General features: G+C 57.0%; 53 protein-coding genes, 2 tRNA genes and 1 pseudogene (1 of these 56 running past the window's edge). 34 read left to right on the top strand and 22 right to left on the bottom strand.

The window, feature by feature from the left end; genetic code table 11:
• The 6 genes from GOV38_RS19370 to GOV38_RS19345 form a co-directional block, all read left to right on the top strand.
• A protein-coding gene (locus GOV38_RS19370) for a hypothetical protein (RefSeq protein WP_171210164.1) crosses the window boundary here: on the top strand, positions 1 to 416 show its 3' end. Its footprint begins 1,063 nt before the window's first position; the window shows 416 of its 1,479 coding nt (coding positions 1,064-1,479); its start codon lies beyond the left edge, outside the window; it ends in the stop codon at positions 414 to 416.
• 259 nt (positions 417 to 675) lie between these two features.
• The gene (locus GOV38_RS19365; RefSeq protein ID WP_171210163.1) at positions 676 to 1,506 is read left to right on the top strand and encodes a phosphatase PAP2 family protein; all 831 of its coding nucleotides are present in this window, start codon (positions 676 to 678) and stop codon (positions 1,504 to 1,506) included.
• Positions 1,500 to 3,440, top strand: coding sequence for a hypothetical protein (locus GOV38_RS19360; RefSeq protein WP_171210162.1), 1,941 nt, complete (start codon positions 1,500 to 1,502; stop codon positions 3,438 to 3,440). The genes GOV38_RS19365 and GOV38_RS19360 overlap by 7 nt, the downstream gene beginning before the upstream one ends.
• Positions 3,441 to 3,633: 193 nt before the next feature.
• On the top strand, positions 3,634 to 4,518 hold the full coding sequence (locus tag GOV38_RS19355; RefSeq protein ID WP_371808548.1) for an LnmK family bifunctional acyltransferase/decarboxylase: 885 nt from the start codon (positions 3,634 to 3,636) through the stop codon (positions 4,516 to 4,518).
• A gap of 136 nt (positions 4,519 to 4,654) precedes the next feature.
• Complete coding sequence (locus tag GOV38_RS19350) at positions 4,655 to 5,932, top strand: DMT family transporter (protein ID WP_171210160.1); 1,278 nt, start codon at positions 4,655 to 4,657, stop codon at positions 5,930 to 5,932.
• 227 nt (positions 5,933 to 6,159) lie between these two features.
• A complete protein-coding gene (locus GOV38_RS19345; protein ID WP_171210159.1) occupies positions 6,160 to 7,158 on the top strand; it encodes an aldo/keto reductase in 999 nt (332 codons plus the stop codon).
• Between the two features lie 314 nt (positions 7,159 to 7,472).
• Here the strand turns inward: GOV38_RS19345 and GOV38_RS19340 are convergent, their stop codons facing one another.
• From GOV38_RS19340 to GOV38_RS19305, 8 genes are all read right to left on the bottom strand, one after another.
• Positions 7,473 to 9,464, bottom strand: a complete 1,992-nt coding sequence (locus GOV38_RS19340; protein WP_171210158.1) for a caspase family protein — start codon at positions 9,462 to 9,464, stop codon at positions 7,473 to 7,475.
• A gap of 1,092 nt (positions 9,465 to 10,556) precedes the next feature.
• On the bottom strand, positions 10,557 to 10,793 hold the full coding sequence (locus GOV38_RS19335) for a hypothetical protein (protein ID WP_171210157.1): 237 nt from the start codon (positions 10,791 to 10,793) through the stop codon (positions 10,557 to 10,559).
• Between the two features lie 11 nt (positions 10,794 to 10,804).
• Positions 10,805 to 11,098 carry a helix-turn-helix transcriptional regulator gene (locus tag GOV38_RS19330; protein ID WP_171210171.1) on the bottom strand — a complete coding sequence of 98 codons (294 nt, stop codon included), beginning with the start codon at positions 11,096 to 11,098 and terminating at the stop codon, positions 10,805 to 10,807.
• A 334-nt stretch (positions 11,099 to 11,432) separates the two neighbouring features.
• Positions 11,433 to 11,507: transfer RNA gene (locus tag GOV38_RS19325), tRNA-Glu, on the bottom strand.
• A 110-nt stretch (positions 11,508 to 11,617) separates the two neighbouring features.
• Positions 11,618 to 13,360 carry a single-stranded-DNA-specific exonuclease RecJ gene (gene recJ, locus GOV38_RS19320; RefSeq protein WP_171210156.1) on the bottom strand — a complete coding sequence of 581 codons (1,743 nt, stop codon included), beginning with the start codon at positions 13,358 to 13,360 and terminating at the stop codon, positions 11,618 to 11,620.
• 92 nt (positions 13,361 to 13,452) lie between these two features.
• Positions 13,453 to 14,436 (bottom strand): class II fructose-bisphosphatase, encoded by a 984-nt coding sequence (gene glpX, locus GOV38_RS19315; protein WP_171130262.1) that lies wholly within the window; start codon positions 14,434 to 14,436, stop codon positions 13,453 to 13,455.
• A gap of 71 nt (positions 14,437 to 14,507) precedes the next feature.
• A complete protein-coding gene (locus tag GOV38_RS19310) occupies positions 14,508 to 15,794 on the bottom strand; it encodes a homoserine dehydrogenase (RefSeq protein WP_171210155.1) in 1,287 nt (428 codons plus the stop codon).
• A gap of 125 nt (positions 15,795 to 15,919) precedes the next feature.
• The gene (locus GOV38_RS19305) at positions 15,920 to 16,168 is read right to left on the bottom strand and encodes a hypothetical protein (RefSeq protein ID WP_171099969.1); all 249 of its coding nucleotides are present in this window, start codon (positions 16,166 to 16,168) and stop codon (positions 15,920 to 15,922) included.
• Between the two features lie 100 nt (positions 16,169 to 16,268).
• Between GOV38_RS19305 and GOV38_RS19300 the strand changes: the two genes are divergently transcribed.
• Positions 16,269 to 16,856, top strand: coding sequence for a TetR/AcrR family transcriptional regulator (locus tag GOV38_RS19300; RefSeq protein ID WP_171210154.1), 588 nt, complete (start codon positions 16,269 to 16,271; stop codon positions 16,854 to 16,856).
• Positions 16,857 to 16,865: 9 nt separating this feature from the next.
• Here the strand turns inward: GOV38_RS19300 and GOV38_RS19295 are convergent, their stop codons facing one another.
• Positions 16,866 to 17,777: a pirin family protein gene (locus GOV38_RS19295; protein ID WP_171210153.1), complete on the bottom strand. Its 912-nt coding sequence runs from the start codon at positions 17,775 to 17,777 to the stop codon at positions 16,866 to 16,868.
• Positions 17,778 to 17,925: 148 nt separating this feature from the next.
• On the opposite strand from GOV38_RS19295, the gene GOV38_RS19290 reads away from it, so the two are divergent.
• The gene (locus tag GOV38_RS19290; protein WP_171099963.1) at positions 17,926 to 18,396 is read left to right on the top strand and encodes a hypothetical protein; all 471 of its coding nucleotides are present in this window, start codon (positions 17,926 to 17,928) and stop codon (positions 18,394 to 18,396) included.
• An 18-nt stretch (positions 18,397 to 18,414) separates the two neighbouring features.
• On the opposite strand, the gene GOV38_RS19285 is transcribed toward GOV38_RS19290, so the two are convergent.
• The 3 genes from GOV38_RS19285 to GOV38_RS19275 all read right to left on the bottom strand — a co-directional run bounded on the left by GOV38_RS19285 (position 18,415) and on the right by GOV38_RS19275 (position 21,405).
• Entirely contained in the window at positions 18,415 to 19,029 is a 615-nt protein-coding gene (locus GOV38_RS19285; protein ID WP_171210152.1) for a TadE/TadG family type IV pilus assembly protein, read from the bottom strand.
• The gene (locus GOV38_RS19280; RefSeq protein WP_254430663.1) at positions 19,016 to 19,513 is read right to left on the bottom strand and encodes a TadE/TadG family type IV pilus assembly protein; all 498 of its coding nucleotides are present in this window, start codon (positions 19,511 to 19,513) and stop codon (positions 19,016 to 19,018) included. Before GOV38_RS19280 ends, GOV38_RS19285 begins: the two co-directional genes overlap by 14 nt.
• 68 nt (positions 19,514 to 19,581) lie before the next feature.
• The gene (locus GOV38_RS19275; protein ID WP_171210151.1) at positions 19,582 to 21,405 is read right to left on the bottom strand and encodes a pilus assembly protein TadG-related protein; all 1,824 of its coding nucleotides are present in this window, start codon (positions 21,403 to 21,405) and stop codon (positions 19,582 to 19,584) included.
• A gap of 337 nt (positions 21,406 to 21,742) precedes the next feature.
• Here GOV38_RS19275 and GOV38_RS19270 point away from each other — a divergent pair, with 337 nt between their 5' ends.
• From GOV38_RS19270 to rpoD, 8 genes are all read left to right on the top strand, one after another.
• A complete protein-coding gene (locus GOV38_RS19270) occupies positions 21,743 to 23,173 on the top strand; it encodes a Glu/Leu/Phe/Val dehydrogenase (protein ID WP_171099954.1) in 1,431 nt (476 codons plus the stop codon).
• A gap of 256 nt (positions 23,174 to 23,429) precedes the next feature.
• A complete protein-coding gene (locus GOV38_RS19265) occupies positions 23,430 to 24,683 on the top strand; it encodes a sarcosine oxidase subunit beta family protein (protein WP_171130251.1) in 1,254 nt (417 codons plus the stop codon).
• 55 nt (positions 24,684 to 24,738) lie between these two features.
• The gene (locus GOV38_RS19260; RefSeq protein WP_171210150.1) at positions 24,739 to 25,002 is read left to right on the top strand and encodes a sarcosine oxidase subunit delta; all 264 of its coding nucleotides are present in this window, start codon (positions 24,739 to 24,741) and stop codon (positions 25,000 to 25,002) included.
• Entirely contained in the window at positions 24,999 to 27,932 is a 2,934-nt protein-coding gene (locus tag GOV38_RS19255) for a sarcosine oxidase subunit alpha family protein (protein WP_171210149.1), read from the top strand. Before GOV38_RS19260 ends, GOV38_RS19255 begins: the two co-directional genes overlap by 4 nt.
• On the top strand, positions 27,925 to 28,470 hold the full coding sequence (locus tag GOV38_RS19250; RefSeq protein WP_171210148.1) for a sarcosine oxidase subunit gamma family protein: 546 nt from the start codon (positions 27,925 to 27,927) through the stop codon (positions 28,468 to 28,470). The genes GOV38_RS19255 and GOV38_RS19250 overlap by 8 nt, the downstream gene beginning before the upstream one ends.
• Before the next feature lie 35 nt (positions 28,471 to 28,505).
• Positions 28,506 to 28,802 carry a hypothetical protein gene (locus GOV38_RS19245; RefSeq protein ID WP_171099944.1) on the top strand — a complete coding sequence of 99 codons (297 nt, stop codon included), beginning with the start codon at positions 28,506 to 28,508 and terminating at the stop codon, positions 28,800 to 28,802.
• An 80-nt stretch (positions 28,803 to 28,882) separates the two neighbouring features.
• Complete coding sequence (gene dnaG, locus GOV38_RS19240) at positions 28,883 to 30,829, top strand: DNA primase (protein ID WP_171210147.1); 1,947 nt, start codon at positions 28,883 to 28,885, stop codon at positions 30,827 to 30,829.
• Positions 30,830 to 30,943: 114 nt separating this feature from the next.
• A complete protein-coding gene (gene rpoD / locus GOV38_RS19235) occupies positions 30,944 to 32,932 on the top strand; it encodes an RNA polymerase sigma factor RpoD (RefSeq protein ID WP_171130241.1) in 1,989 nt (662 codons plus the stop codon).
• Positions 32,933 to 33,127: 195 nt separating this feature from the next.
• On the opposite strand, the gene GOV38_RS19230 is transcribed toward rpoD, so the two are convergent.
• Entirely contained in the window at positions 33,128 to 34,090 is a 963-nt protein-coding gene (locus GOV38_RS19230) for an AraC family transcriptional regulator (RefSeq protein ID WP_254430662.1), read from the bottom strand.
• Between the two features lie 396 nt (positions 34,091 to 34,486).
• Here GOV38_RS19230 and GOV38_RS19225 point away from each other — a divergent pair.
• From GOV38_RS19225 to ribD, 6 genes and pseudogenes are all read left to right on the top strand, one after another.
• Positions 34,487 to 34,924 (top strand): annotated as a pseudogene (locus GOV38_RS19225) (thiol-disulfide oxidoreductase DCC family protein).
• Positions 34,914 to 35,474: a DUF4166 domain-containing protein gene (locus tag GOV38_RS19220; protein WP_171210145.1), complete on the top strand. Its 561-nt coding sequence runs from the start codon at positions 34,914 to 34,916 to the stop codon at positions 35,472 to 35,474. Before GOV38_RS19225 ends, GOV38_RS19220 begins: the two are co-directional and overlap by 11 nt.
• A gap of 79 nt (positions 35,475 to 35,553) precedes the next feature.
• Entirely contained in the window at positions 35,554 to 35,952 is a 399-nt protein-coding gene (locus GOV38_RS19215; protein ID WP_171130232.1) for a hypothetical protein, read from the top strand.
• A gap of 17 nt (positions 35,953 to 35,969) precedes the next feature.
• Positions 35,970 to 36,383, top strand: a complete 414-nt coding sequence (locus GOV38_RS19210) for a secondary thiamine-phosphate synthase enzyme YjbQ (protein WP_171210144.1) — start codon at positions 35,970 to 35,972, stop codon at positions 36,381 to 36,383.
• Between the two features lie 121 nt (positions 36,384 to 36,504).
• Positions 36,505 to 36,975, top strand: a complete 471-nt coding sequence (gene nrdR / locus GOV38_RS19205; RefSeq protein WP_171099929.1) for a transcriptional regulator NrdR — start codon at positions 36,505 to 36,507, stop codon at positions 36,973 to 36,975.
• Positions 36,972 to 38,072: a bifunctional diaminohydroxyphosphoribosylaminopyrimidine deaminase/5-amino-6-(5-phosphoribosylamino)uracil reductase RibD gene (ribD, locus tag GOV38_RS19200; protein ID WP_371808547.1), complete on the top strand. Its 1,101-nt coding sequence runs from the start codon at positions 36,972 to 36,974 to the stop codon at positions 38,070 to 38,072. The genes nrdR and ribD overlap by 4 nt, the downstream gene beginning before the upstream one ends.
• Before the next feature lie 3 nt (positions 38,073 to 38,075).
• Here the strand turns inward: ribD and GOV38_RS19195 are convergent, their stop codons facing one another.
• The 3 genes from GOV38_RS19195 to GOV38_RS19185 all read right to left on the bottom strand — a co-directional run bounded on the left by GOV38_RS19195 (position 38,076) and on the right by GOV38_RS19185 (position 42,604).
• Complete coding sequence (locus GOV38_RS19195) at positions 38,076 to 40,082, bottom strand: capsular polysaccharide biosynthesis protein (RefSeq protein ID WP_171210142.1); 2,007 nt, start codon at positions 40,080 to 40,082, stop codon at positions 38,076 to 38,078.
• Positions 40,079 to 41,197 carry a polysaccharide biosynthesis/export family protein gene (locus GOV38_RS19190; protein WP_371808550.1) on the bottom strand — a complete coding sequence of 373 codons (1,119 nt, stop codon included), beginning with the start codon at positions 41,195 to 41,197 and terminating at the stop codon, positions 40,079 to 40,081. Before GOV38_RS19190 ends, GOV38_RS19195 begins: the two co-directional genes overlap by 4 nt.
• Before the next feature lie 108 nt (positions 41,198 to 41,305).
• The gene (locus GOV38_RS19185; protein WP_171210141.1) at positions 41,306 to 42,604 is read right to left on the bottom strand and encodes a capsule biosynthesis protein; all 1,299 of its coding nucleotides are present in this window, start codon (positions 42,602 to 42,604) and stop codon (positions 41,306 to 41,308) included.
• A gap of 129 nt (positions 42,605 to 42,733) precedes the next feature.
• Between GOV38_RS19185 and GOV38_RS19180 the strand changes: the two genes are divergently transcribed.
• The gene (locus GOV38_RS19180) at positions 42,734 to 43,321 is read left to right on the top strand and encodes a riboflavin synthase (protein ID WP_171210140.1); all 588 of its coding nucleotides are present in this window, start codon (positions 42,734 to 42,736) and stop codon (positions 43,319 to 43,321) included.
• Positions 43,322 to 43,324: 3 nt separating this feature from the next.
• On the opposite strand, the gene GOV38_RS19175 is transcribed toward GOV38_RS19180, so the two are convergent.
• A complete protein-coding gene (locus GOV38_RS19175; RefSeq protein ID WP_171210139.1) occupies positions 43,325 to 44,380 on the bottom strand; it encodes a phosphatase PAP2 family protein in 1,056 nt (351 codons plus the stop codon).
• Between the two features lie 220 nt (positions 44,381 to 44,600).
• Between GOV38_RS19175 and ribB the strand changes: the two genes are divergently transcribed.
• From ribB to GOV38_RS19145, 6 genes are all read left to right on the top strand, one after another.
• Entirely contained in the window at positions 44,601 to 45,722 is a 1,122-nt protein-coding gene (gene ribB / locus GOV38_RS19170; protein WP_171213030.1) for a 3,4-dihydroxy-2-butanone-4-phosphate synthase, read from the top strand.
• 2 nt (positions 45,723 to 45,724) lie between these two features.
• Positions 45,725 to 46,276, top strand: coding sequence for a 6,7-dimethyl-8-ribityllumazine synthase (locus GOV38_RS19165; protein WP_171210137.1), 552 nt, complete (start codon positions 45,725 to 45,727; stop codon positions 46,274 to 46,276).
• A complete protein-coding gene (nusB, locus tag GOV38_RS19160; RefSeq protein WP_171210136.1) occupies positions 46,273 to 46,755 on the top strand; it encodes a transcription antitermination factor NusB in 483 nt (160 codons plus the stop codon). The genes GOV38_RS19165 and nusB overlap by 4 nt, the downstream gene beginning before the upstream one ends.
• Before the next feature lie 59 nt (positions 46,756 to 46,814).
• Positions 46,815 to 47,111: a hypothetical protein gene (locus GOV38_RS19155; RefSeq protein ID WP_171210135.1), complete on the top strand. Its 297-nt coding sequence runs from the start codon at positions 46,815 to 46,817 to the stop codon at positions 47,109 to 47,111.
• Between the two features lie 137 nt (positions 47,112 to 47,248).
• Positions 47,249 to 48,064, top strand: a complete 816-nt coding sequence (locus tag GOV38_RS19150; RefSeq protein WP_171210134.1) for a hypothetical protein — start codon at positions 47,249 to 47,251, stop codon at positions 48,062 to 48,064.
• On the top strand, positions 47,953 to 48,633 hold the full coding sequence (locus GOV38_RS19145) for a PIG-L deacetylase family protein (protein ID WP_371808546.1): 681 nt from the start codon (positions 47,953 to 47,955) through the stop codon (positions 48,631 to 48,633). The genes GOV38_RS19150 and GOV38_RS19145 overlap by 112 nt, the downstream gene beginning before the upstream one ends.
• Positions 48,634 to 48,841: 208 nt before the next feature.
• On the opposite strand, the gene GOV38_RS19140 is transcribed toward GOV38_RS19145, so the two are convergent.
• Together GOV38_RS19140 and GOV38_RS19135 are read right to left on the bottom strand one after the other, a co-directional pair.
• Positions 48,842 to 49,267 carry an SRPBCC domain-containing protein gene (locus tag GOV38_RS19140; protein ID WP_171210132.1) on the bottom strand — a complete coding sequence of 142 codons (426 nt, stop codon included), beginning with the start codon at positions 49,265 to 49,267 and terminating at the stop codon, positions 48,842 to 48,844.
• A complete protein-coding gene (locus GOV38_RS19135; RefSeq protein WP_171130212.1) occupies positions 49,264 to 49,584 on the bottom strand; it encodes a helix-turn-helix transcriptional regulator in 321 nt (106 codons plus the stop codon). The genes GOV38_RS19140 and GOV38_RS19135 overlap by 4 nt, the downstream gene beginning before the upstream one ends.
• Before the next feature lie 112 nt (positions 49,585 to 49,696).
• On the opposite strand from GOV38_RS19135, the gene GOV38_RS19130 reads away from it, so the two are divergent.
• Positions 49,697 to 50,128 carry an MmcB family DNA repair protein gene (locus GOV38_RS19130; RefSeq protein WP_171099904.1) on the top strand — a complete coding sequence of 144 codons (432 nt, stop codon included), beginning with the start codon at positions 49,697 to 49,699 and terminating at the stop codon, positions 50,126 to 50,128.
• Here the strand turns inward: GOV38_RS19130 and GOV38_RS19125 are convergent.
• The gene (locus tag GOV38_RS19125; protein ID WP_171099902.1) at positions 50,125 to 50,313 is read right to left on the bottom strand and encodes a DUF6324 family protein; all 189 of its coding nucleotides are present in this window, start codon (positions 50,311 to 50,313) and stop codon (positions 50,125 to 50,127) included. The two genes, GOV38_RS19130 and GOV38_RS19125, sit on opposite strands and share 4 nt — an antisense overlap.
• Before the next feature lie 78 nt (positions 50,314 to 50,391).
• Here GOV38_RS19125 and GOV38_RS19120 point away from each other — a divergent pair, with 78 nt between their 5' ends.
• A complete protein-coding gene (locus GOV38_RS19120) occupies positions 50,392 to 50,874 on the top strand; it encodes a GNAT family N-acetyltransferase (protein ID WP_171210131.1) in 483 nt (160 codons plus the stop codon).
• A 47-nt stretch (positions 50,875 to 50,921) separates the two neighbouring features.
• Positions 50,922 to 50,998 (top strand) — tRNA-His (locus GOV38_RS19115).
• A 195-nt stretch (positions 50,999 to 51,193) separates the two neighbouring features.
• Here GOV38_RS19115 and GOV38_RS19110 read toward each other — a convergent pair.
• A complete protein-coding gene (locus GOV38_RS19110) occupies positions 51,194 to 52,915 on the bottom strand; it encodes an adenylate/guanylate cyclase domain-containing protein (protein ID WP_171210130.1) in 1,722 nt (573 codons plus the stop codon).
• A 456-nt stretch (positions 52,916 to 53,371) separates the two neighbouring features.
• Positions 53,372 to 54,178 carry an IclR family transcriptional regulator gene (locus GOV38_RS19105; RefSeq protein ID WP_171210129.1) on the bottom strand — a complete coding sequence of 269 codons (807 nt, stop codon included), beginning with the start codon at positions 54,176 to 54,178 and terminating at the stop codon, positions 53,372 to 53,374.
• Between the two features lie 161 nt (positions 54,179 to 54,339).
• Between GOV38_RS19105 and GOV38_RS19100 the strand changes: the two genes are divergently transcribed.
• Positions 54,340 to 55,617 (top strand): aspartate aminotransferase family protein, encoded by a 1,278-nt coding sequence (locus GOV38_RS19100; RefSeq protein WP_371808545.1) that lies wholly within the window; start codon positions 54,340 to 54,342, stop codon positions 55,615 to 55,617.
• Positions 55,617 to 56,561: a phosphotransferase enzyme family protein gene (locus GOV38_RS19095; RefSeq protein ID WP_174838926.1), complete on the top strand. Its 945-nt coding sequence runs from the start codon at positions 55,617 to 55,619 to the stop codon at positions 56,559 to 56,561. Before GOV38_RS19100 ends, GOV38_RS19095 begins: the two co-directional genes overlap by 1 nt.
• Positions 56,562 to 56,741 lie beyond the last annotated feature (180 nt).

The raw sequence follows: 56,741 nt of genomic DNA, 5'->3' as shown, positions 1-56,741 counted from the left end.
GCGCGTTAACCTGTACTTTCAAAGGCGTTTTGCACACGTTTCAGGGTGAGTCAAAGGATGCCATCGCGATGGCAGAACGCAGTATGCTCCTGTCGCCTTTGGACCCGCGCAAACATTTCTTCGATGCACTTCACGCCAGCGCCTACCTCGTAGGCGGAGAGTATGAGCGGGCGGTTACCCTTGCTGACGCCTCGTTGCAACTCTCCCCCGGACATCTTTCGGCGCACCGATCAAAGGTGGTGGGGTTGAGCCTAGGAGGCCGGTCTCAGGAGGCGCGGAAGGCTGCGTTGGAATTGCTGCGGCTTGCTCCGGACATGACCCTCTCACAATACCGCAAGACGCATCCCGCCAAAGGTACAGGAATTGCCGACTTCTTCGCGGATGCGATGCTTGAAGCAGGAATTCCAGAATACTGAGGAGGATGTAATGCCAATTTCACAAGCGACGCAGGCCACACAGGCGACGCAAGCAACACAGGCAACGCAAGCAACACAGGCCACCCAAGCGACACAAGCGACGCAAGCGACCGGTGGCACAGGTGATGTTGGAAGCCCCTTGGGATTGATGACCGCGCGAGACGGAATTGTTGGACCTTGGGAGGGCTCGCATTCTCCATCGGAACTCACCGCACATTCGCACGACAATTTACGCATGTGGCCCGATTGGTCTCGGCAGATGGCAGCCGTCGCCGATATCGTTGGGCGCATCACCTACCTGGAGGACACGTCTAACGCCGGGATCACCGTTGTCCTTGCCGCTGCGAATGACCAGCACAAGGTCGGGACCTTGTTCCGGCCAACTCTCCAAGATTTCGAAGCCCAGACAGCCATTGTCTATGACTATGCCGATCTCCGGGGCGATCGGATGCAGGAAATCATGGATCAGATCGGTGGGACGACCGCTTACTTTGCGACGCTGCTGCCGATGACGGCCGGCCGAATGGCAAAAACCTTGGAGCTCTTGTCGCTTGTCCAAACCGTCGCCGCACTTGTCGCCCAACGCTGCAAGCACAGCCTCGCCTGCCGCCGGCCCGATGCGTTTTCAGCGCAGATCCAACCCGCCATCGCCATGCCCGGCCACGGCGCCCTGCCAAGCGGACACGCCACCGAGGCATTCGCGATCGCCGAGACGCTCCGCCGTCTCATCCCCACAGGTGTGAAAACGCCATCGCTCGATGACATGTTGTTTCATCAAGCCGCGCGTATTGCGGTGAACCGGACGGTTGCCGGCCTCCATTATCCGGCCGACAGCTTCGCGGGCGCTGCGTTGGGATTTCTTGTGGCGGACATCCTTGCTGGTTTGGCCGGAGTGGGCAACAGAGTCGTCGTGACCGCAAATTTCGACGGGCGCGGCATCGACACCAGTGATTTCTTTGCCTCACGCGTTTGGAACAACAATCAACGCCAATCGTTTGGGAATGTTGTTCGGTTTTCTGCTGGGTCCGTTGCGGCCGACGAGAGTCCGATCGTGAACTGGTTCTGGCAAGAGGCGGAAAACGAATGGTGAGGCACTATGAATGGGAGCCAAGCACTGTCGTAGATCTTCGCATCGATCCGATGGCCTATTGGCTGGTTGGTCACGGCCGGGAGTTTTTTGTCCGTCAGGTGCAGGGGCCGGCTGACGAAAAGTGGGATTTCGGCGTTCTTGGTGCAATCGATATCGCGAATCCGGTCGAGCCACTGGCAGGTGACGAACATCTGCTTTCGGTCCAGAAACCGCAGTCCGATGCATGGTGGCAGGACATGCAGGAATTCACTGACGCTGTGGGCATGCAGGACCCGCGGGTCTTTCCGATGCCGGTGCCGCGCGCCCTTCAAAACGGCGACCAATTGGACAAACTCTCTGATCTGGATGGGCCGCCCGTGTTCACCGATCACGCAAAGGCTGTCGTGGGCATTATCGACCACGCCATCTGCCTTCCGCACTATCGGTTCCGAAATGCACAAGGAGGCACGCGGATTCTCCGGGCGTGGCACCAGTCCGGCGTTTATCAGAGCGACGCCCGCGTTCCGTTTGGACGAGAATATTCCGCAGCCGAGATTGACGCCGCCATCCGGGCAGCAGACGGCAATGAAAACGACGCTTTACGCGAACTCGGACTGGTCGGGTTCGGCAATGGCGGAGAGACGCATCTGGCCCGTGGCGCAAGCCATGGAACCCATGTGCTCGACCTTGCCGCCGGAGCAGAGCCCGGCACAATGGAAGCCCCTCCACCGATAATCGCGGTCAATCTGCCGCCGATCGTGGCGCGAGAGACGACGGGCGCGTTTCTGGGCATGTATTTTGTGTTTGGCGTGGAATTCATCCTCAGGCGGGCGCGCCAACTTGCTCCAGGCCTTCCCGTCATCATCAATTTCAGTTTTGCGCTTTCGGGAGGTCCACGCGGAGGGGTGCATCCGCTCACCAGATGTTTGCGACAACTGATCCGCGCTCATAAAGCGCAGCCCGAGGGCGGGCAGGTGACACTCGTGACGGCCGCGGGCAATCGGAATCTTGCGCAATCCCACGGCTGGCAAAGGCTCAAGGACACAGGCGAAGACGGCGCGCCGGAAAGGTTTTCGTGGAAGCTACAGCCTGGCGACACGACCGCAAACATGTTGGACATCTGGTTCTCGTCCGAAGAAGAACCGGACGCGGGTCTTGAGTTTGAGCCAGAGATTCTCCTCAAGCTTGTTGCGCCCGGCGGGCAACAGATTGACGATGCCAGTTTCGCAGAACCGGGTCTGCGGCACCTGAAGCTGGATGGAAAGGTGATTGGCCAGGCACTGCTGCGCCGGGAAGGGGAGAAGCGATTGAGCCTGTCGCTCATACTCGCTCCAACGGATCCCGGCAGATCAGGTCGCGAACCGGCTCCACCGGGCGAATGGCAGGTCATGGCAAAAGTTGTCACCAGTGGGGAAGACCCGGTGATCATGGAGGCCTGGGTCATGCGCGATGACGTGATCCCGGGCTTTCCGGATACGGGGCGTCAAAGCTACCTGATCGATCGGAGCAAAAGTCTGTGGACCGAAGATGGCTGGCCAACTGAATGGGACGCGCCGGATGCTACCTCGGGATTACGCCATGGTGGAAGCCTCAATGTCTTGTCTCTTGGCGACATGAGCATTTGCGTTGGAGCAGCTATGCAAGAGCGCGGCGTTCGCGATCGGGAAACAGGTCCGTCGCCTTACTCCGGAGGCCCGCTTCCGCGAAAAAGTCCGATGTACGACGGCGAGCAGGTCGATGTCAGCGCCATTGCCGATCGGTCCAAATTGCGTCCGGGCGTTCGTGCCGCAGGAACGCAGGGCGGAGCGCGCGTCGCAATGAACGGTTCCAGCGTCGCTGCGCCTCAAGTTGTTCGTGCCCACCTGGATGCCGTCAGCGGTTCAGTGCCACCATCGACAGAACCCAGAATGGGCAGAACGGTCTTGGAAGCTCCACCAGAACTTCCTGTCCGCTGAGACAACCACGCTATTTTTGGGCCCGGAACGTGCGAGTTTTTCGGGCCAAACATCAGATTTTCCCACCCTTCGTGCATTTTTTTGCGTGCTTTGACACGCCTTTGACTCCGCGTTGACACCCGGCTTTCCAAAACAGTTCCACGGCGTGCCCACAAGAGCGTCGGAAGCACCAAAGTCATGACGCCGCTGCTTCATGACGCCTGGTTCTCTAAATGGAGTTAAAGACATGGAAATGACGATGGAACGGATTGAACAGACAAACATTCGGCCTTTCACGAAGCCAGCTTTTCGGCTCGGGATGCCGCATATGGATTTCAGCGGCGTGTCACGCGAATGGTTGCTGCGGGAGGCTTGCCATCTCCACTGGGAGAGCATCGCGGGCGACTTCGGCGCGCACCCCAAGGAATTCCGCGATAAGTCAGGCGCGCGTGTTTTGCCCTCGGTCGTGGCCTGCACATTGAACGGGGACGCCGAACTGTTCAAGGAAGGCGATCTTTGCCAGTTCTTTCAGGTCGAAAAACCCAAAGCTGAAAATGGATGGCGCAGCCAGGTCGATCTTTTCGGCAACGCTGTGACGCTGAGAGCCGAGATCATTACGTCTTTTGCGCGCAGAAACGGACCGGCAAACCGCGACCTTGTTCGCGCGGACATGGAAGAGGGATTGCAACCCTTCCGTGAGGGCGAGCAGGCCAAGCGGGCAAATACAATTCGGCTTCTCGGAAAATCCGAACGAACCAAGGCGGAGATGGAAACAGCGCCTCCACACCTGACTTTCGCGATCGATCGCTATCAGCATCTGAACGGTGTCGGCCTCGTGTACTTTGCCGAGATCCACAAGATGATCACAATGGCGGAGCGCAACGCCGCACCTGATCTTGTTGTGTCCTGGCCTATGCGCAATCGACGGGTCCATTACTTCTGCAATCTCGATGTTGGAGATCGTCTGGAGCTGACAACCGAAACCAGCTTGCAGGCCCTTTCGCCAACCGCGTCGGTGGTTGTGCGCACATTCGCCAAGCGCAGCTCTGACGGCGCGGTCGTGGCATGCGCTGAAGCGATCTACGGCGCCGCAATCTAGTCCGATCCACCCGCTCGATTTTGGAAACGAGGCGTCAAAAGCCTAATGGGGGCTTCTGATTCACGCCTCTACCGGAGAGCCCACGAGGTCAGCGTAGGCCTCCAGGCCCCGCCTTTTTGCATAAGTTGGAAAAACAATGATCAATCATCCTTCGCATTCACATAGCTCGCTGATTGGCTGGCTCTTGCAATACCGTTTCCGCTGGTGCTTGCTTGTCATCGCCCCGGTTTTCTGGGGCGGAAACTTTGTTTTCGGCCGATACGTGAGCCCCGACGTACCGGCGGATGTGCTGAATCTGTTGCGGTGGGGCGTTGCGGCGCTGGTGCTCTTGCCAATAGGGGCAGGCCGGCTTGTTCTCGAGCGACGCCAAGTGTTCGGCGACCTCTACAAACTTGCAGTCCTCTCGCTGTTAGGCGTCGTCGGCTTCAACACAACCCTATATTTGGCCCTGCAAGAATTCACCGCCTCTCAGGTGGCAATCGGGTTCTCGCTGACGCCCGTTCTAATCATAGTCATCGCAGCAGCAATAGACCGGAGAGTGCCAAGACCGAGGATACTTATCGCAACAGGTATCTCTTTCCTCGGTGTCTACTTGGCTTTCCAGCAATCGCTCGTCGGACTGTCGGTGCCTGAAAGTCTCGCTTTGGCCCAGCGCATGTCTCCACCGGTTATTATCTGGAGCCTCTATTGCATCGCTCTCAAGCGGTTTGCGCTAAATGTATCGCCGCTAACAGGATTTCTGGTCCAAATCCTGATTGGAATGATCGTGCTGTCGGTGTTTGTCGGCTTCAGGTCGAAGCCAATGGACGTGGTTCCGGAACTCTCGTTTGAATTAATACTCGCAGTCCTCTACCTGGGCATTTTTGCCGCTGCTGTCGCATTCCTCTGTTGGCAACTCGCCTTGAGGCACGCATCCGCCGGTGAAGCGGGGGTCGCCATGAATCTCGCGCCTTTGACGAGTTTGCTCCTGGCTTGGGTCTTTCTTGGCGAGGCGTTGAGTGGACGCGAAGCGCTTGGAACGGCGTTAATTTTCACCGGCCTTGTCGTTGCCGGCATGTTTGAGGCTCTGCGCCTAAAACCAACGCTTGCGAGCGCCGAAGTCAATTTGAACATCGACGAAAGAGTGGCATTGCTTGAAGCGCAGACACAGGAGCACGCCGCTCAGATCGACGGCCTTGTACGGGTCAACTCCGAACTTGTGGCTTCCCAGCAGAGCATCGACAAGCAAAACGCCCTTACTGAGAGGCTTCGTCATTTCGCGGATCGTCATCACGATCGGGCGCGAGCATCTCAGGACCCTAATCAAAAGTCGTATTTGGAAGCCAAAGGTGAACTCCTTTCGACAATCTCGGGAGAAGCTACCAACCTCGGGCAACAAATGCGTGCCGATGATCTCCATCAAGCCAAAAAATGACGTTGAAGCAGAGTGACGCCATGTGATGTCTATTTTCACCAGGACCGGACGTTCAGCAAAATCGGGTCTATGTCCGAGTTGCGGACTAGGCAGCCGGAAGCCTACGTAGCATATTAACAAACTTCGGTGTTAGTTTATTAACTAAAAACTAGAGTACCAGCGCGTTGCTATTCTGATCGCCGGTTGGTTCATGGTCAGCTACCGTTGTGGCTTGTCGAAGGAAGAAAATGAAAACACGTAAACTAGGCGCAATCGGACCAGAAATCGGTGCCATTGGTTATGGCGCAATGTCGTTCTCAGACATGTATGGACCAACAAATGAGAAAGCTAGCCACGCGATCCTAAACGCTTGTCGTGACCTCGGCGTCACACATCTGGATACGGCCAACGTCTACGGTATGGGTAAATCAGAAAATGCTATCGGGTCCTATCTGAAGGCCAATCCAAGCGCCCGTGAAGAGTTTGTAATTGCGACCAAAGCAACGATTACACGCGACGCCGACGGCAATCGCGTATTCGACAACTCGGCGGAGCATCTGGAGGCCGAGCTGGACAAATCGCTGCAGCGTCTTGGGCTGGACTGCGTGGATCTGTTCTATGCGCACCGCCGCGATCCTCGCCTTACGCCAGAAGAGACTGCGGCCAATCTTGGCCGACTGGTCGAGAAGGGAAAAACCAAAGCAATCGGCCTTTCCGAAGTCGCGCCTACGACGCTGCGCAGCGCGATGCAAACCTTTCCAATCACCGCCATCCAATCCGAATATTCATTGTCGACCCGGTTTCCCGATCTTGGACTGGTACAGACCTGCGCCGAACTGGGTGTTGCTATGGTTGCGTTTTCGCCTGTCGGGCGGTCGCTGCTGACAGATAACCCGATCCCGCGTGAGCGCATCACAAGCCTGCCATTCTTAGCAGGCAACCCGCGCTTTATGGAACCCAACCTGTCTGAAAATCTCCGCATCACAGATGGGTTCAGAAAACTTGCGGCAGAAATGGGCACGTCAGCTGCAAGTTTGGCGAATGCTTGGCTCCTGAGCCGTGGACCTCACGTCATACCGATCCCAGGAACGCGGTCTGTAGATCACTTCCAAGAGTGCATCGCAGGTGCAGAGTTGGACCTCACGAGCGCCGACCTCGAACGAATAGAAGAAGTTTTGCCCGTTGGCTGGACGCACGGGGACCGATATTCGGTAGAGCAGTGGATTGGACCAGAGAGATACTGTTGAACGGGTAGTCTGATCAGTCTTATTTATCGACGATACGATGATACGTACTCAAAAAATGCAGCGAGCCGGCATTCGAGGCAATAAATTCGAAACACCGGCTAAACGTCTGCGTCGTCCGCAACCCGGTCATAGCCGTGTTTTCTAACTGTGTCTGCTCTAGATCAAAGCAGCCGTTGACGCTCCGACCTGTTAATAGGTCCAGAGCCTGGTGTATTGCACTGCGATTCAACGTAGAGCCTATCCTTATAGATTTCTGTATTTCAAAAGCTTGCGATTAAGATATTTTTCATCAGGTCGTTCCTAAAGAGTTATTGCTACTCGATTTCTAGAATTATGGTTGGAGGTAAGCTTGATGTTGTAGCCCAGCCTATCCTTTCTACTCTGGTTTTTTTTCCTCCCGCCTTTTCCAATGGAACCAAACGACCATAGCTTTCGTCCAAAGGTGATGATTCCCGTAGTTTTTGGGGATGGCCTGGCGCCCAATTTTCGAACTCCAATTTTCGACCTGACCGCCAAAACCATCTTCCCTGCAATTGCCGCAAACCTATCGCAGGTCCTTGGTTATTACGGATCGAAGTGGCTCCCCATAATTTTTGGTCAAATCTAACCAACTCTCGAATGAAATCTTCTTCTTCTTGACTATCAATTTCTACGAGAACCCCGTTGGTCTTTTCTTCCAAGACTCGCAGTTCAGAAGGTCCTATTGTTGTTCCAAGACTAGTAGCCACGTAAAGTCTGTTTTCGAAATACCCATAAATTATCTCCTGGCCAAGAAACACAGAAAGAACTTGGTCCAAACGGGGGTCTTCCTCTAACAATGCAACAGCTTGGGGATCCAAAATGCGTGCCAAAGGTCCGGACGTTGGGTAGATCGAGGCATCGTATTCAAGGCGCCCACTTGATCCCCACCCACCGGTTTGATTAAGCGCAAAGAGGGTTGCTCGGGTAGGTAGCCCTGTTGTTGGAAGCGATCTGTTTTCTTGAAATTTTTCGATCCCTTTCCTCGTTTTCGGTCCGAATTTTCCGTCAATCCCAACAAAACCTATCCTTCCGTACGCCAACGCATTTTGTATTTGCGTAATTTGCCTTTCATCCAATTTGATCATCGCCATCGCTGTTTGACGCATTTCACTTGTAATGGACGTTCCGACGTTTGAGCTACGATAGCGCCCCCAAACTCGATCTCGCAGGGCGTTTAAAAAACTTAAATTCTCCTGCAATCGCGCGCTCTTAGCCATTTTTCCAACAGGGTAATGCTCAAAGAAAAGTGCCCATGCACGCGGAGAGTCCAAACTTTCGGCTGCTGAAAAAAGCGCCAGTTCATCCGATTTCGGTGATTCGGGGACGGCCATCTGTTTTTCGTTGTGATGAAGTAACGCAGTTCTTCGAGACAAACCAAGTTCGTAAAGCGGATGAGCAGTTTCGTTTGCGAAATGTTCCAGAAAAGTGTTCCAGCCTTGGAGAGATCCCTCACCATCTGCCTTTGCGAATGCCTGTGCTAGGGAATCGAAGATTTGTTTTGAGGCGACTGCAGGAACAAGAAAAATATCTTCGCTGGGCAATGAACCATAAGTAAAAGGTTCTTGGTAGCCGGATGTTGTTTCAAAAACTGTATCCCGAACCTTTCGAAATAGTTTCCCAAGCTCGAGTCCTGGTTCTTCAATGTGTTGAAGTAGGGCCTCAGCGTACGGGCTATTTCTACCACTTCCATCTAAAGCAAGTGTCCCGCCTTTCGCGGCGTAGCTAACAACTACTCCACTTGGATCAATGCGACTTAGTCCGCGGCCGATTGAGCGAGTTTTGTTTGTTCTATTCATTGTATTCAAAAATGGATTGTTTCGACACGCGTCTACTAGAACGATTTTCAGCCCTTCGGAAGAAGACAGCGAGGCGACGACAGTATCCAAGCGAATAGCTTCGAAACTAACATCGACGTCGCTTTGGAGTTCTGCATTGACTGGAATTAGATAATTGACGTTGTCTATCTCCAATCCGTGGCCGGCAAAATAGAGTAATACTACCTCAGCTTTTTCTGCCCTTTTTGCAAAATCTCGAAGAGCAACTCTCATCCCGCGGAAGTCTAGATCTAGGTTGTATTCTACGTCGAAACCGATCCTAGAAAGCGCAGAAGCGAGGTCTTGTGCATCGTTCAATGCATTGGGTAGGTCGGTGACGTGATTATAGCGTCCATTACCGATTACTAGCGCGACGCGATCAGTCTCTGATCTTCCGGAAGCCGCAGTCGTAATCCAATACGTAATTGCTGCAACAAGCAATACAACATGGCGATATCTGATCAAGCTCATTTCGAATCACCACCCACAAATAAAAATACTTTTCGTGGGCTAAGATAGCACACCTAACTTGAAATTTTCGGATAGGTTAGTCGTCAGATACGTTATGGTTGGCCCGTTTTGACTGGTCCGAATTGATTGTTAGTGCATGATTGGCCTCTGGTCCATCGGGACAATGGTCTCTGGTGCCGGTGTGATGGCAGTTGTGCTCCGGGCAAGGCTGCTCCTCCTCGGCGCCCTCTTGCTCCTTGGAACACAATTTGTCGTTACCTGTGGATACCTTCCGACTGAGCCGGTCTGGCTGATTCCGGCCGCCGGAGCTTTTATTCTCGTTGATTTGCTTCAGGGGGCGTCGGTTAACGGGCAAAATCAAAACACCGGAAGGGATGGCCAACCCTCCTTTGCAGACGATACAGCGGAGAAAATAGGCCAGAGTGCTCGAAAGGCTGTTAGGGTTTGGTGAGGTTCAAGTGGTCTTGTGTTGGTGCCGTTGCCGGGCCTGGTAGTCGCAATCGGTCATCTAAGCTGCACCCACTCAATTGTTGCAAATTCATATGCAGTTGGTCGTTACTTCGATACTGTTGCCGGATTGCACTTCAATCGGGGGCAAATAGTGCCCTTTCAACCGCTTTTGCTTTAGATTTCAGCGCAAGGTGCTACTGCCAGTATCAAGTACTGTTTAAGAGTTCTTTGTTTCGAGTAACTCAATTCGGAGTTCGACGTTGTGAGAGTGAAGACGTGGGTTTGTTTGACAGTGGCCTACGTCTGAAAGTCGAAATCTCCGCCGATAACCCCATGCCGATCCGTTCCCCACTTTCGGCGTGGGGTTACTTTTTTGTACTTTACCCATTGGGAACCAAAGCAAGAACGTGGCGTGTGCGAAAGTGGCCACGCAGAAACCCATTTTACCTCAGGTGCAAGCTAAAAGCGCTGCATGGGTATCGCAGTTCAGCTCGCCTCCCCGACTGGTTGGGTGTGGTGTTCGAGTGGTTTGACGTTGCGAATGATGCATCGTTCCGGCCTAATCGGCGCGCGCAAATTGAATTTCCAAGCATGGATTACACTCTGGATACTCCCGACACAGCCCCTTTTTGTTGTCGTTGTCTAGTCCCAGATGACGGCGTTTTCGTATTCCCGAAGAGCCAAGACGCCATCCTCTGTAATTCGGTATGTTGTCTCTTCACCTGAACTGGGCGCATCGCGCGTGGCAAGACCTTCGGCGACCAGTCTATCAAGACAAGCAATCGCACTAATCTCAACCGTGTCTGGCTTGAGCGGGAACGAGTGCTTTTCAACCACATCTAGCATTTTGAGTGCTAGTATTTCATCAAACGGTCGCAATCGTTGCCTCCCTATTGCGTCCTTTCTTCGTTTCGCAAAATGTCTTGGATCGCAACAATGAGTCTGCGGACTCGATAGTCGGAAATACTGTAATAGATTTCCTTGCCGTCCCGTCGTGTAGAAACCAGGCCCTCAAGACGAAGCCGTATGAGTAGTTGGGAGCAGCCCGCCTGATGCATCGATAAGTCTCTGCAGAGGTCAGAAACGTTTTTCTCACCTTCCATTAGTCTTAAGAGTATCTGCAGCCGCCCTAGGTGCGCCATAGCCTTTACAAAGCTAGCGACCTCTTGGGCATGTTCTTTCATCTGCTCTTGCAAGGCGCATCTCCTATTGGCTGTTTGCTGGCTCCAGCCAAACCTTTGACACTTCCCCACCTACCAGCGTTCATTCCGCCGCTGATGTCTTAGGTTGTTTACTCTGCCCAATGCTACAACTTTCACACCGGAGCGCATGTCCTGCCGCGAACCGTTCCAATTGTAAGCATTTTGCAAGCGGGATGCGGGAATCAGGGAATCGGGCTGATGGTTGATTCTGCCGCCTACGGTCGGTCATCAGAAATCAATTGTATGGCAAAATGTTGGGTATCTCCGCCCTGATTTTGGGAAAGTTCTTATTTTTAAGGGGTTTGGAGAGTACAAGTGGTAGCCCGTAGGGGAATCGAACCCCTCTTTCCAGGTTGAAAACCTGGCGTCCTAACCGATAGACGAACGGGCCACGCGGCCTTGTGGAGGGCCTTTTACGGATTAGCCGCCCCCCCCGCAAGCCGAAAAGTGCCAGATGGAACAACTTTTTTGGGCCTTTCCAGGCGTCGTTGCACAGTGGGTTTATTGCGCTGGTGCCGCGTCTTCCAACCGCAGCTGAACGTTCTGGCGTCCACCCCAGCTGTTGATCTCAAGCCTGCCGGCGAAATGGAAGCGTGCACCGCCGTGATTGCTCAGCTTTTCGCCCAAAGGCCCGTCAAAAGCACCAAAGGCGATCGCGTCGAGGCCTGCACCCAGCCCATCGGATAAGGACAGTTTCAGATGTGTCTCACCCACCCGTTTGGCAAACCGCACCTGCAGGTCGGGCAGGGCATAGCGCGGGGCAGGGGCTCCGGCACCAAAGGGGCCTGCCTGTTCGATCTGCTCGATCAGATCAACCGTTGCGGCCCCGGGCATCAGAGCACCATCCAGTTTCAGATCTGCGGGGCCGCCCTGGCCCGCGCCTTGTTTTGCCAAAAGCTCGGACAGACGCGCCATGGCTGGTTCCAACTGATCGCGCATCACGGTCAGGCCCGCGGCCATCTTGTGGCCGCCGCCTTTGACCAGCAGGCCCTCTGCGGCAAGCTTTTGGATCGACGCGCCCAGATCGACACCAGACACCGACCGGCCCGAGCCCTTGCCTTCGTCGCCGTCAAATCCGATGACAATGGCCGGGCGATTGGCTGTCTCTTTCAGACGAGACGCCACGATCCCGACGACGCCGGGATGCCATCCCTCCCCGGCGGCCCAGACCAGCGGTGCCTCCAGCCCGTGCGCCTCGGCTTGTTCCAGTGCTGCGGCGCGGACCGCGTTCTCGATTTCGCGACGTTCGGTATTCAGCGCATCCAGCCGTTCGGACAAGGCCTGCGCCTCGTGCAACGAATCCGTGCTGAGCAACCGCGCGCCCAGATCGGCCTGTCCGATGCGGCCACCGGCGTTGACGCGCGGGCCCAACAGGAACCCCAGATGGTAAGAACTTGGCGCGGTGTCCATGCGCGCAACGTCCGACAGGGCAACCAGACCCGGCCTTTGCCGCTGGGCCATCACTTTCAAGCCCTGCCGTACAAGCGCCCGGTTGGCTTCGATCAACGGGGCCACATCGGCCACCGTGGCCAGCGCCACCAGATCCAGCAGGGTCATCAGATCCGGCCCTTTGGCGCCTTCGGCCCGCAATTGCCGCCCGGCCTCGACCAGCATCAAAAACACGACCCCGGCAGCGCAGAGATAGCCCAGATCGCCGCTTTCATCCTGCCGGTTGGGGTTCACCACCGCAACGCAATCGGGCAGAGTCTCGCCTCCCAAATGGTGGTCGAGCACAATGACATCCGCACCTTTGGCGGCTGCAATCGGTTCATGGCTAAGCGTCCCGCAGTCAACGCAGATGATCAGATCATGCGCGCGGGCCAGCTCCTGCATCGCGGGAACATTGGGGCCATAGCCCTCATCAATGCGGTCAGGCACATAGAGTGTCGCCTGCACCCCCATCTGCCGCAACCACACCAGCAGCAACGCGGCCGAGCTGCCGCCATCCACGTCGTAATCCGCAAAAACCGCGATCCGCTGGCGCTGCTTTACAGCGGCAAGGAACCGCGCGGCCGCTGCCTCCATATCTTTCATCTCACGTGGGTCTGGCAGCAGCTCTTTGAGCTTGGGGTCCAGAAATCCACGCGCCTCGGCCACCGGGACGCCACGACGCGCCAGCACCTGACAGACGGCGCGGGGCAGGTCGGTCTGCTGCGCCATCATCTCAGCTGTGCGCTCGACCTCGGCCCCCGGGCCGATCCAGCTGCGGCCTGTCAAGGATTGCTCAACCCCAAGAAAACTCATCGCGTCCCCTCATGCGGCACAGCCGGACCTTTTCAGGCCCGGCCGCTTCATCTTTTCAAAAATACGCGCGCCGAAGGCAACGGCGCAAGCGGTTATGCTTCTTCGTGCGACCACATCGGTGTGCGGTAAGACATGCGGCGTACCGAACCGGTCTTTGAGCGCATCAGTAGCGTTGTGGTCTCGACCCAGCCGGGCTCGCGTTTGATACGCGGCAGCAGTGAGCCTCCGGTCACGCCGGTTGCGGCAAAGATTACATCCGCCGTCACCATTTCATCACGAGAATAGATCCGATCCAGATCGGTGATCCCAGCTTTGTTGGCACGGCCCCGTTCGTCATCGTTACGGAAGAGCAAGCGGCCAAAGATCTGCCCGCCCATGCATTTCAACGCAGCCGCGGCCAGTACGCCTTCGGGCGCGCCGCCTTGGCCCATATACATGTCAATGCCTGTTACTTCGCTTTCGGCGCAATGCATGACGCCAGCGACGTCCCCGTCGGTGATCAGGCGGATCGACGCGCCGGTTTCGCGCACCTCTGCTATCATCGCCTCGTGCCGGGGGCGTTCGAGGATACAGACGGTGATATCTGCAGGCTGGCAACCCTTTGCTTTGGCAAGAGCTTCCACCCGTTCGCTCGGGCTCATGTCCAGCGTTACGACGCCATCGTCAAACCCCGGACCAATGGCCAGCTTGTCCATATAGACATCGGGGGCGTGCAGCATGGATCCACGCGGGCCCATGGCGATGACGGTCAGCGCGTTGGGCATGTCTTTGGCGGTCAGGGTGGTGCCTTCCAGCGGGTCCAGAGCGATATCCACGCCCGGGCCATTACCGGTGCCGACCTCTTCGCCAATGTAAAGCATAGGCGCCTCGTCGCGCTCACCTTCACCAATGACAACCACACCGGCGATGTCCAAAAGGTTCAACTGCTCGCGCATGGCGTTCACCGCGGCCTGATCGGCCGCTTTCTCATCCCCACGGCCCACCAGCGAGGCCGAGGCCAGCGCAGCTTGTTCGGCCACCCGAGCCAGTCCCAGAGACAATAGGCGGTCGTTGAAATCGATCTTGGCAGCGCTCATGTTGCGTAATCCTTTGGGCAGTGAAAGCGTTCTATTGGGCATAGCCTGCCGTCACGGCAGGCCGCAAGGGGTTAGACCTGCTCGATGCGCAGTGCGACCGGGGTGCCAGCGACCACATCGGTGCCGCTCAGCCCGCTCAGGGCATGATCCAGCGTGGCGCGCGTGGTTTTGTGGGTCACGATCAGTACCGGCGCGGTGCTTTCGGTATGCGCATATTGGCGCATTCGGTCGATCGAGACACCTGCATCGCCCAAAATTGCTGCCACTTTGGCCAAAGCGCCGGGTTTGTCCAGCAATCCAAGCCGCAGGTAATACGGGGCGGGCAGACCGGTCACCGCCGGGCTTGCGGCCTCAAGCGACGTTGCCGGGCGTCCAAAGGTCGAGATCTTAAGGCCACGCGCCAGGTCACAGACATCACCCATCACGGCGCTGGCTGTGGGGCCTTCTCCCGCGCCGGGACCGCGCAGCACAACCTGTTCGATGGCGTCACCTTCGATCACGACCATGTTCGTGCCGCCCTCCAGCTGCCCCAAAGGTGAGTCGCTGGGCACCAGGCACGGCTGCATCCGCTGCTCCAGCCCGCGCGCGGTACGTTGCGCGACACCCAGCAGCTTGATGCGGTAACCCATATCTTCGGCCTGATCGATGTCGTCCAGGCTGATCTGCTGAATGCCTTCGATCTGGATCCCGTCGAAATTTGGCTTCGTGCCAAACGCAATTGAAGACAGCAGAGCCAGCTTGTGCGCCGCGTCGATGCCGCCCACATCCAGGTTCGGGTCAGCTTCCAGATAACCAAGCTCGGCACATTCATCAAACAGCGCGTTATAGCCCTGCCGCTGCGACTGCATGCGCGTCAGGATATAGTTGCAGGTGCCGTTCATCACGCCCATGACGCGCGTGATTTCGTTGCCAGCAAGCCCCTCGGTCAGCGATTTTATCACCGGGATGCCCCCAGCAACTGCCGCCTCAAATCGGATCACCCGACCGGCGGCTTCGGCCTTTTCGGCCAGTTCTTGCCCGTGGATCGCCAGTAGTGCCTTATTGGCCGTGACCACATCCTTGCCACTGGCCAGAGCGGCCTCGACCGAGGCTTTGGCGGGGCCGTTCTCGCCTCCCATCAACTCGACATAGACATCGATATCGTCGCGCTGGGCCAGCGCAATCGGGTCGGTTTCCCACGCAAAGTCCCGCAAGCTGACACCCCGGTCCTTGTTGGGATCGCGTGCGCAGACGGCTGTGATTTCAATCGGGCGACCCGTGCGTGTTTCCAGCAAGTCGGCATGGCGACGGATAATCTTGACCACGCCAATGCCCACGGTTCCCAATCCGGCTATTCCAAGCCGCAGCGCCTGTGTCATTCGCAAGGGTCCTTTCCACTCGAACGCACCCGTTGGTGCGTTAAATCAGTTGTCGGCTGCCTTAGCGGGTTCGAGGAAAGGGTGCAATCCGTCATGGCGAGCACCGCGCCGAAAGGCGCGTTGGCCTAGTTGATTTCTGCGTTTTGCAAAGCGTCTGCCCGTTCCGTCAGCGCTTCTGCCCGCGCGTTCAGGTCTTCTTCAACCTCGGCGGCTTCACTGACGGGATCTGCAGGCGGGCCAAGCGCTTCTGACAATGGGATCAGCTTCGGGTAGGGCGCTTTGCGCAGAGCAGGCCCTTCGCTACCTTCAAGCTCTGGAATATCAGCGCAGGCGGCACAGATCAAAAGACCCAAGATCAACGGTAGCGGTTTCATAAACGATCCAAAGCTCGCATCATCACAAATGTGATGCACCTTTTGCTGCGTCTGATCAAGCGGGCTTCTATCTGAACATCTGTTCAGATATGCTTGTGCCATGGCACGTACTCAGGGCTCTCATTCCGGCATCACCGGCCCACGCGTTCGCGAAGCGGCGGTATCACTGTTCGCGCAACACGGCTATGCCGCTGTTTCCATGCGCCAAATCGCGGGCGAGGTCGGCGTGCAGGCCGGGGCGCTGTATAACTATACCCCAGACAAGCAAAGCCTGCTCTTTGGTCTGATGCGGGATCATATGCAGGATGTTCTGGCCGCCTATGAACAGCTTGAACCTGCTAAAGATGCGCAAGAGGCGTTACGCCAATTTGTCGGGTTTCACATCCGCTATCACCTGCAAAGGCCGGATGAGGTCTTTATTGCCTATATGGAACTGCGCAACCTGACCCCAGAAAACTTTGCCGAGATCGAAACCCTGAGGCGTCGGTATGAAAACACGCTCGAAGCCATTTTGTGCCGGGGTCAGGACAGCGGGCAGTTTTCGGTGGCGGATACCAAAATCGCCACACTCGCCGTCATCGCCATGCTGAACGGTGTGATGACGTGGTACCGGGCAGGGGGGCGGCTTTCCTTGGATGAAGTCGAGCTTGTCTACTGGGACATGATCCGGAAATCCGTCGCCGCCTGATGTGCCCTGTCAGTGTGCGGGCCGGATGAACGTGCCGTTGCGCAGCTCGCGAAAGGCTTGTTCCAGCTCGGCCCGGGTGTTCATCACGATCGGGCCGTGCCAGGCCACCGGTTCATCAATCGGCGCGCCTGATATCAGCAGAAACCGCACACCTTCGGGTCCGGCCTGAACCGTGACTTCATCCCCGGTCCCAAACCGAACCAAAGTGCGATCCCCAGACATGTCGCGAATATTGACCTCTTGCCCGGCAACTTGTTTCTCCAGCAAGACCCCGGTGGGCTGCGACGCGTCGGCAAAGGCCGCTTGACCCTGAAAGACATAGGCGAAGGCCCGCCGATAAGTGTCTACACGAAAAGTCTTTTTCACTCCTGCCGGGATCGAGATGTCGAGGTATTGTGGATCAGCCGCGATGCCATCAACCGGGCCCATCTTGCCCCAGAATTCGCCCACGATCACGCGCACAATCGTGCCGTCATCATCAATGACTTCGGGAATGTCCTTGCTTTCCACATCCTGATAGCGCGGGGCTGTCATCTTTTGGCTTGAGGGCAGATTGCCCCAAAGCTGAAACCCGTGCATCTGACCGGTGGCGTTTCCTTTGGGCATTTCCTGATGCAAGATACCCGACCCGGCGGTCATCCACTGGACGTCGCCAGCCCCCAGACTGCCGTGATTGCCCAGCGAGTCGCTGTGATCCACAGTCCCGGACAGGACATAGGTGATGGTCTCGATCCCGCGATGGGGGTGCCACGGAAACCCGGCCTGATAATCTTCGGGCCGTTCGTTGCGAAAATCGTCGAACAGCAGGAACGGATCCAGCTCGGACGGGTCCTGAAATCCGAACGCGCGGTGCAGCTTGACGCCTGCGCCTTCCATGGTTGGCATTGCCTTGCGAGTTTCAAGTGTTGGTCTAAGGGACATGACGGCCTCCTGTCAGATTGCACACATATCTATCTCTTGTTCGAAGCCAATCAATCCGCAGGAACACACTGGTTCTGTGCGCGAATGATCAAGCCTGTCCTTTGCGGTGCAAAGCGGATATGGAAAGCCGCGCAGTCAGGAGAAATTCATGCAAGAAGAAGTGCTGGCCACGGTCGACGCCTCGGCCCCGCGACGTTGGATCGGGGTTGTGATGCTGGTCGTCATATCGGTTTTGGTGATCTACGTCGCGCTGGCGACACCGCCCGAGCTGGCGTGGCAGGTCTTTTTGCTTGTCATAGGCGGGGCAACACTTTGGTTGGCTCAGCGTATGTGGTCGGCAACGGCAGATGGTCTTGAGTTGACTGCTACCGTATTGCGAACACGCTCGGGCCGCGTGATCTGCAGGATCGAAGATGTGGTGTCGGTGGATCGCGGAGTGTTTGCTTTCAAACCCTCGAACGGATTTCTGATCCGCGTTGCGACCTCAGAGGGCAACGCCTGGGCGCCCGGCCTGTGGTGGCGGCTGGGCAACCGTGTTGGCGTAGGGGGTGTGACCGCGGCTTCGAAGACCAAGTTCATGTCGGAACTGCTGACCGCGATGCTTTCGGAAAATGAATAGCACTGGCAACTAATTGTCTTAGCCAAGCTCAATATTACAGTTGCTCGCGAGAGGATCGACAACGATTTGATCGAAGACCCGCGGATGCGTAAAGACGATGTTATCCATTTGAAAGAAATCTGCCCCAAACCCCAATTTGAACGGGCGAATGTAGGTGTTTGTGGTTTCCACAACGATCATCCGTCCCTTGTCCGGCATTTCAGGCAACGACGCTTTCATGCCCTGGATGTTTGCCTGACTCCATTCCTTGCCCTGGTAGACGGCTCCCCTGACACATGACCATTCCAAATCAAGCCGGTCACCTGTCTGTTGATAGATCAAATATGTGATTCGTATGGAAGAATCCGTACGCTGCGACACCATGTTTTCAAACACCGCGTGCACGTTTGTGAGGTAGGCTGAATTGATCTCTGACCGCTCACGGGACACGACGTCCGCCAGAGCATAGGCGGCCTTCAGATTGCGTCCGCTTTGGCGATAGCCGTCAAAGAATGTGAAAGACGCGAACATCGACCAGAACAGAAGCGGCACCATAAGCACAGCTTCGATGGTAATACCGCCGTCTTCACGACGACGAAATCGTTTGAAGAACCGCTTGAGTGATGCGCGGGGATACCGGTTACGCAGGCTCATGAACAAATACCGTGGTTGCGTGAAGTTCGTATGTTCCTGACGCCCGAGTGGCGGTCAGCTGCCCCAACATCGAGTTCAACCAAACCGGGTTGGCCTCGACACAGGCCCGAATAATCATCAACTCATTCGATGCTCCGGGGACGAAAACCTGATCTTCGGGTTTCCGGATGTCTTCTGCGGTATTGACGCAAAACGGGGTCGGATCCAGGTTTTGACCGACAAACGGATCAATGGACCGCATTTCCAGTTTCAGGTTCGTTTCGCAGTTTTTGATGTATCGCGCCTTGTCGCAAATGATGTCTTTGAGCATGTCATGCTCCCAGGTGGCACCTGGTGAGGTATCGTATTTGTCGATGTTGTTCAGGCGGACATCGCGGATCACTTCGTCCAGAGCTCGTTCAAGATTGGCGTGATTGAAGGCCATCAAGCCCATATCTACACCTGAATAGGTGACAGCCATGTAGAACGGCAACCAAAATACCATTTCAATGGCCTGGCTTGACCCGTCTTCTTCGCGCCGGAATCGACGTAAATAGTTGCAGACGCGCCGGATCATTGGGTCAGCCTCAGGTTCTGGATGCTCGAGCCAATAGATGCGAATACGTCAATAATCTGGGTGCCATCAGCCTCGTAATAGGCGCCGTCGGCGGTCGCGCAATCCTGCAGCAGCGGCTTAACCCCGTCTGGTGCTTCGAAAGCAATCGAGAAGATAACGATCCGCTCCTGTTCCGCGTCCGCGCACAGCGACCGAACACGCGGGTCTTTGTCAGACTTTCTCAGTTCGTCCGAGGACGCGTTGAACCATGTGTTGGCAAAAGTGCGACCGTATGCATTGTCCAAAAGGTCGTACATATAGTTCTTTGTTGTACGTTCCCACATTGAGGGCCAGTCGACTGAAACCACGGGTACCGCCGCGTCGAAGTTCGGAACCGGTTTGTCGCGCTGGTAAGAATAGTTGTAGCTGGTACAGCCATTGCTATCCCCGGCAGAGCATCGGATTTGACGATAGGTAGGTGCGGCACCATAGGCATCTGGCTGCACACGCTCGCGCGCCCAATAGAAGCCACGTGTGCTATCATATTCGTACAGATCAACTGTAGGCCACAGGAAATCCGGGTCCGAAGGATCAGTAATCGGAAGATTCGGCAGCGAATAGGTGGACGTGGTCGAGCTATAATAGAAACCCGAAGCGTTTTCGTGATAAGGTGGCAGAACCATGTGCTGGCGGGTGTTTTCACCATCCGTCATCAACACGACAACCTTCAAAGTATCCGCTGTTCCATTCGGTGCAGGGCGGTCCGAGAATTCATTCGGGATCGCACCAGTCGCAGTGATGTTGCTAATCAACGGCTGCATGGTCTCATCAAGCAGTGCAAGCCCCCATTTCAGGCCGACGTCAATTGATGTCCATCCGTAGGCTTCCATAGCGTTGATCCGCTGTTTGAGCACAGTCGCGTCTTTTTGCAGGATGGTCATTTCGCGCTGACCGGAATTGTTGCCATTCCCGATATTGTGGTTGTTAGACAGGCAGATGCGCTGGTCGTTCACAATACCACCGCTGGGACGTCGGTCATAGTTGCCCGAGTCGGTGAAGTACAATGTCTGCGGGATCGAGGGGCCGCCTGAATGGTAGTTGAAGGCGGTGGTCGAGAAGTCTGATGCAGCAAAGTCGATGCAGTTTGCATAGTCATTGCGACCAGTCGTATTGAGCCGGCTCATCAGGATATCAGGAACCGAAACCTGTTCCGAATAAGGAACAATCGAGATCGAAAGCTTGCCGTCTTCGGATTTTGTGGTCATTTCGTCCACAAAATCGGTGGCTGCTTTCTGCAAATTCGCCAGTTTGGTGCCCGCCATCGACCCAGATACGTCGAGAACAAGTGAGATTTCCACGTCACCGATGGATTCTTCGGCCACGCTTGCTGCGGCACTGGCGATGGTGTCGACACCTCTCCATTTCATGAAATGCATTTCAACGTCGATATTGGCCTGAGCCTCTACACGACGATATCCTTGCAGAACAACAGCTTGCGAACCGCAAACATCAGGTGTCACTATGGGATCGCCGACCAAGTATTGATCCAGACCTTCTTTGCTTAGGTAGTCGACGACCACATCTTTGGGGCAGAGGTCTTGATCAAGGTCGGCTGCCGCAAGAACGGCGCGGTCCAAAGCGTATTGCAGTCGGGCCCGTTCACGATCAAAACGCATCACGTCCACCGCGAACCCGGCGGCTGTGAAGATCACCAAGATCAGGAAAATTGTCAAAATGGTCATCGAACCGCTGTCCGATTTTCCGAACGACCTCAGGCGGCGCAACGCGCTGAAGTTCTGGGTCATACCATTTCGTTTCGACTTCCAAACAAACTTATTCATAACGAATTCCTCTGCCGGCCGGGCACAATGCTGCCAGTGGTTGGCAACTCAATCAAAATATTCCGGGAACGTGGCGAGATTTGGGCGCTATGACAGCTGAAACCTCAAATTTGGTCTATTTATGTGGGTATTACACGAGTAATCACAGGCTTTGTTTCGTGCCCTGAGACAATGGCGAGGTCGAGGTTAAAGAAGTCTTAACAAAACGACTCAGCTCGACCGGGCGTAATACTCGCTTCACCATTTGATGAAAAAAAGTGCACTTGGTGATTGCTGTATCCGTAAAGCGGTGCGACAAAACGCCATGACCAACTGACCTGCCGGCACGGAGGATTTGATGACCAGTGTTCAGGAACCCAGTTTTCGGGAAAGCGTTGATTTGATGTTTAACAGGGCGGCCTCATTGATGGACCTGCCGCCGGGGTTGGAAGAAAAGATCCGGGTCTGCAATGCGACCTATACCGTGCGGTTTGGTGTGCGCCTTCGGGGAGAGATACATACTTTCACCGGATACCGCTCGGTCCATTCCGAACATATGGAGCCGGTTAAAGGCGGTATTCGCTATGCCTTGGCGGTTAATCAGGATGAGGTTGAGGCGCTGGCGGCGTTGATGACGTATAAATGCGCGCTGGTCGAGGCACCGTTTGGCGGCTCGAAGGGGGGGCTTTGTATCGACCCCCGCAAATATGAAGAGCATGAGTTGGAACAGATCACGCGACGCTTTGCCTATGAGTTGGCCAAGCGCGACCTGATCAACCCCTCGCAAAACGTCCCAGCGCCGGACATGGGCACCGGCGAGCGGGAAATGGCCTGGATGGCCGATCAATATGCGCGGATGAACACAACCGATATCAACGCGCGTGCCTGCGTCACCGGCAAGCCTTTGAATGCCGGTGGTATCGCCGGGCGGGTCGAGGCGACCGGGCGCGGCATCCAATACGCGCTGCGCGAGTTTTTCCGCAATCCGGAGGATGTGAAAAAGGCGGGCATGTCCGGTAGTCTGGATGGCAAGCGCGTGATCGTGCAGGGCTTGGGCAATGTGGGTTACCACGCCGCCAAATTCCTGAGCGAAGAGGACGGGTCGCTGATCACCGGTGTCATCGAATGGGACGGCGCGTTGTACAACCCCGATGGCATAGATGTTGAGGCGGTTCGGCAATGGATCGTCAAACACGGCGGGGTTAAGAACTATCCCGATGCCACGCATTCGGCTGAAGGTGGCGCTGTTTTGGAAGAAGAATGTGACATCCTTATCCCGGCGGCACTGGAAGGGGTGATCAACCTGTCCAATGCTGACCGGATCAAGGCACCGCTGATTATCGAGGCTGCAAACGGCCCGGTGACGGCCGGTGCGGACGAGGTTCTGCGCAAGAAAGGCACCGTAATCATTCCCGACATGTACGCAAATGCGGGCGGTGTGACCGTATCCTATTTCGAATGGGTCAAGAACCTCAGCCATATCCGCTTTGGTCGCATGCAGCGTCGACAGGAAGAGGCGCGGCACGAGTTGATTGTCAGCGAACTGGAACGCCTGGACCGTTATCTTGGCGGGGCATGGTCGATGTCTCCGGACTTCAAGGCCAAATACCTGAAGGGTGCGGACGAGCTGGAACTGGTGCGCTCGGGCCTCGATGACACCATGCGGATCGCTTATCAGGCGATGAGCGAGGTTTGGCATTCTCGTACTGACGTCGATGATTTGCGCACAGCTGCCTATATCGTCGCCATTGATCGGGTTTCGAAAAGCTATCGGGCGAAGGGCCTGTAACCGGGTTTTCAAATCGCGTCTGGGCCGGAAAATGCGGCCCGGGCGCGGGCCGTTTTTGCTGTGCAGAGTTGCACTTGGCAAAGGGCATTCCGTGAGCGGGCAGCATTTGGGCCGCTCGATACGCATTCTTCAGATTCCGTCAAAATCAGTCGCGCACAGACCAGTCCGGGTCGAAAACAGAGGCGGATTGAGATTCGTCGCTTGCTAGTGCTGGCCCAAGTTGGTTTTCTGCCGACTGAGCTGCACGGAGGTTTGAATGCGGTTTTCCGGCTTGCGCGTCCTCAAAGAAGGTTTGACCGGCAACAAGGGGTGGACGCCGCATTGGCGCGATCCCGAGCCGAAAAGCGAATACGACATCCTTATCATCGGTGGCGGCGGCCACGGGCTAAGCACAGCTTATTATCTGGCCAAGGAACATGGTTTGACCAATGTCGCCGTGCTGGAAAAGGGATATATCGGCGGTGGCAATGTTGGCCGGAACACGACGATTGTGAGGGCCAATTACTTTCTGCAAGGCAATTCCGAGTTCTACTCGCATTCGCTGAAACTCTGGGAAGGGCTTGAGGAAGACCTGAACTACAACGTCATGCATTCGCAACGCGGCATCATCAATCTGTTCCACTCGGACGGGCAGCGTGATGCAGCGGCGCGGCGAGGGAACATGATGATCAGCCAAGGGGATGATGCGATCCTGCTGAACCGTGATCAGCTGCGCGAGATGCTGCCCTATCTGAACTATGACGATCTGCGGTTTCCGCTCTATGGCGGGCTGTATCATCCACGCGGCGGTACAGCGCGGCACGACGCGGTGGCCTGGGGTTACGCCAGAGGTGCGGATCAGCGCGGGGTGGACCTGATCCAGAATTGTGAAGTGACCGGTATCGATATCGAAAACGGCGCGGTCCGCGGCGTGCAAACCACGCGTGGGCCGATCCGGGCCAAGAAAGTGGCGATGGTTGCGGCGGGTCGGTCGGGGCAGGTGGCGGCGATGGCCGGGATGCGCCTGCCGATTGAAAGCCATGTGTTGCAGGCCTTTGTGACCGAAGGGCTCAAACCCTGCATCGATCATGTGGTGACCTTTGGCATGGGGCATTTCTATATCAGCCAGTCCGACAAAGGCGGGTTGGTGTTTGGGGGCGACCTGGATTTCTATGCCTCTTACGCAGCGCGTGGCAATCTGCCCACGGTCGAAAGCGTGATGGAGGCCGGCGTGGCGCTGATGCCGATGATCGGCAAGGCGCGGGTGCTGCGATCCTGGGGCGGGATCATGGATATGTCGCCGGATGGCTCTCCGATCATCGACCGGACGGGGATCGAGGGGCTCTATCTGAACTGCGGCTGGAACTATGGCGGGTTCAAAGCGGTTCCGGGGTCCGGGAACGTGTTTGCCCATCTGATCGCGACGGATCGGTATCATGAGAACGCAACCGGGTTCCAACTGGATCGCTTCCGCACCGGGCGCGGGATCATTGATGAAGAGGGCAAAGGCTCTCAACACAATCTGCATTGAGGGTGGTGATGTCGGATTTCCGTATTTTTAACGAGAAGAAGCAGGGGGCGCGGGCATGAGGATCACCTGTCCGCTCTGCGGAGAACGGGATCGGCGCGAGTTTTACTATCGCGGCGCGGCTGTGGATCTGGCGCGTCCGGCACCGGATGCAGGGGCTGAGGCCTGGGACGAATTTGTGTACTTGCGGGACAACCCGGCGGGCATGACGCGCGAGCTGTGGTATCACGAAGGCGGCTGCGGTGCCTGGATCGTGGTCACACGCGATACCGTCACGCATGAGATTTCAGGCGCGGAACTGGCCTCAGGGGGCGGCGCATGAGGATCGCGGGCAAGGGGCTGATTGATCGCAGCCAAACGGTGCCGTTTGTCTTTGACGGTGTGCGCTATGAGGGGTTTGAGGGCGATACGCTGGCCTCGGCCTTGTTGGCCAACGGTATCAAGCTGATGGGGCGGTCGTTCAAATACCACCGCCCGCGTGGCGTTTTGACCGCAGGCAGCGAAGAGCCCAACGCGCTGGTCACCGTTGGTGCTGGCGCGGCGCAGGAGCCAAACGTCCGGGCGACGATGCAGGAGATTTATCCGGGCCTTGAAGCGCGCAGCCAGAACCGGTGGCCGAGCCTGCGGTTTGACATGATGGCGGTCAACGATCTGGCGGCGCCGTTTCTGGGGGCGGGGTTTTATTACAAGACTTTCATGTGGCCCAAAAGCTTTTGGGAAAAGCTCTATGAGCCGATAATCCGACGTGCCGCCGGGCTTGGGGCGTTGTCCGGTGAGGATAATGCGGACAAATACGAAAGCGCCTATGCTTTCTGCGACGTTCTGGTCATTGGTGCCGGACCTGCGGGGTTGATGGCCGCCCTCGCGGCTGCGCGGGCTGGGGCGGATGTGATCCTGGCGGATGAGAATGCGCGGATGGGGGGGCGTTTGCTGGCCGAGACCTATGAGGTGGATGGCAAGCCGGGTCCTCTTTGGGCGGATGAGGTTCTGTCAGAGCTGCGCGGTCTGGACAATGTGCGGCTGATGACGCGCACGACCGTGGCGGGGGCCTATGATCAGGGCACGTTTGCGGCGCTGGAGCGGGTCATGCACCACACCGGTCGCCGCCCGCGCGGGGCGCCGCTGGAAACCTATTGGCGGATCGTGGCGAAACGCTCGGTTCTGGCGGCGGGGGCTTTGGAACGTCCCGTGGCCTTTCGCGACAATGACCGGCCGGGGATCATGACCGCAGGGGCTGTGCGCGCCTATCTGAACCGCTGGGGCGTCAGCCCGGGCCGGAACGTGACGATCTTTGGCAACACGGATGACATTCATCGTACTGCGCGGGATTTGCTGGATGCTGGGGTCCATGTGGCTGCGGTGATCGACAGCCGCCATGATGCGCCGGGCTCGGAGGAGTATGAGGTGCTGCGCGGCGCGCAGGTCTGTGGCAGCGCCGGTCGCAAGGGGCTGGAGTCCATCACCGTACGGCGCGCCAGCGGCGAGGACCGCATCCAGACCGATTGTCTGGCCATGACCGGCGGGTGGAACCCTTCGGTGCATCTGACCTGCCATATGAATGGTCGTCCGACCTGGCGGCGCGAGATCGAAGGGTTTGTGCCGACACCGGGTGCTGTGCCGGGGATGGTGACAGCAGGGGCGTGTAACGGGGCGTTTTCGACCGCAGCTTGCCTGCGGGAAGGGACGGCGGCAGCGGAGTCGGTGCTGGGTGATCTGGGCAAGACAGCGCCAAAAATCGCCGTGCCGCAGGCCGAGGATACGCCTTATGAGATCGCGCCGCTCTGGGCTGTGCCCGGCAAAGGGCGGGCCTGGCTGGATTTCCAGAATGACGTCACGGTGAAAGACGTCAAACAGGCCGCGACCGAAAACTTTCGGTCGGTCGAGCATATGAAGCGCTATACCACCCAAGGCATGGCGACCGACCAGGGCAAGAACTCGAACGTGGCGGCGCTGGCTATTCTGGCCGATGCCACCGGGCGCGGGATACCTGAAACCGGGACCACCACGTTCCGCCCACCCTATTCTCCGATCGCGATTGCGGCTTTGGGAGCAGGCGCCGAAGGCAAGGGGTTCAAGCCGCAGCGCTTTACCACCTCGCATAAGGCGAGCGTGTCGCGTCAGGCGCCGATGGTTGAGGCGGGGCTGTGGTACCGGCCCAGCTATTTCCCCAAAGAGGGTGAGAGCAACTGGCGGCAGTCCTGCGACCGAGAGGTCAATATGGTGCGCCAGACGGTTGGGGTCTGTGATGTCTCGACCCTGGGCAAGATCGACATTCAGGGGCCGGACGCGGGCGCGTTTCTGGACTTTGTCTATACCAACATGGTCTCGACCCTGAAGGTGGGGCGCACCCGTTATGGCTTGATGCTGCGCGAGGACGGGCATGTCATGGATGACGGCACCACCGCGCGGCTGGGTGAGACGCATTATCTGATGACCACCACCACCGCCGCTGCGGGCGACGTGATGAAACATCTGGAGTTTGTGCATCAGGGCCTGCGCCCGGATTGGGATGTCAGTTTCACATCGGTCACCGAACACTGGGCGCAATTTGCGGTCGCAGGGCCGGAATCGCGCGCGCTGTTGAACGGGATTCTGGATACGGCGCTGGATGACGACAGCTGGCCCTTCATGGCGTGCGGTCCGGTTTCGGTTCTGGGCGTTCAGGGGCGGCTGTTCCGCATCTCATTCTCGGGCGAACATGCCTATGAAGTCGCAGTGCCTGCGCGATATGGTGCAAGCCTGTTCGACATCCTGACCAAACGGGCCGAGGCATTGGGTGGCGGGCTCTATGGAATGGAAGCGTTAAACGTTCTACGCATCGAAAAGGGCTTTATCACCCATGCCGAAATCCACGGGCGCACCACTGCCTACGACATCGGAATGGGGCGGATGGTGTCGCAGAAGAAAGACTGCATCGGCAAAACCATGTCGCAACGTGCAGGCCTGGAAGAACCAGGGCGCGAACGGTTGGTTGGGTTGAAGCCAATTGGTGAAAGCAAGCAGGTGCTGGCCGGTGCGCATCTTTACAAAGAAGAGGCCGAACCGGTGCGCAGCAATGATCAGGGGTACCTGACCTCGGTCTGTTACTCGCCGACGCTGGGCTCGATGCTGGGGCTGGGTTTTCTGGCGGATGGGCCCGAACGATACGGTGAGGTTGTCAAAATGGTCGACCATCTGCGCGGCGTGACCACACTGTGCGAAGTGGTGAATCCGGTATTCTTTGACCCCGAAGGAGGGCGCGTGCGTGGATAAGCTGAGTGCCAATACGCCCTGCGATGGGCTGCTGCCACTGACTGTTGGCTCCGTGACGCTCAGCGAGGTCGACGCCGGGTCAATCCATTCGATTTCGGCTTTCAATGGAAAGCAGAAGCAGGTGTCCGATACGCTCAAAGCGGCGCATGGGATGGCATACCCGGCGGCCAACCGGGCAACGGGAAAAGCTGGTGCTCGGGCGATTTGGTTTGGACCCGCGCATGCGATGCTGATGGGTCCCGCAGCCGATGCGGCGCTGGCCGAACACGCGGCTGTTGTGGATCAGTCGGATGCCTGGGCGGTTGTGCGGATCGAAGGTGCCGGTGTCGAAGACGTCCTGGCACGTGTCACCCCGGTGGATCCGCGCAGCACTCAGTTCAAGCGCGGCCATACGGCCCGGACAGTGTTGTTTCACATGACGGCTTCGATCACCCGCGTCGGGGACACCGCGTTTCAGATTATGGTCTTCCGGTCCATGGCCGAGACGCTGGTTCACGATTTGAAAAGGGCGATGGAAGGCGTTGCCGCGCGCGGCTAAACTGCGCTGAACGAAACGAATCTTCGGAGACCCCTATGTTGCGTATCGCCTGTGTTGCGGCCCTGTTGGCCACCCCAGTGGTTGCGGAAGAAACCAAGGAACAAAGCTGCAAGTTTCAGGCGGATGTTGTAGCCGCGATTCAACAGGCGCGGCTGGATCGGGTGAAGGAACGGGATGTGCCACAGGCGGTGGCGGACAGCGGCCCCACGTGGCCCGAGAATTACAATGCCGCGATCCCGCTGATCACGCCCTGGGTCTATGAACAAAAGATGCGCGATGTGCGCAAGAAAGACCTGGGCGCAGCCTGGCTTGAGCTGTGTCTGCAGCAATAATCCACAGGCGCTGCATTTCGCTGTGGACAACCCTGCGCGCGCCCCTTGGCGCGCGTTTGCATTTCTGGCAGGTTTGATCCATGTCACTGCCCCCCGGTTTTCTGGATGAATTGCGCACTCGCCTCAGCCTGTCTCAGGTTGTGGGGCGCAAGGTCATGTGGGACCAGCGCAAATCCAATCAGGGCAAGGGCGATATGTGGGCGCCGTGCCCGTTTCACCATGAAAAGACGGCTTCGTTCCACGTCGATGACCAAAAGGGGTTCTACTACTGCTTTGGCTGCCATGCCAAAGGTGATGCAATCAGCTTTGTGAAAGAGACCGAGAATGTCTCATTCATCGAGGCGGTTGAGATTCTGGCGCGCGAAGCCGGGATGCCGATGCCCGCGCGTGATCCCAAGGCGCAGCAGAAACAGGACCGGCGCGCGCAACTGGCCGAGGTTATGGAGCAGGCGGTGCAGTTTTTCCGCCTGCAACTGAAAACCGGGGCAGGGGCTGGTGCGCGCGATTATCTGAACCGTCGGGGGCTGGACGGCGACGCCTTGGATCGGTGGGAGATCGGGTTTGCCCCGGATGGCTGGCAAGCGCTATGGGATCATCTGCGCGGCAAGAATGCCGAAGAAGACCTGATCCTTGGGGCCGGACTGGCCAAACCCTCGAACAAGGGCAAAAAGCCTTATGACACCTTCCGAAACCGGATCATGTACCCGATCCGCGACCCGCGTGGGCGCTGCATTGCCTTTGGTGGTCGGGCGATGGACCCCAATGACAATGCCAAATACCTGAACTCGCCCGAGACCGATCTGTTCGACAAAGGCCGCAGCTTGTATAACCACGGCCCCGCGCGGCAGGCGGCGGGTAGGGGGCAGCCTCTGATCGTGGCCGAGGGCTATATGGACGTGATCGCCCTGGCTGAGGCTGGGTTCGGGGCTTCGGTCGCACCGCTGGGCACGGCGATTACCGAACATCAGTTGCAGTTGCTTTGGCGCATTTCAGATGAGCCGATCATTGCTCTGGACGGTGACACGGCCGGTCTGCGCGCGGCGATGCGGGTCGTTGATCTGGCTTTGCCGTTGCTAGAGGCAGGCAAGTCGCTGCGCTTTGTCTTGATGCCCGAAGGTAAGGACCCTGACGACCTGCTGCGCGCTGAAGGGCCCTCAGCGGTGCAGACGGTGTTGGATGCTGCGATCCCCATGGTCAAACTGCTCTGGCAGCGCGAGACCGAAGGCAAGGTGTTCGACAGCCCCGAGCGCAAGGCGGCGCTGGACAAGGTCTTGCGCGACAAGATCAAGCTGATCCGAGATCCTTCAATCCGGTCCCACTACGGGCAGGAAATCAAAGACCTGCGCTGGCAATTGTTTCGTCCGCAGAGACAATCGCCCAATCGGCCCTGGCAACCGCGCGGCAAGTGGCAGCCCAAGCCAAACGCGACACCGGGTGCGCGGGCGTCTTTCCTGGCCTCGTCGGAAAACGCAGATATCCAACTGCGTGAAGCCGCCATTCTGGCCATTGCCATCCTGAATCCTGAGGTCGTGGTACAGTTTGAGGTCGAACTGGAAGAGATGGAGTGCCAAAACCCCGATCACGCTGCCCTGCGCGCGGCGATTTTGCGCCATGCGATCGACGACCCTCAGAACCTTCAAGACCACATCGTGGAAACTTTGGGGGCCGCGCCCCTTGAAAACCTGTTGGCCCTTCGCCATGTCGCTGTGATCCCCTGTGTGTACAAGCCAGGCGACGTTGAAAAGGCTCAGATGACGCTGGCCGAGGAACTCGCAAAGATCAAAGCGCTCCGGGGGTTGGATGCTGAGATTGCCGAAGCGGCAGAAGAATTGTCTGATCTGACGGATGAGGCGTTGACCTATCGGCTGGCGCAGGCCGCCGAGGAGCGCAATCGCGCGAGCCGCAGTCAGAATGAAGACAAGGCCGTGTTCGACATCGCCGACAATGGGGCGCGAATCAACCGCGACGAGAAAGACGCCTTTGAAGCCATCATGTCGGGTATCAATTTCGAACGGAAACGCCGGTAAAGTGGTGTTTTCGTAAGGCACTGGAAAAGAAAAACAGGTAAACGGGTGGCCGAATCAGATTCACGCGCTAATGATTCGGCTCTAACGAATCACCCATCCCTGCAGGAGCATTGAATGGCCGCCAAGGATACGAACGAAGACCGCAAATCCGACGAGCAGGAACAGGAAATCTCGCTGGACATGAGCCAGGCCCAGGTCAAGAAGATGATCGCCGAGGCCCGCGAGAAAGGCTACATCACATATGACCAGCTGAATCAGGTGCTGCCACCTGATCAGGTCAGTTCGGAACAGATCGAAGACGTGATGTCGATGCTGTCCGAAATGGGCATCAACATCATCGAAGATGAAGAGGCCGAAGAAGAAGAGAACAAAGGCTCGACCGAACTGGTCGCCGCCGAGGGCCCGCGCGAGGTTGCGCTGGCCGGGGCGCAGACCGAAAAGCTGGATCGCACCGATGACCCCGTCCGCATGTATCTGCGTGAGATGGGCAGCGTCGAACTGCTGAGCCGCGAGGGCGAGATCGCCATTGCCAAGCGGATCGAGGCCGGTCGCAATACGATGATTGCGGGTCTGTGCGAAAGCCCGCTGACCTTCCAGGCGATCACGATCTGGCATGACGAACTTCTGTCCGAAGACATCTTGTTGCGCGACGTCATCGACCTGGAGGCCACGTTTGGAAACCAGTTGGACGAAGACGGTGACGTCGAAGAACCGGTTGTCGATACGTCGAAGGTTCAGGCGGCCAAACCTGCCAAGGACGAGGGGCCCGAGCTGGATGCCGATGGCAATCCGCTGAACAATGACGACGACGATGACGACGACGATCAGGCCAACATGTCTTTGGCCGCGATGGAAGCGGCGCTGAAAGATCAGGTTCTGACCACGCTGGAACGGATCTCGACCGATTTCGCAATGCTGAGCGAAATGCAGGACAGCCGGATCTCAGCCACCCTGAATGAAGACGGCACCTTTAGCGACAAAGACGAGGCGACCTATCAGAAGCTGCGTTCTGAGATCGTTGAACTGGTGAACGGGCTTCACCTGCACAACAACCGGATCGAAGCTCTGATCGACCAGCTTTACGGCATCAACCGTCGGGTCATGTCGCTGGATAGCTCAATGGTGAAACTTGCCGACCAGGCCCGCATCAACCGTCGCGAGTTCATCGACGCCTATCGCGGGCGCGAACTGGACCCGAACTGGCTGGCCGAAATGGCAGAAAAGCCGGGCCGTGGCTGGCAGATGTTCATCGAGCGCTCGACCGCCAAGGTCGAAGAGCTGCGCGCAGATATGGCGCAGGTCGGTCAATATGTTGGTCTGGATATCCCTGAATTCCGCCGCATCGTTCAGCAGGTTCAGAAGGGCGAAAAAGAGGCGCGGCAGGCCAAGAAGGAAATGGTCGAAGCCAACCTGCGCCTGGTGATCTCGATTGCCAAAAAGTACACGAACCGTGGTCTGCAATTCCTTGATCTTATTCAGGAAGGTAACATCGGCCTGATGAAGGCGGTGGACAAGTTCGAATACCGTCGTGGCTATAAGTTCTCGACCTACGCGACCTGGTGGATCCGTCAGGCGATTACCCGCTCGATCGCGGATCAGGCGCGCACGATCCGTATTCCGGTCCACATGATCGAAACGATCAACAAGCTGGTGCGCACTGGTCGCCAGATGCTGCATGAAATCGGACGTGAGCCGACGCCGGAAGAACTGGCCGAAAAGCTGCAGATGCCGCTTGAGAAGGTCCGCAAGGTGATGAAAATCGCCAAAGAGCCGATCAGCCTTGAGACCCCCATCGGGGACGAGGAAGACAGCCAACTGGGTGATTTCATCGAGGACAAGAATGCTGTGCTGCCGCTGGACAGCGCCATTCAGGAAAACCTCAAGGAAACCACCACCCGGGTTCTGGCCTCACTCACGCCGCGCGAGGAACGGGTTCTGCGGATGCGCTTTGGCATCGGCATGAACACCGACCACACGCTGGAAGAGGTTGGACAACAGTTCAGCGTGACTCGCGAACGGATCCGTCAGATCGAAGCAAAAGCGTTGCGCAAGCTGAAACATCCCAGCCGGTCGCGCAAGCTGCGGTCGTTCCTGGATCAATAAGGCAAAAGGCGCTGCGGCGCCTTTTTCTTTGCCTGGAAACGGGTAACAGGCTGCGCTTGATCTCACGCTGGCTGAACCACGCATCAAATTGGCGAGAACTCACAAGACCTGCGCCGCCGCGATTTCTATATCGCGGCTGTCCACTCATGGGACGGGCCGGGGCGAGGTAGTTTTGCCGACGACCCCCGGCCGCAGTCAATCGGTGTTCAGCGGGTGCTCGACCCGTTTGCGAAAGGCGGTTGGGGCCTGACCCGTCCAACGCTTGAAGGCGGTCGAAAACGCGGCCTGATCGGAATAACCCAGCGAAAAAGCGATTTCGGAGAGCGCCATTCCGTTCTTAATAAACGTCTGCGCCAGATCACATCGAAGGTCTTCGACAATCTCGCGATAGGTTGTGTCTTCTTCAGCCAGCCGCCGCGCCAACGTCCGAGGGCTCAGGCCCAATTGCGCGGCCGCGTCATCGGCGTGAATGATGGTTCCGGGCATCGATTGGGTTATCAATCCTTCAACCTTCGCCCGCATCTGTTGTTGGGGCGAACGCCGCTCGGCCAGTAAACGCTCGCCATATTCCAGCAAATGCGCCCGCAGGCTGGGCTCGTAGGTTGGGATCGGCGTGTCCAGAGACGGCAGGGACAGGATGATCTCCATCCGCTCGGCACCAAAGGTTACGGGGAAACCGCCGATCTTTTCATAGGCCTGCGCCTGTTGCCCCACTTCGTGCTCGAACCGGATCTCAAGCGGATGCAAGTCCGTCTGCGTCAGGTTGCGCATCCGGGCGATGGCCGCAAACATCAAAAATTCGGTCCTTCTGTGGTACCGGCGAAAGCTTGGGTCCTTCCAATCCACTTCGAACACCGCAGCGTTTCCGGTAGAGCGTAGGGCAAAGCTGAGTGCAGGATCAATCATCCAATGAAAGTAACACGTGTTTTCAAGTGCTTGCCGGAGGTCGCGAGAGTATTTGCTGATATAGGCCGTCACACTTGAAGAGACATCGAACCCAAGACCTGCTTGCGCCGCAAATGTGATATTTTGCAACGCGTCGCAGGCATGGCGCACGAACAGTGCCTCTTGATGCGCGCTATAGCTGGATGCTGGCGCTGAAATCTGAATACGGGACAGGCCGCTTTTCTGTAGCACTTGATCCGTTGTGTCAGGCATGCCGGATACCTGATCTAGAATACGGGTCAGTACCTGAATTCTGGAAATATCGACGTCCATATCCACGCAATCTGATTTTTGAAATCAATTTCGATATTAGCGAGTAGTAGCTGCAGTGGGCCAGCTTTTTGAATCGCGTAGCGGTCCCGGGCAAATAATTGGCTGGAAAACACAAGATTTTGACTGATTGGCGCATGAACGTGCTGTCAGGGACGCATAGATACGGGCTGCTGTCGGGTCAGCGCCTTATGGGGATGAGGCCAGAGCCCAAACAAGCGGCCCACCAAGCCAGCTTTCCGGGTTCCCCGACACGCCCTTACCCTATCTGTCGCATTGTCGGTCCGGGTGTTTCATGACAGCTTGAAACGGTAGGAATGCGTAGTCGCGGGCCATTTTATGACGAAGACGCTGGAAGACTATTGCGCTGAAAAGGCAAATCTAATCGTCTTTGATGGCGAATGCGTCCTGTGTTCAGGATTTTTCCGGTTCATGTTGACCCATGATCGCCACCACCGGCTTTCTTTTGCGACAGCGCAATCAGCTTTGGGGCAACGCCTCTATTAGCAGTTGAACCTGCCAACGGGCGATTTTCAAACGAACCTCGTTTTTGTCGACGGGCAGGTCTATCAAAACCTCGACGCGTTTGCTGCTGCGATGCGGGCCTTGCCGGGCGGGTGGCAGATCTTGTCTTGGTGTCGGTTTTTGCCGGGCTTCATAAAGACGCCGCTTTACCGTTTGATCGCCAGCAACCGGTATTGGTTCTTCGGGCGGTCAAAGGTCTGCTTAATGCCCGATACCGCGATCCGGGCCAGGTTCGCCACGGATGGATTTTGAAACTTTGAAAGACCCGTTCTTGCAAGTGCTTGGCGAGTGTCACGCCTTACCTGATGCGCTTGCGGTGCTGCACAGCCGGTCTGGTCGCTTTTCGGGCCGCTGCGAGGTCGTGCGAGGCAAGGGGTGGGTCGTGGGTACTCTGCTCGGATTAGGTCGCTTTCCCAAATCGTCTCCAGACCAACCCGTGTCCCTGACTATCGAGCGTACAAGCTCTGAATGGATGTGGTCGCGCGATTTCGGCGGCCACAAGACGGTTTCTCATATCCGGTTGGACGCGCATACCGGCTGGGTCAAAGAGGAAATCGGCAATATTCGCATCTGGCTCAAACCTCGTTTTGAAGCCGGGATGTTGCATATCGATATCAAGGCGCTTTCGGTGTTTGCGCTTCCATGTCCGTCTTTCCTGTTGCCCCGGTCCGCCTCGATTGAATTTGCGGATGAGGAGGGTCGTTTCGCATTCGACATCTCAGCGCGCGTGCCTGGTCTGGGCCTTTTGATCCGATACAAGGGGTGGCTGACACCCGATCACTTTTTCCCTGCGGAGTGCTGAAAGGATTGTGATGTCGGTCGCGGTCTAAAATCGGGCACTATATTTGTGGTAGGATTGGTTAACAAAGGACACAAGTACGATGAAAAATTTGGTTCTTTTCACATGCGCAGCGGTGCTTTCCTTCAGCGCCAACGCATCGTTTGCAGTGGGAGCGTTCGGGTTCGATGCGAACGCGATCAGCGACACAGAATTCGAAGTTATTCCACGAACAAGAAAAGATATCGATGGGTATTGGTGCGAAGCATCCGATTTTGCACGTCGGATATTGGGGGCCAGTTGGCAACAACAGATCTATGTTTTGCGCGGTTACGGTCCCAGTGTTACAACAAATCGTCGCACTGCCGTTCAGTTTTCATTGACCAAACCGACAAACACCGCTCAAGAAGGCAGCGGCGTTTTTTCGGGTTTTCGTCCCGGAGACAGTATGTCGGTGCAACGGGCAAACACGCGCTGTACCCGTATTCGCATCAATTCCTGAACGGGTAGCAAAAGCAGGTGCAAACCGAGTTTACAATTCATACACGCGGCGCTGGGCTATATGAGTTCACGACCCAAGTGCGTGCTTGGGTCAATCATCAGCCCAGCGACGGGTTGCTGACGCTGTTTGTGCGACACACCTCATGCTCGTTGTTGATCCAGGAAAACGCAGATCCCGAAGTTCAGACGGACCTGCAGGCATTTTTCGAGCGGCTTGTTCCACCGACCGATGACCCCTCAATGTCGTATCTGCGGCACACTTACGAAGGGCCGGATGATATGCCGGCCCATATCAAGGCGGCAATGATGCCGGTCAGCCTGTCGATCCCAGTGGCATCGGGTGTGCCTGTGTTGGGAACGTGGCAGGGCATTTACCTGTTCGAGCATCGCAGCGCGCCTCATCACCGTCGCGTTGCAGCTCATTTCGCGTGACCCCTTTATGTAGCGGTGAACATTTCCGACTACCCAAATCCTAGCGGCTGCCCTATAGTTGTGGATAAGTAGGCCGCAGCGCTTACAACAAACGGCGGAACTAGGGACGAGGAGACGGCGGATGCGCTGCCCGTTTTGCGGAAATATCGACACTCAGGTCAAGGATTCACGCCCGGCAGAGGATCATGTCGCGATCCGCAGGCGCCGGTTTTGCCCCGCATGTGGTGGCCGGTTCACGACCTATGAACGGGTGCAGCTGCGCGATCTGGTGGTCATAAAGACCAATGGCAAACGCGAAGACTTTGACCGCGATAAGCTTGAGCGTTCGATCCGCATCTCGATGCAAAAACGCCCGATCGAGCCGGACCGCATCGATCAGATGATCTCGGGCATCGTGCGCCGCTTGGAAAGCATGGGTGATACCGACATCCCGTCCAACAAGATTGGTGAGATCGTTATGGAAGCTCTGGCCCGGATCGACACTGTGGCTTATGTTCGGTTTGCAAGTGTCTACAAGAATTTCCAGGCGGCCGACGACTTTGAAGAGTTTGTGCACGAGTTGCGACCGCCGCAGCCAACCTCGGACGAGTGACCGCAGACGATAACCGATACATGGCGTTAGCCCTGTCACTGGGGCGGCGAGGCCAGGGGACGTGTTGGCCTAATCCCGCTGTGGGTTGTCTCATTGTGCGCGACGATCGGATCGTTGGCCGCGGCTGGACACAGCCCGGTGGGCGCCCTCACGCAGAAACCCAGGCGCTTGCGCATGCGGGCACCAAGGCTCGTGGGGCCACAGCCTATGTATCGCTGGAACCTTGTTCCCATCACGGCAAAACGCCACCCTGCGCACAAGCATTGATCGACGCAGGGGTCGCGCGTGTTGTTTCCGCCATCGAAGACAGTGATCCACGCGTTGCGGGCCAGGGTTTTGAGATGTTGCGCGCCGCTGGGATCGAGGTTGAAACCGGTGTTTTGGCCAAAGAGGCGGCGCAAGATCACGCCGGGTTTTTTCTGAAGACCGAACAAGGCCGCCCGTTTTTGACGCTGAAACTGGCAAGCAGCTTTGACGGACGTATCGCTACAGGCTCGGGCCACAGCCAGTGGATCACGGGCCCAGCTGCGCGCCGCGCTGTCCACGCCATGCGCGCGCGCCACGATGCGGTGATGGTGGGGGCAGGAACGGCGCGCGCGGATGACCCCGCGCTGACGGTGCGGGATATGGGGATCGCTCATCAGCCAGTGCGCGTTGTCGTCTCGCGCCATCTGGACCTGCCCCTGATGGGTAATCTGGCACGTACGGCCAAAGAGCATCCGGTTTGGATCTGCCACGGTCCGCATCCCGATCCCGATCGCATTCGCGCGTGGGAGGGGTTGGGAGCAAAGCTGATCCCGTGTGCGTTGGAGGACCATCACCTTGATCCCAGCGACCTGCTGCAACAGCTTGGCAATGCAGGATTGACCCGCGTGTTTTGCGAGGGCGGGTCGGCTTTGGCGGCCTCACTGCTGGCCCGTGATCTGGTGGATGAATTGGTGGGATTCACCGCAGGTCTTACCATCGGTGCCGAAGGTCTTCCTGCCATCGGGGCGCTGGGATTGGACAGTTTGGACAACGCCGCGCGGTTCCAATTGATCGAGACGCAGACGGTAGGCCCAGACATCCTGCATCGCTGGCGCCGCGCGAACGACTAGACCTCAGCGCCAAAGATTTGCATGGGTCGCGAATGTACCCTGTAATTTCGACAATAACCTGTTCAAAAGACCGATAGACGGATCGGGCCCGTTGGCCAGCCGTTCAACGACAACCTCGACCGGGCAGGGCATGCCTGTCACCGGATCAAGATAGCGCGGATAATCGATCAGCGTGGCGTGAATCAGCCCGGCCAGCGTAGGCCGCGCGCCGCGACGAGCGGGCACACCGCCCAAATCGGTGGTCAGCCCCCATCCCGCATAAAATGGCGCGCCCAGAGTGGTCACCGGGATCTCGCGTAACAGGGCCTCAAAGCCCAGCAGTGAGGTCATTGTCCAGACCTCGTTCACATGCTGCAATAGGTCAGCAGGATCCGTGTGGCGCAGGATCACACCCGCAAGACCTAAGGTCTCGACTGCTCCGTCCCGCAACCCTGCTTCGACATCCGGGTGCGGCTTATACAGGATGACCGCATTCGGGTTGGCATCCCGAACAGCCTGCAACAGCGCCAGATTGCTGCGCACCTGGCTCGTTCCCAAACGGATCGAGGCGTCGTCTTCAACCTGCCCTGGCACCAGAATCCGATGACCCTCGGGTAGAGGCGGTGTCGGTTGGCCGATATTGTATTTGCTCAAGCCAGACTGGCGCAGCTGAGTGATCAGTGCTTCGGCCCGCAGCTGTTGGTCGGGTCGCAGAGCTTCCCGTTTGGTGATCCAGTGTTCCAGCTGGCTGGGCCGGGTCGGGTCATAGTAAATGCCCTCGTTATCCGTGACCAACGACAGCGGCGGTACAAGCTGAGCCCCCAATCCACGCGACCGAAGAAACCCATCCTCGACCCGCGTGACGGCCGATGCTTCGCCCGCGCGGCTGGCCCAGACCATGTGCGGCTGGTTCGCGGTGCCTTCTGTTGTGTCGGTAAACCTGACTTTTTTGTACCGGCCAAACATCCGTTGCAGATGCGGGCGCTTCCACAGACGCATGCCCGAGGCGGTCCAGCCCTTATGATCCGCATGCCAACTGCGCGTTTGCGCCTCAAGCGTGTCGAGCACCATTTCCAGTTCACAAAGTTGGTCGCGATAGGGGTCATACCAGGTGGGATAGAGGATCATCGCGGCAGCAAAAAGTTGCGCTCGGGTCAGGCTGCGCTGGCGCCGAGGCAGCGGGTCTTCATCCTGCGTCAGGCCCCAACCCGAATAAAAAGGCTGACCAAAGACGCGCGGCTTATGCCCGGCCAAAATCGCCTCGAACCCTAGCTGCGAAGACAGGGTATAGACCCCAACTGCCCCCTCCAAAAGCGCCCAAGGACTTGCAGGGGTTTCCAGCAGTGAGATGCGCTGATTTTCGTCCTCGGCGGTGAAAAAGCCCGGGCGATGCCCCGCAGATGTTTCAGGATGAGTCTTGATCACAACCTGCGCTCCGGGGTTTTCCTCCTGTGCCATGACCAGCATTTCAAGGAATCTGGCCCGTGTGCCGCCATTTGCATTGACCGAGGCATCGTCGCGGGTCTGGTCGACGACCAGAACATATCCGGGCTCGGGCAGTGCGGTGTCGCTGTCGAACGCAGAATACTTGCTGAGCTGCAATTCCTGCATCCGGGCCATCGCACCGCGCGCGCGGTTCAGCAGAGCGGTATCGTCCAGTGGTTCATTGACCAGAAGCTGCTCCAGATCCGACGGCGTTGACGGATCGAAATGCACCCCGGATCTGTCCAGCAGCAGACCCAAAGGCGGCTCGCCGCCGCGCCCCGGGTGCAATGACCGCAGAAATGCATCTTCGACCCGCAGCACTGGCGCTTCGTGTTTCTGCGCCATGCCCAAACCGCGATGCGCTGTCGGGCTGTTTCCCCAAACGCCAACCCAGTCGCCCTGGCCCGGCACCCCCAAGCGGATATCGTAGCCCGACAGAGACAGAATGCGCCGGACGCGCCGCTGGGTCAGAAAACCGCCATTGTAAACCAAAAGCCGGGACCGTTTGGTCCCGGCCTGGGTATCCGTTGCAGGATCGGGCGTCATCCGCCTGTCAGGGTCGTGATATTGGCAAAGGGTGTCAGGCCACCGGCGATCAGAGAGACCGATTTACTCCACTGGGCGTAGGGGGCTTCAGTCACATAGATCGTATCGTCGTCACGGATGACAAAATCACGGGCCACGAACAGACCATTGGGTGCAGTCAGGTTCAACAGATAGATCACACGCTGTTCACCCTGCAAATTGGGCTGCCCCATCACATTGCGGGCGACATCCTCACGCTCATTACGCAGAACAAAAATACCGGTAGGGTCCGAGGACAGCGACTGCAAGCCACCAACTTGAGCCAGAGCTTCGAGTGCTGACAGATCCTGGCTGTCGAACGCGACACGCGACTGCCCGCCAGTGGCCCCCAGCGCGATATAGGAGCGGCTGTCTTCTTCCACCAGGATACGATCACCGCCCCGCAAGGCGATGTCGGTCGTTGGCATACGAAACAGATCGTCGTACCAGATTGTTCCCTTCTTTCCGTCGCGAATGACCGTGACCAGGGCAATGTCGGTGGCGACCGTAACACCGCCTGCACCGGCCAGCATGCCCGAGAGGGTCCGTGTCGGATGTTCGATCGGATAAAGGCCCGGCACGCCGACTGCGCCAGTCAGAGATACAGCAGAGCCGTTGCCAGGCGCGCGGCTGATCTGGACCTGCGGATCAGGGGTTTGATCTTCCAGCTTGCTCGAAATCAACATGCGCAATTGTTCAGGCGTATTACCGGCTGCGCGGACACGACCGGCGTAGGGGACAAAGATAAACCCGTCTGCATCCACCTGAACACCTTCCAAACTGGTTGCGTTGCTGGTCTCGCCTGACAACAGGCCGTCATCCACATTTTCCCAGATTGTAAGGCTAAGCACGTCGCCCGGACGCACCGTATCTGCCGTCACGCTTTGTGCATTGCGGAAATCATGAGAAAACCCATATTGCGGAACGGTCGACGTGGCGCGCGCAACGCGATCATCGACTTCAACGACGAAGGCGTTACCTCCATTCGCGGTCGATCCTGCCAGAATTTCTGTTTTGTTCGGCCCTGCCTTTGGCAGCTGACATGCTGCCAAAACTCCGCAAACAGCTGCTATCGCAGCCATGCGCGCCAATCGCATGGAAGATAAATGCACTGCCGGATATCCTCAATATTCTGTGGTTCTTGTCTTTTGTTTTCGGCAACGTACCTGTTTTTTACGCCAACTTCCAGTTGCAGGTCTTTGAGATTAGCCGATGATTCGCAACTGTGGCCTCTCAGCCGCGCTGCTGGTGAAACGGGCCTGATAGGGGTCTTGCTCATTCAGCATCATATCGACGGCGCGCCTTAACAATTGACGGCGACCGCGTCGCGAATAAAACCCCCCGGGAACCTGGCTGGTCGCCAGCAAAAACCGTCGGTAGGTTCGATAGTACTCGGCGTCTGGTGGCTGAGGGTTGGCAAAGAACTCCGACACAGATTGTCGGGAGACAAATTCGGGCTTGTCATAGACCGACTGTCCGAAACTGCGCAACGGCAGGCCGCGCCACAAAACCTGCTGTCCTGCGGTCGAGTTTATGGTGACCGCCGATTGCGCATCGTCCAGCAGACCGGCCAATTTACCCCCCGGAACATAATGTACGCGATCATCGATCTTCAGCTTGCGGGCCAGTTGCGCGACCAACCGGCGCAAAGGTTCGCGGTGGTTTTCCAGGGGATGTTCCTTGATAACAAGGTGGTGGTGTCGGGGCGCACCTTCGGCAAACCCTGTTACCATCTCCTGCACAAAGTCAGACATCCGCGCATAGCCGGAATGCGACTGGACCGAGCTATCATGTCCCAGTTGCAATAAAACGAGGTGGTAGGGGAAGCCGCTGCGATTGACTTTCCGCGTTGCCAGCTCGCGCCGCAGGCGGTGAACCGGCATGCGCAGCAATCGTTTGAAATACAGCGCAAATTCCTGAGATACAGAAACCTCGCGATGTGACCGAAAATGGCGGTAATTTCGGTTCAAAAACATCACGAACCAATGATAGAGCGCACCATAGAAAATATGCTGCCGCATATCTCCCCAATGGGTTGGCGGCGGGGGTGATCGCTGCTCGGACCGATCCAGACATTGCTCCATGTCAGCCACGCTCATCTGCATCAGGCGGGAGTTTCCATTCGAGCCGTCGCGCTCATATGTGACCCACCAGGGGCGCAAATAGCCTTCTTCGAAGACATGAACCGTAAGGCCCGCAGCTTTTGCAATCTCAACAGATTGTGCGTGTACGGGACGGGTGTCGCCATACAGCACCAGATCTGTCACGCTCAGTTCCGCGATCATCTGCCGGAAGGTGTCGGGCCAGTCCTCGGGCGTGTCCATGAAGGGGATGTAGCTTTGCGTATCGCGCCAAAAGGCCTGGTCCCCGGCGTTGAAGCCAACCCGCCATGCTCTCGCACCAGTCGCGCGCAGTACTTTTGCCAACGACCAGAAAAACGGACCATGGGGTCCTTGAAGGAACAAAAAACTACGCTGCCCTGAAGCGGATTGATCAAAGGACATGGGACTGCTTCTGCCTCTTTTCTTTCTGACAATGCCTGTTTGTGCCAATCGGAGCAAGGCAGGGCTTGCCCGCAAGCTCACTTGCCCTTACCTCGGTGCCAGTCAGCCTAAGCGAAAGAGGGTTAAGGAATGTTCACTGGGATCGTTACTGATATCGGCACCATTGCCGAGTTGGACCAGCAAGGTGATCTTCGCGCCCGCATTCGCACTGGCTATGACACCAACGGGATCGATATCGGAGCTTCGATTGCCAGTGATGGCGTGTGCCTGACCGTCATCGCGCTAGGCCCTGACTGGTATGATGTCCAGATCAGTGCCGAGACCGTGTCAAAGACCAACCTGGACACATGGAGCCTCGGGAAGCGGGTCAACCTTGAACGCGCGCTCAAAGTCGGGGACGAATTGGGCGGGCATATCGTGTCGGGCCATGTGGACGGTGTGGCAGAGGTGATTGCCGTAAAAGATGAGGGCGACAGCACGCGCGTGACATTGCGCGCGCCCAAAGACTTGGCGCGGTTCATCGCGCCCAAAGGCTCGGTCGCGCTGAACGGGACATCGCTGACGGTCAATGATGTGGATGGGTGCGATTTCGGCATCAACTTCATTCCGCACACCAAAGAGGTCACAACCTGGGGCGATGTCGCTGTTGGCGACCGTGTGAACCTCGAGATCGACACGCTCGCCCGCTATGTGGCGCGTTTGGCGGAAACGGTCTAAACCTCAGGCGTTTGGTCCAAACCGCGCGGTCAGCTTTTTGGCCAGCCACCAAAAGAAGACCATCAGCAGTCCCGAGGCATAGCCGTCAATCGCATAGTGCCAACCAAGATGCACTGACCCCAACAGGATAGTGAAGGCGAAGCCTGTCAGCGCCCAACCGGCCCAACGTGCATAGCTGAATCCATAGAAGGCCAAAAGCACGCTTGAGGCGACATGCATACTGGGCATTGCGGAAATACCCCGCGCGGGACCAGCATTGTGATAACCCTCCAGCAACATGTTTTGCACGCTCAGCGACCAGACCGGGCTTATTTCATTTGATTGGCGCAGCATTTCCATCTGCGGCGCAAACTCGAGCCCCAGACCAAAGGCTTCGAAATAGACCGGGCCGACCGAGGCGAAAACCGTGGCTAAAAGGTTGCCACCGACGAACCAGCACAACACGAAAGCCACAAGAAACACGGTGCAACGATTTGGGTCTCTTCGATCCAGGCAAGCCACGCAAACCGCAATATAAAGCATGGGAAACCACATGTGATAAGCGACATTCAGCGCGGTGGTCACGTAAGGTGACCCAAAGATGGGCCACAGCAATACCCAGGGATCAAAGCCGCCGTGCAGCCATCTATCCCATCTCGCAAACTCGGCGTCCCAGAGAGACGGGTTCACCGCATGAATTTCATTCTTAAGGAACGTGTACGACGCAATCAAAGCAACGATGCTGCCAAAACAGAGCACTGCATCAGGAGCCTTTTGGGGGTCGGTCAGTTTAGACCACAGATCGTGTAGCAGCCATTTTATCGGTTTGGCAGGGCGGATCGAAAAAACGGCCACGCCAAAACGCCAAAGCACGAAATTGGCGAACATAAAGAGAAAAAGCTTGAACGAAAGCCCCAGCATGAGTGATGTCGAGGCATCCCAGAAAGACCTTCCAGCATAAATGCTGACTGCGACCGCGCAAACCAGTTGTAATCCGACAAGCGACAACAGCAATCGATTGCGCCAAAAGGCGGTTCCAAAAGCGACACTGGAGGCGGGCACGTCAACGGTCTTGAACATGGTGCGGAAGGTCTTGCCTGACGTTGGAAGTACTGCATACAGAACTCTGCCAGCTATCGGGCGATCAAAGGGCTTGTTTTGGGCAATTTGAGGACAAACCCGGGGGAGATCCGCCAAACGTCGGGTAAATGGCAACAATTGCAGGGCGCATACGCTCTGGTCTTTGCCTTGCGCGTGGTCTATCCCGCGTTGCAGAAATGCTCTTGTGAAAGGCTGCCCCATGAGCTTTGAAACCCCCGGTCCGGTCGAGGCCCAATTGCGCGACGCGATCAGTCCAATCGAGGACATCATTGATGAGGCGCGCAACGGCCGGATGTATATTCTGGTCGATCACGAGGACCGCGAGAATGAGGGCGATCTGGTCATTCCGGCAGAATTTGCCGATGCGGCTGCGATCAATTTCATGGCCACCCATGGGCGCGGATTGATCTGCCTGCCGATGACCGCCGAGCGGATCGATTCCTTGGGCCTGCCGATGATGGCGGTCAACAATTCCTCGCGGCACGAGACGGCCTTTACCGTGTCGATCGAGGCGCGAGAAGGTGTCAGCACCGGGATTTCCGCCGCTGACCGGGCGCTGACCGTGGCGACCGCGATAAATGAGCAAAACACCATGGCGCATATCGCGACACCTGGTCATGTCTTCCCCTTACGCGCCAAGCGGGGTGGGGTGCTGGTGCGGGCAGGCCACACCGAAGCTGCCGTGGATATCTCGCGTCTGGCGGGGTTGAATCCCGCTGGTGTGATCTGCGAGATCATGAACCCCGACGGTACGATGGCGCGCCTGCCGGATCTGGTGGAATTCGCCAAAACCCACGATATGAAGATCGGAACCATCAGCGACCTGATCAGCTATCGCGCGCGCAATGACAATTTGGTGGTCGAAACCTCGCGCCAGATGGTGACATCGGAATATGGTGGCGAATGGGAGATGCGGCTCTTTACTGATCAGATCCATGGGATCGAACATGTGGTCATGATCAAAGGCGACATCACCACGCCCGAGCCGGTCTTGACCCGTACCCATGCCTTGCATGAAGCGCCGGACATATTGGGGCTTGGTCCTAAATCCTCACGCGAGTTGCCGCGCGCGATGGAGAAGATTGCCGCAGAGGGTCGGGGCGTTGTGTGCCTGTTCCGTCAGCCGCGCAACTCGCTCTATGCGGCCGAGGACGAAGGCCCGCGCACCATCAAGCGAACGGGTCTGGGGGCGCAGATCCTGTCCAAAATGGGTATTCAGGAACTGGTGTTGCTGACAGACTCACCGGAAACGAAATACCTGGGGCTCGACGCATTTGGTTTGTCCATCGTCGGCACCCGCTCAATTCTCAAGGATGACTGATCGTGGCTGAACAAGACAAACACGGCGTTCTGCCAACGCCGACATTCGACAAACCCGTGAAGCTGCTGATCGTGGCGGCTCCGTTCTATCGCGCCATCGCTGACAATCTGATCGCCGGGGCCAAGGCCGAGATCGAGGCGGCTGGTGGTACCTGCGAGGTGGTCGAGGTGCCCGGAGCGCTGGAAATTCCCACGGCCATCGCGATGGCCGACCGCCAATGCGATTTTGACGGTTATGTCGCACTGGGCTGTGTAATCCGGGGCGAAACAACGCACTATGAGACGGTCTGCAACGATTCCAGCCGCGCCATCCAGTTGATGGGGCTGCAAGGTCTGTGCATCGGCAACGGAATTCTGACTGTCGAGAATGACGAGCAGGCCGAAGTGCGCGCGAACCCCGAAAAGATGAATAAAGGTGGCGGCGCGGCAGCTGCGGCCTTGCATCTGATCGCTCTCAGCCGTAAGTGGGGCTCTTCCAAAAAGGGCGTGGGCTTCAAGCCGCCGTCCGAGTCCATCTTTGTGGCGGGCGACAGCAACGGATCCACGACAGCATGACCCAGACAGACGCGCCCGAACCGGCCAACAAAAAACGACTGATGAAATCCGCCGCCCGGCTTTATGCCGTGCAGGCGCTGTTCCAGATGGAGCAGTCGGGTCAGACGACCGAAGCGGTTGTGGCCGAGTTTCTGGATCACCGGTTTGGCGCTGTCTATGAAGGCGATGAAATGCTCGAGGGTGACACCAGCCTATTCCGCAAGCTGGTTGACGATGCGGTGAACTATCAGGCGCCCATTGACCAGATGACCGACCGCGCTCTGGTAGCGAAATGGCCGATTGGCCGCATCGACCCAACCCTGCGCGCGGTGTTCCGTGCAGCCGGTGCAGAGCTGACCCAAAGCGATACACCGCCCAAAGTTGTGATCACTGAATTCGTCGACGTCGCGCGCGCCTTTTTCCCGGAAGGCAAAGAGACGAAATTCGTCAACGCCGTGTTGGATCACATGGCGCGCGAAGCCCAGCCCGAGGCATTCTGACACCTTTACGCGGCCCAAATATGCGCTAACCTGAATGTCACAGCGCAAAGGGGTTCGTCATGCCAAAACTGATCCGTCTGTATATCACCCAAGTGGCAATGGGCTTTGTCATCTCGGCAGTCTTTGTCGGTGTTCTGCTGGTCTTGAACGTGGCCAACCTGCGCACGCTCATCTTGGGCTCGGATATTGGCCTCGTTGCCTTGGCGATGATCTGGTTCATGAATGGTATCGTCTTCGCGGGTGTTCAGTTCGGGTACAAGATCATGAGCATGGCTGAGAAACCGCAAGGTCCGCGTCGTGGTACGCCGGTCGTCGCCGGCTTGAAACCCGCAACAATCCGGGTTGAAAAAACCTAAGAGCCGCGTCGGAAGGCTCATCCTGCCGCGGGTGTGACCTACGGAGCGTATTTTTGGTTCAAACGGCTTGAACATGACGCTGCGTTGTCCTTTCATGCCTGTCAGCGACAAGAAAAGGCAGCAAAAGAGCCGAGCTTTTGAACACTCTCACATATGAAGAGGTTATTGCGTCCCCGAGTTTTCGCGATGATCTTGAATCCTTAAACCACGCAATTGCCGAAGGGTTGTCAAAGGCTGGTGAGCCAGTGGCGATAAACGGTAACGTGTGCTACGGCCATATGCAGGAAGACTTCCACTTGACGGCTATGTCGCCTGGGATGGAGCCGAAAAGGCGTGCGCTTTTTCAAATGGCTCAGAGCAGCTCGTGTTTTGCAGAAGTGGGTGTGGCCGGAGGCCACGCTGCATTGTTGGCCCTTCATTCCAATCCATCGCTGAAGTTCATAGGGATTGACCTTGGTCAGCGGCTACGGGCGTCGTGGCCACCCGTGAACATCTATGTTCCTATTGTTTTCAAGTGGTTTGAGACCAGGTTTCCGACGCGCGTAAAGCTTTATCTGATGGATGCGATTGATGGTCTTCGTCTGGCGGTGGCAGAACGCCCCTTTGGTTCAATTGAATTGCTGCATTTGGACGCCGCGAAGAACAGCAGAGTCTCCGAGCTCGAGACAGCTTGGCCGGGATTGGCTGGTCGATGCTACTTGTTCCAAGGGGATAACAAAAACGGGAAGGTGAAGGAGAGTTCCAATCAGTTGATCGCAGAAGGGCGCGCGCGCGGGTTAGCTCGTCTAGGTTTCAGAATTTCGCAAACGCCAATTTTGACGTATTGGAAACCGGGCCAGACGTGGCAGCGGGCAAGGTTAGTCTTGCCAGCCTCAAGGATGACAGGATTCTTCTTTGCGTTTGCCATCAGGATGATGAGACGTTGTTCTGCGGCTCCACCTTGGCGCATTTGAAAGATCGGGCGGATGTGACCATCGTCAGTTTCTTTCGACCCGCTCCAAACCGCAAAGACACAAGTACGCGTGAGGCGGCAATGCAGCGCGTCTGTGACTCACTTGGTTTTCGGAGAGTCCAGTTCCCATTTGCCGTAGAGCCTGATCATCGCAGGCTGAGGCGATTAATTCAGATGCCGACAGGGCCCGAGCAGACGCATCCTAAGATCGTGCGTCCGCTAAACCGTCACCCCTTGTTTAATCTTTTGGAGGGATCGGTCTTTGCCATGATGCAGCAATTCGCCCCGTCGACTGTCATAACCCATAACAGCGTTGGAGAGTACGGTCACATTGAGCATGTGCTTTTGCACCATGCGGTTTCGCGTGCGGCCACACGATATAAATCCGCTCGAGTGCTGAATTTCGGGGTTGGGCTAGATAAGCCGGATTTGCTTGTGCCGTCTTGTCCTGATCAGAAGAACAGGTTCTTTGACGAATACATGCCGCAATGGAATGGTCGTAAGATCTATGATTTTGCGCTTTCGGACGAAAGTTTTGTGAACCACAATCTTTCAGACCCCGAAGTCTAGGATGCGTATGTGGCGGGACCACCAGTCAACCGTGCGGTGTGATTCCCGAGGACCTGTATGTACAGGTGGGCGCCAGGTAATCAGGCCAGGACCTGAACAGAGCCAGCCCCCTCGGAATTGCTTAAGGCCACCAGAATGCTACCAGTCACAAGAAGGGCAGAACCCGCCACAGGCCTAACTAGGGCGAATGGCGGGCAGGTACAAGGGGTCAGGCATCAACAGGTTCGTGCAAGGCCGTGCGCATCTTGCCAAAATGTTCGTCCCAGCCATTGTCCAGTGCCAGGATCAGTCCAAAACCTTCGGCGGTCTGAGGCAGCCCTTCATGTCGCAAGGCCAGACGGGTGCCACCCGGAACAGGATCGAGCGTCCATTTGACCACGCTCACCGCATCGCCCATCGGTTTGACGGTAAAAGTGTATTCCAGATATTCGGGCTTGCGCGCGGCTGTCACCGTGCCCCAGATCAGCAGATCGCCGCTGGTGGTTCCAAACATCTCCAGCTTTTGACCAGCGGCCAAAGGGCGCTCTGGCTTGTGGAACCACTCGGCCAGCCGATCAGGTTCGGTCAGATAATCCCAAACCGTGTCCGGATCGGCGCGCAGAAAGATAGTCTTTTTCAATACAGTCTCGGTCATTTTGCTTTCCTTTCAATAGCTTCTTTCAGATTGGCCAGGCGATCGTCCCAGAACTGGTCAAAATAGCTGAACCAGTCCAGAACAGGGGCCATACCCATGGGTTCCAGTCGATTGATACGTTCGCGCCCCCGGGTTTCGACTGTGATCAGGCCGCCATCCGACAACACGGTCAGGTGCTTCTTCACCGCAGCGCGGGTCATGTCGAATTGATCCGTCAACTGAGCGATCGTCATGTCCTGTCGGGCCAGTATATGAACGATGTCCCGTCGGGTCGGATCGGCCAGAGCGCGAAACGCGTTTTGGGTTTGTGAGGTCATGGTAACTCCGTTGTGATACCATTTGGTATCGTATTAATGCAATACCAAATGGTATCATGTCAACCCTGATGTGCGGCTTGATTTTTGTTCACGAATTGTTCACATTCACCACATGACCCTGGATCTGCAACCCGGACAAAAACTGGCCCGCGGCGTTTCGCGCCACTTGCTGACGCATGGCTTTGTATCTGTTGAGGAATTTGTGCCTGCGCGCGGGCTGCGCGTGGATGTCATGGGGTTGGGCCCAAAAGGCGAGCTTTGGGTGGTCGAGTGCAAATCCAGCCGCGCCGATTATCAGTCGGATGCGAAATGGCAGGGCTATCTGGAATGGTGCGACCGATTCTTCTGGGCGGTCGATACCGAGTTCCCGGTTGAACTATTACCGGATGAGACCGGCCTGATCATCGCCGATGCCTATGATGCCGAGATCATTCGGACCGGGCCGGAGACCAAACTGGCGCCAGCGCGGCGCAAGAAGATGATCCAGAAGTTCGCTGTCGACGCAGCCCGCCGCCTGCAAACCTTGCGCGACCCGCGAATTTAACCTTTGACCGCACGCGCGGCTTGGGCGGCTGCGCGGATCTCCTCGGCGATCTCTTCGGCTTCTTCTGGGTCGAAATCCATCGGAATCTCGATGCCGGCGCCTTCAATGAACAGGCGCACCATACCTTGATCGGTCGGGCCGATTTGCAGGTTCGCTTCGATATCGCGTTCGGTGTTGATACCCATGGGTGCCTCCGGGGACTGAGATTGTGTGCTATCGCGCAGAGGGTTGAGAATCAAGCGAAGGATGCCGACAAAGACCGCATGTCGGATGTTCAGCTCAGACCGTTTCGCGCCGATGATGCGCCTTGGCTGGTGGAACGCCACGCCACGCTTTATGCCCGCGACGAAGGGTTTGACGACAGTTTCGGGCAGTTGGTCGCGCGTATTCTGGACGATTTCATCGCCGATCACGACTCCAAACGCGAACAGGGCTGGATCGCGGAGCGGGGCGGAACACGACTAGGCAGCATCTTTTGTGTCTCGCAGGATGACCTGACTGCCAAGCTGCGCCTGTTTCTGTTGGTGCCCGAAGCGCGCGGGCAGGGCGCCGGGAAACGTCTGCTGCGCACCTGTATGGATTTCGCGCGCACCGCAGGTTACCGCGAAATGGTTCTGTGGACCCACGAAAGCCACCGCGCCGCCTGCGCGCTCTATCGCTCCTTTGGTTGGCAGCTTTTGGACAGCAAACCAGTCCATTCCTTCGGTGTCGATCTGGTCGAACAAAGCTGGAGGATTCAGCTTTAATCCCCTTGCATTCCCCGCACGCCTTCGCTACATCGCCCTCCACAAGTGCCGCCTTAGCTCAGTTGGTTAGAGCGCTGGATTGTGGATCCAGAGGTCCCCTGTTCAAGCCAGGGAGGCGGTACCAAAAAATATTACTTAAAATCAAGCACTTGCAGTGTTATCTGCGATGTCAGCATTGCTTACTCCGTGCCATTTAGGCTGGAGTTTATGCAGTCTTTATGCAGTTTATGCGTCCATTCTTCTGCCATTTTATGCGTTATCGTAACCGCACCGAGCCCAAGGTGGACATTGGTCAACTAGCAAATTCCTCCATAAGAATTCAGTCGGGAACGCCGGCGGCAATCAAGACTTGAACAAAGCGCTCTACCTGTTCGCGGTCTCGACCGGGGATTCGTCTTGCATCACTTGCTCTGACGTCCGGCGCAACTGCCAGGTAGGCGTCTAACGCCTTGTCTCTCTCCTCAATGCGACCCGAAAGATGGAGCGTCGCCACCAACTGCCTTCTGTAGGTTGGGTTTTCGGGTGCCAATGCCAGTGCACGACGTACCGTCTTCTCTGCACTTTCGTAGTCCTCTAAGCAAAAATGGGCAAAGTAGACGCCCATCAGCCAAAGCGGTGTAAAAACGTCCTGAGGACTTAAAGTCTCTGCTCGTTTAACCAGATCCAAACCTTTTTGGTATGCGCCGCTAATGCAGTATCCGCTTCCACAAAAGCCCAATACAGTCGAAAACGAGGGCGCTAGTGTAATGGCGCGATCAAAGAGGTCAACTGCCTCGTCCCAGCGGCCGACGAACATCAAAGACCATCCTTTGATTGCCAAAATAATTGGATCTTGATTGTCGGCTCGAACTGCTGCATCTGCCGCTGCGACCATAGCCGCGGCTGAATTCTCGCCGGGTTCCGCCCAACTGTAAAATGCTTGTAGAAAATGCGCTAGAGCCAGGTCAGCGTTACCAAATGCGCCACCGGAAAGTTCGACAGCCCGTTCAAAATAGCATCGAGCTTCTGCTGTTTCCGTCTGCCCCAAACGCATGACGAGAGGTCGCCCTCTCATTACACATTCCCAAGCGTCCAACTGCGTCGGATCTTTAGCCCGGGCGCGCCTAGCTTCGGCACTCAAAAATCCTGGCCCGACCGCTGACACTATCGCGTTCGATATTTCGTCCTGAATATCAAAGATGTCAGTGAATACTCGGTCGTAACGGATTGCCCAAACCTGTGTTTCAGTCGCCAAGTCAACTAATTGAGTAGTGACCCGAATTCGGTCTCCAGACTTTCGAACAGAGCCTTTCAGCACATAGACTATACCCAATTCTCTGATCGCTGCCGTCAAATCCAGTCCGTTGTCCTTATGAGCCAGTGTGGAATTTCGCGAAATCACATTGAACCAAGGCATACGGCTTAAGTCGGTAATGATGTCTTCCGCCATGCCATCGGCAATGAATTCGTTTTCAGGATTAGAGGATCGGTTTTCAAAAGGGAGCACTGCTACAGTCGGCTTGGAAACCGTCGTCGCAGCAATCATGGCGTCAGGTGGCCATTGGAGGATGTGAACAGGTTCTGATATGTTTTTTAGGGTTCGGGATCCTGCTGATACAAAATCTGCTTCAAACCTACCATCAAACTGGCGATGTGCGTCTGCTGAAGTAACAATCGTTGAAGGTTCCGCCAAAGCTTCGAGCCGAGCAGCGATATTGACTCCGTCACCATACAAATCGTCGCCGTCGACGATTACGTCACCAACATGCAAGCCTATCCGATAAGCAATGCGCTTAGAGGGATCTATAGACTTCTCGGCTTCCGATACTGATTGTTGAATCGCTACACAAGCACGTGCGGCGTTAACCGCCGAGGGAAATTCGACAAATAGACCGTCCCCACTACTCTTAAAAACGCGACCACTATTTCCAGCAATAATTGGTTCGAATATTTCGGAATTTAGGCGTTGTTGCCGCGCAATTGTTCCTTCTTCATCTAAACCCACAAGACGGGAAAAACCGACCATGTCCATCGCCACAATCGCAGCAAGGCGTCTTTCCAAGTTGTGCTCCATGAAACGGTAACTCCAAGCCTAGGTTGTTCTTCCGGTAGACGCGAAATGAATTTCGTCGAGCTGAATGTCCTTAGGCGATCTTATATGATAGGCAGTTCACGCCCATGGCCTAAATCTGAAAAGCTCTCCAAGATCCGCAATAGGTATTGTCTACTAGGATACAGCATTTGCGGCGGACGTTTGGTTGACCATCTTGAATGCGCGTGAAACAGGGGGCCTGAATAACTTAAAGGCTGATCTATCCGCAGAGCGGTCGCTCGTGGTATTCAGGCGAATGACCGCTTCGAACCCATTCTTTCAGTTGATGAAGTTTTCAGCGCCCAACGCGATTGGCGAATATCGACCTTTCGCAGCTGCCCGTAGCCAAGTCAGCTCTGCGTGTGTGCTGCCCATTCACTCGGGGAGACGATCTGCGCCCGTTGAAAGAAGCCAATTGTTGTGCACCTAGAATTTTGGACCCATTCTCTCGATTGTTTGTTCAATCGCCCGTGAAAACATTTGCGAGGGTTGTCCGCCGATTGCGCGGGACACGGCCTCGGCCTCATGCCTTAGTGAGGTCACGATCTGTTGGCGGAGTCCGTCCGTCATCCTGTGGCACGGTGTTGCCACGGCGAGGGCGCCCTGAGCCAATCCGCTCTGGTCGAAGAAGGGAACCGCTATGCCGTAGACGTCCTCTTCGTTTTCCTCTTTGGATGTCGCATAACCCCGCTGTTGCACAATTGCGATGTTCTCGAGGACTTCTTCCGGATCGGTCATGGTGTAGATCGTCTGGGATTTCATCGGCGCCGACAGTGTTCGGTCGCGCAGGGCCTGGGATCCGAATGCCAGCACCGCGACGCCTGATGCAGTGCTGTGCAAAGGCAAGATTTCGCCCGCGATCAGTGATACCCTAGTGCTGCGCGTGCTTTCGCAAATGCCGATTGTCGCAAGCGCCGGCCCCGAAATGATCGACGCGTGCGCGGTTTCGCCGACCTTCTGCACCAGTTGTTCGAGTGCCGGGCGCACGATCGAGGCAATGGGTGCGGTCGCTTCGCGGATCTGCGCCAGCCGCAGAATGCCCGCTCCCAGCGAATATGCGCGCGTTCCTTCCTTTTGCTCCAGGAGCCCGGCATCGGTCAGGCTGGTCAACAGGCGATAGACCGAAGCTTTGTTGATACCCGCGCGCCGGGTCAGTTCGGAAAGGCCCAGTTCAGGTTCTTCCTCGGAGAAAAACTCCAGAAGAGACAAAGCTTTGGCAACCGTGGACGACATCGCGCTTTTCCATTCCGACGAGGTTCCAGTTCAACCCTCAACCTTGGGTCATTGACGCGGAAAATTGGGTGGTTTAAATTAAAAACCACTGGTTATAATAAAGAACCAGTCAAGAAAGTCAACATCCCGCGGCTTTGCGGTGACGTGAAAGGAGATTAGCGGTGTCGGAGATTGTCGAACGCAGGCGCGCATTGCTTGGACCGAATGTTTCGACCTTCTACGACGATCCGGTACATATCGTCCGAGGGGAAGGTGTCTGGTTGTGGGACGCGAGTGGCAGGCGGTATCTGGACTGCTACAACAACGTGCCGCATGTGGGCCATTGCAACCCGCGCGTGGTCGAAGCGATCCGCAACCAGGCTGGCACATTGAACACCCATACGCGATATCTGCACGAAGGCATCCTCGACTATACCGAGGCACTTGTTGACACGTTCGCCGGCGATCTTCATACCTCAATACTGACCTGCTCGGGTTCAGAGGCCAATGACATCGCATTGCGCATGGCCGAGGCGATGACAGGCAAGCGCGGGATCATCGCAACGGACGCGACCTATCATGGAAACACCGCATTGGTCAGCCACCTGTCCAGAAGCAACATCCCTGAAGTGGGGTTTGGACTGGACCGATATCTGCGCCACGTGGAGGCGCCCGACAGCTATCGGATCGACGATCCTGATGGGCAACGCTTTGCCGCGCATGTGCAGGAACAGATCAACGCGCTTGAAGTATCGGGCATTGGGTTTGCGGCGTTGATCGTCTGCCCGCTTTTCTTGAACGAAGGCTTCCCAACCCAAGCTGAAGGCTGGTTGAAACCCGCGGCTGAGGCGGCGCGCAAGGCTGGTGGGCTTTTGATCTGTGATGAGGTGCAATCGGGCTTTGGTCGATCGGGAAACCACTTCTGGGCGCATCAGAAACAGGGCGTGATCCCGGACGTAGTGACGATGGGCAAACCCATGGGCAATGGTCATCCCGTCGCCGGTCTGGTCACCACGCCGGAGATCATGGCGCGGTTTCGCCATTCGTTTCGTTACTTCAACACGTTCGGAGGCAACCCGGTTTCCTGCGCCGCAGCCATGGCCGTGCTGCAGGAACTGCGCGACGGGGACCTGCAGGCCAATGCCGCCAGGATCGGCACAATGGCACATGAGCGCCTGACTGAATTGGCTGAAAAATACGAGGTCATTGGTGATGTCCGCCAAAGCGGCATGGTCTTTGGCGTAGAGTTTGTGCTTGACCGGGGCGCCAAGACACCCGCCAGTGACTATGCTGACCGTGTGGTCAACACGATGCGGAGCCGGGGCATTCTGCTGTCAAAGCTGGGGCGGCATAAGAACACGCTGAAGATACGGCCTCCGATGCCCTTTGGCGAAGAGCATCTCGACATGCTCATCGAAACGCTCGACTCTGTTATGGTCGAAATTCCGGTCGCCCCGTGATGGACCCAGTCGAGAAAGCGCTGTGCCTTTGGGGCATTGATACCGCGCCTTACAATTTCGTGGCCGGCCGTGAAAACCGTGTCTACCGGGTGTGCACTGACGAGGGCGATTTTGCCTTGCGCCTCAAACGTCCTGGCTATCGCAGCGAGGACGAACTCCTATCAGAACTGCAATGGCTGGACGCGATGGACCGGGCCGGGTTGCACGTGCCGCAGCCCCGCCAGTCGCTTTCCGGGAAGCTGTTGGAACAAGTAGAGGGACGTTATGCCGACCTAATCGGCTGGATGCATGGAACGCCCCTTGGCGAAGGCCAAGGGTCGCTTGAGCTTGACGATGCCCCGTTGGTGTTTCGGCGGCTGGGGCGGGTTCTGGCACAATTGCACGAAGCTTGTGATGCTTGGAAGTACCCGCCGGGCTTTGCCCGCTGCTCCTGGGATGCGGACGGGTTATTGGGGGATAACCCGGTCTGGGGGCGTTTCTGGGAGAATCCGACCCTTGATCCCGAAACACGCGCCTTGCTGGGGCGGTTCCGGGATCGCGCGCGGCAGGCTCTGGAGCGGTGCGCCGATGAGCTCGATTACGGTCTGATCCATGCTGATCCGCTGCGGGAGAACGTGCTTGTCGATGGGGGGAAAATCAAACTTCTCGATTTTGACGACGGTGGGTTCGGCTTTCGCCTCTTCGACATTGCCACCGCGCTTCTGCGCAACATGGATGAACCGGACTACCCCACGCTGAAAGCCGCGCTGCTGGAAGGGTATCGCGAGGTTCGGTCGCTAGATGACATGCTACTGGATTTGTTCCTTGCCCTGCGGGCGGTCACTTACGTGGGCTGGATCGTTCCGCGCATGGGTGAAGCCGGAGCAAAGGAGAGAAACGCGCGGTTTAGTGCACGCGCGGGTATGCTCTGTGCGTCCTATCTGGACGAAACCCGCCCAGTCTGAAGGTGAAAGACCTGGTCAAACCGAGCCACTCAGAGTGAATGGAACTGGACATTCGCATTGGTGAAGCCCAGGGTTAGCCTTGGGCCGGAAGCGACGGTAAGCAGCGCTCAAACCAAGGTCCGAAATGTCCGCACACCCGAAATTGGCTAACGTTGTTCCCGACGCCTAAAACGCGGTGGT

The sequence above is a fragment of the Ruegeria sp. HKCCA5839 genome (assembly GCF_013035585.1).
Lineage (GTDB): Bacteria > Pseudomonadota > Alphaproteobacteria > Rhodobacterales > Rhodobacteraceae > Ruegeria.
Note: the sequence above shows the minus strand (reverse complement) of the source record. Positions and strands in the feature narration are given on the sequence as shown.

What these genes read in the sequence shown, in the direction of transcription:
- GOV38_RS19290 (WP_171099963.1), top strand. Translation starts at nt 17,926, where the DNA reads ATGCAAGAAGAAGTGCTGGCCACGGTCGACGCCTCGGCCCCGCGACGT.
- GOV38_RS19365 (WP_171210163.1), top strand. Translation starts at nt 676, where the DNA reads ATGGCAGCCGTCGCCGATATCGTTGGGCGCATCACCTACCTGGAGGAC.
- GOV38_RS19140 (WP_171210132.1), bottom strand. Translation starts at nt 49,267, where the DNA reads ATGACCGAGACTGTATTGAAAAAGACTATCTTTCTGCGCGCCGATCCG.
- GOV38_RS19285 (WP_171210152.1), bottom strand. Translation starts at nt 19,029, where the DNA reads ATGAGCCTGCGTAACCGGTATCCCCGCGCATCACTCAAGCGGTTCTTC.
- GOV38_RS19270 (WP_171099954.1), top strand. Translation starts at nt 21,743, where the DNA reads ATGACCAGTGTTCAGGAACCCAGTTTTCGGGAAAGCGTTGATTTGATG.
- GOV38_RS19195 (WP_171210142.1), bottom strand. Translation starts at nt 40,082, where the DNA reads ATGACGCCCGATCCTGCAACGGATACCCAGGCCGGGACCAAACGGTCC.
- glpX (WP_171130262.1), bottom strand. Translation starts at nt 14,436, where the DNA reads ATGAGCGCTGCCAAGATCGATTTCAACGACCGCCTATTGTCTCTGGGA.
- GOV38_RS19185 (WP_171210141.1), bottom strand. Translation starts at nt 42,604, where the DNA reads ATGTCCTTTGATCAATCCGCTTCAGGGCAGCGTAGTTTTTTGTTCCTT.
- GOV38_RS19260 (WP_171210150.1), top strand. Translation starts at nt 24,739, where the DNA reads ATGAGGATCACCTGTCCGCTCTGCGGAGAACGGGATCGGCGCGAGTTT.
- dnaG (WP_171210147.1), top strand. Translation starts at nt 28,883, where the DNA reads ATGTCACTGCCCCCCGGTTTTCTGGATGAATTGCGCACTCGCCTCAGC.
- GOV38_RS19330 (WP_171210171.1), bottom strand. Translation starts at nt 11,098, where the DNA reads ATGAAAGAACATGCCCAAGAGGTCGCTAGCTTTGTAAAGGCTATGGCG.
- GOV38_RS19190 (WP_371808550.1), bottom strand. Translation starts at nt 41,197, where the DNA reads ATGCGATTGGCGCGCATGGCTGCGATAGCAGCTGTTTGCGGAGTTTTG.
- GOV38_RS19345 (WP_171210159.1), top strand. Translation starts at nt 6,160, where the DNA reads ATGAAAACACGTAAACTAGGCGCAATCGGACCAGAAATCGGTGCCATT.
- GOV38_RS19135 (WP_171130212.1), bottom strand. Translation starts at nt 49,584, where the DNA reads ATGACCTCACAAACCCAAAACGCGTTTCGCGCTCTGGCCGATCCGACC.
- GOV38_RS19275 (WP_171210151.1), bottom strand. Translation starts at nt 21,405, where the DNA reads ATGAATAAGTTTGTTTGGAAGTCGAAACGAAATGGTATGACCCAGAAC.
- GOV38_RS19300 (WP_171210154.1), top strand. Translation starts at nt 16,269, where the DNA reads ATGGCACGTACTCAGGGCTCTCATTCCGGCATCACCGGCCCACGCGTT.
- GOV38_RS19360 (WP_171210162.1), top strand. Translation starts at nt 1,500, where the DNA reads ATGGTGAGGCACTATGAATGGGAGCCAAGCACTGTCGTAGATCTTCGC.
- GOV38_RS19340 (WP_171210158.1), bottom strand. Translation starts at nt 9,464, where the DNA reads ATGAGCTTGATCAGATATCGCCATGTTGTATTGCTTGTTGCAGCAATT.
- GOV38_RS19350 (WP_171210160.1), top strand. Translation starts at nt 4,655, where the DNA reads ATGATCAATCATCCTTCGCATTCACATAGCTCGCTGATTGGCTGGCTC.
- nrdR (WP_171099929.1), top strand. Translation starts at nt 36,505, where the DNA reads ATGCGCTGCCCGTTTTGCGGAAATATCGACACTCAGGTCAAGGATTCA.
- GOV38_RS19095 (WP_174838926.1), top strand. Translation starts at nt 55,617, where the DNA reads ATGGACCCAGTCGAGAAAGCGCTGTGCCTTTGGGGCATTGATACCGCG.
- GOV38_RS19305 (WP_171099969.1), bottom strand. Translation starts at nt 16,168, where the DNA reads ATGAAACCGCTACCGTTGATCTTGGGTCTTTTGATCTGTGCCGCCTGC.
- GOV38_RS19105 (WP_171210129.1), bottom strand. Translation starts at nt 54,178, where the DNA reads ATGTCGTCCACGGTTGCCAAAGCTTTGTCTCTTCTGGAGTTTTTCTCC.
- GOV38_RS19220 (WP_171210145.1), top strand. Translation starts at nt 34,914, where the DNA reads ATGGATTTTGAAACTTTGAAAGACCCGTTCTTGCAAGTGCTTGGCGAG.
- GOV38_RS19280 (WP_254430663.1), bottom strand. Translation starts at nt 19,513, where the DNA reads ATGGTATTTTGGTTGCCGTTCTACATGGCTGTCACCTATTCAGGTGTA.
- recJ (WP_171210156.1), bottom strand. Translation starts at nt 13,360, where the DNA reads ATGAGTTTTCTTGGGGTTGAGCAATCCTTGACAGGCCGCAGCTGGATC.
- GOV38_RS19155 (WP_171210135.1), top strand. Translation starts at nt 46,815, where the DNA reads ATGCCAAAACTGATCCGTCTGTATATCACCCAAGTGGCAATGGGCTTT.
- GOV38_RS19295 (WP_171210153.1), bottom strand. Translation starts at nt 17,777, where the DNA reads ATGTCCCTTAGACCAACACTTGAAACTCGCAAGGCAATGCCAACCATG.
- GOV38_RS19130 (WP_171099904.1), top strand. Translation starts at nt 49,697, where the DNA reads ATGACCCTGGATCTGCAACCCGGACAAAAACTGGCCCGCGGCGTTTCG.
- GOV38_RS19120 (WP_171210131.1), top strand. Translation starts at nt 50,392, where the DNA reads ATGTCGGATGTTCAGCTCAGACCGTTTCGCGCCGATGATGCGCCTTGG.
- GOV38_RS19245 (WP_171099944.1), top strand. Translation starts at nt 28,506, where the DNA reads ATGTTGCGTATCGCCTGTGTTGCGGCCCTGTTGGCCACCCCAGTGGTT.
- GOV38_RS19265 (WP_171130251.1), top strand. Translation starts at nt 23,430, where the DNA reads ATGCGGTTTTCCGGCTTGCGCGTCCTCAAAGAAGGTTTGACCGGCAAC.
- GOV38_RS19215 (WP_171130232.1), top strand. Translation starts at nt 35,554, where the DNA reads ATGAAAAATTTGGTTCTTTTCACATGCGCAGCGGTGCTTTCCTTCAGC.
- GOV38_RS19355 (WP_371808548.1), top strand. Translation starts at nt 3,634, where the DNA reads ATGACGCCTGGTTCTCTAAATGGAGTTAAAGACATGGAAATGACGATG.
- GOV38_RS19230 (WP_254430662.1), bottom strand. Translation starts at nt 34,090, where the DNA reads ATGCCTGACACAACGGATCAAGTGCTACAGAAAAGCGGCCTGTCCCGT.
- rpoD (WP_171130241.1), top strand. Translation starts at nt 30,944, where the DNA reads ATGGCCGCCAAGGATACGAACGAAGACCGCAAATCCGACGAGCAGGAA.
- GOV38_RS19310 (WP_171210155.1), bottom strand. Translation starts at nt 15,794, where the DNA reads ATGACACAGGCGCTGCGGCTTGGAATAGCCGGATTGGGAACCGTGGGC.
- GOV38_RS19125 (WP_171099902.1), bottom strand. Translation starts at nt 50,313, where the DNA reads ATGGGTATCAACACCGAACGCGATATCGAAGCGAACCTGCAAATCGGC.
- GOV38_RS19175 (WP_171210139.1), bottom strand. Translation starts at nt 44,380, where the DNA reads ATGTTCAAGACCGTTGACGTGCCCGCCTCCAGTGTCGCTTTTGGAACC.
- GOV38_RS19255 (WP_171210149.1), top strand. Translation starts at nt 24,999, where the DNA reads ATGAGGATCGCGGGCAAGGGGCTGATTGATCGCAGCCAAACGGTGCCG.
- GOV38_RS19180 (WP_171210140.1), top strand. Translation starts at nt 42,734, where the DNA reads ATGTTCACTGGGATCGTTACTGATATCGGCACCATTGCCGAGTTGGAC.
- nusB (WP_171210136.1), top strand. Translation starts at nt 46,273, where the DNA reads ATGACCCAGACAGACGCGCCCGAACCGGCCAACAAAAAACGACTGATG.
- ribB (WP_171213030.1), top strand. Translation starts at nt 44,601, where the DNA reads ATGAGCTTTGAAACCCCCGGTCCGGTCGAGGCCCAATTGCGCGACGCG.